The sequence below is a fragment of the Serratia sp. SSNIH1 genome (assembly GCF_002935055.1).
GTDB classification, from domain to species: Bacteria; Pseudomonadota; Gammaproteobacteria; order Enterobacterales; family Enterobacteriaceae; genus Serratia; species Serratia nevei.
In genome coordinates, this window is sequence record NZ_CP026383.1 from 110,807 (window position 1) to 168,215 (window position 57,409).

Below are 57,409 nucleotides of genomic sequence, written 5' to 3' on the forward strand. Positions count from 1 at the left end.
ACCTGGCGCAGCCGCTGCTGGACGAGGTGTTGACGATAAACGCGCCGTATTTGCCGCAGTTCAGGTAAGCGGCTATACGCAGCCAGACAGGGGTTCGGCGCGCCGAACCCATTTTTTTAGCCGTAATTCAGGAGTGGGACGATGGTGACACTGGAAGATGTCGCGGCGCTGGCGGGCGTTTCGCGCGCCACCGTATCGCGCGTGGTGAACGGCGACAGCAACGTCAAGGCGCCGACCCGCGAGAAGGTTGAACGCGCCGTCGCCCAGCTCGGTTATACCCCCAACCCGGCGGCCCGCGCGCTCGCCTCCAGCCACAGCAATACCCTCGGGCTGGTCACCACGTCGTACCGCGGCGGCTTCTTCGGCGCACTGATGGACTTCGTGCAGACCGAGGCCGAGTCCCACGGCAAACAGCTGCTGGTGACCCAGGGCCGCAACAGCGCCGAAAACGAATGGCAGGCGATACAGCGGCTATTTAGCCTGCGCTGCGACGGCGTGATCCTGCACGTGCGTTTTCTCAGCGACGATCGGCTGCGCCAATTGGCGGCGGAACAACGTGATTTCGTGTTGCTCGATCGTCTGGTGCCGGGGCTGGAAGCCCGCTGTGTCACCTTCGATCACCCGCTCGCCAGCCGTATGGCGACGCAGCAACTGCTCGATGCCGGGCACCGGCGCATCGCCTGCATCAGCGGCCCGCGTGAGCGCCCGTCGAGCCGCCTGCGGCTGCAAGGGTTTGAAGAGGCGATGCAGGCGGCAAATATCGAACCGGTGGCCTGCCTGGAGGGCGTCTACGATCTGGAAAGCGGTTACCGCTGCGCCGATCGTCTGCTGCAGCAAGCCGCACGGCCCAGCGCCATCTACTGCTGCAACGAAGAGATGGCGATCGGCGCCCTGCTGGCAATCAACGAGCACCGCCTGCGGGTGCCGCAGGATATCTCCTTGATCTGCTACGACAGCGGCGAACGCGCGCCTTTCGTGCGCCCGGCGTTGAACAGCGTCCATTTTCCCATCAGCGAGATGGCCCAATACGCGGCGCGCAGGCTGATCGACCCCGCCACCCCGGCGCACCGGTTTGAGCCGACGATCGTCAACCGTGATTCCATTGTGACGGTGCGCAAATAGATCACAATAATGCGCATCGCCCCTTCATTGGTTACATCAAAAAATCGACAGCCATCACAAAAAATCCCGTTGTCTGTGCTAGGATCCGCCCCCTGGTGGCCTGATCGGGACTTTTTTCTGCGTTTGCCAGGAAAAGCCAGCGGCCTTATGCCAGCGTTAAAACCTCTAACAGACATATTCAGGCCTATACAATGAATGACAGTAACCGCATACGGCTTACCTGGATCAGCTTCTTTTCGTACGCGCTGACCGGTGCTTTAGTGATCGTCACAGGGATGGTGATGGGAAACATTGCAGAGTACTTTAACCTGCCGGTTTCCAGCATGAGTAACACCTTTACTTTCCTCAACGCCGGTATTTTGATTTCGATCTTCCTCAATGCCTGGCTGATGGAAATCATCCCGCTGAAGCGTCAGCTGATCTTCGGCTTTGTCCTGATGGTGCTGGCGGTCGCAGGGCTGATGCTCGGCAAGAGCCTGACCATGTTCTCGCTGTGCATGTTTATCCTCGGCGTGGTTAGCGGTATCACCATGTCGATCGGCACCTTCCTGATCACGCACATGTATGCCGGCCGCCAGCGCGGTTCACGCCTGTTGTTCACCGACTCCTTCTTCAGCATGGCTGGGATGATCTTCCCGATCGTCGCCGCGATGCTGCTGGCCCGCCACATCGGCTGGTACTGGGTTTATGCCTGCATCGGCCTGCTGTACGTGGGGATCTTCGTGCTGACCCTGTGCTCCGAATTCCCGGTGCTGGGCAAGAAAGGCGCCGACGCCGGTCAGCCGGTCGAGAAAGAAAAATGGGGCATCGGCGTGCTGTTCCTGTCGATCGCCGCGCTGTGCTACATCCTCGGCCAGCTGGGCTTCATTCAGTGGGTGCCTGAGTACGCCACCAAATCGTTTAACATGGACATCGGCCAGGCCGGTAAGCTGGTGAGCGACTTCTGGACCTCTTACATGGTCGGCATGTGGGTGTTCAGCTTCATCCTGCGCTTCTTCGATCTGCAGCGCATCGTTACCGTGCTGGCCGCACTGGCTACCGGCGCGATGTACCTGTTCGTCAGCACCGACAACCCGGAGCATCTGGGCTACTACATCATGGCCCTGGGTTTCGTTTCCAGCGCCATCTACACCACGCTGATCACCCTCGGCTCGCTGCAGACCAAGGTCTCCTCACCGAAGCTGGTCAACTTTATCCTGACCTGCGGCACCATCGGCACCATGCTGACCTTCGTGGTCACCGGCCCGATCGTGGCGAAAGGCGGCGCGCACGCGGCGCTGACCACCGCCAACGGCCTGTACCTGGCGGTGTTCGTGATGTGTCTGCTGCTGGGCTTTGTGACCAAGCACCGCAGCCACGGTCACGTGACACATTGATCCGCACACAGGGCTGAGTTCATCGTCGTTGACTGAGAATGCCCTCTCTCCTTAGATAAATGCCGGCCACTTCTCCCTGGCCGGCATTTTTTATTCCTCCCGCTTTTCCGTAGACCGGGCTAACGCGCCCTGGGCCGGCGGCATAACCGAATTTCATCTCCAATTCGCGGGGTGACGGAGCGTGATTAAATTGGCATTGTATAAAATGCCAACGCCCTGTATATTTGAAAACTCCGATTAATAAAAAACAACACTGGCCTACCGGCGAATATCGCTCACTTAGCCATTTCACTTATCATTTTCACGCATTCGGTTCTAAAATATTACCATCAAATATATATAAAGGAATCTCATAAATGAAGATTATATTTTATGCCTTGCTCTTATCTTTGATAAGCCATGCTCCTGTCTATGGTAAAAACACGTCATTCACAACGGCTTCAGCCATTAACGCGCGTAACGCAACGCACCAGTTTCTCTTAACTGCGAAAAACGCCTATGAGATTTATAACCTGGAAAAATTGGAAAATGCGCTATCCTCGGCTCACCAGAGTGCACCACAACGCCTGGACGTCCTATTTAGCCTGGGAAACACCTATATACTGCAAGGAAATATTAATAAAGCACTGGACGTCTACGCCGGAATAAATACCCAAACCGGTGGTGATATTGATGCGCTGACCTATCTGGTGATGTACAAACACTACCTGGGGCAATCAATTACCAACGAAATGTCGGCCCTAAGGAAAATCAGTGCGCAGCGAGCGAAAGATGTGGCGACCATAATCGGCAATATCAATGAGCAATTAGCTATGCCAACAGCGGAAACACTCCCCGCCGGCTACAACACAGACAAGCCAGCGCTAATACTCACCTTAGGCTATGCATTAAAAGAGGATGGCGTCATGGATAATATATTGATAGACCGGCTGAAAAAAACCTTAGCCATGGCGAAAATGTTACCTGAGGCTAAAATTATCGTAACGGGTGGTGTGCCGAGAAATGACAAAAGTGAAGGTATCGAAATGAAGCAATGGCTGATTGCCCAAGGAATAGACGAAAACAGGATAATTGCCGAAAACTACGCGACAGATACCGTAGAAAACTTTATTTATTCACGTTACATCATCAAACAAGCAAAACGAAATGACATTGTCATCGTCAGTTCCGCAACCCATGTGCGCAGGTGCCATGTCATTTTGCAATCTCTCGCCCTGGCCAAAGGAGAACACTATAACATCACAACCGTCGCGGCCCCAGACGCCTCCGAAGAAGAGATGAAATTCGAAGGGAAACGCAAACTGGGTATCTATCGTGATGCGCTACGCGCCTATGGATTGTATATGATTTCGGCCGCACCTGAATTTTCGTTAAACTGATGGCGCGCTCCCGGATGACTCGCTGCCCGCCGGGAGTTATATCACTGTTCAGGGCCGACTCAGTTCGATTCCCAACCAGGAAGGCACCGGTCGGGCATTCCCGTCGGGTTGTTTTATCGGCGAGCACCAAGCGCCAGAGTTAGGGCAGCTGCTCTTGGGCGCTTCGCCGCCGCCCCATTTTGCAATGCCGTTTTTGATAACCAATGCGGCGGAACCACCGCCGTCCAGTTCTACCGCCATCTTGGCCTCCAATGCCCGGAACAACGCGGTCAGATCCTCGCGGTCAACACCGTCACGGTAGGCACCGCCGTGAAAAATATAGAGACGATCCTGCTTGTTATGGTAACCCAGGGCAATCCGGGTCGTTTGAGCCGGCCCGTTATCCGGCTGACCTTCTGGGCCGTCATCACGCCGTGGAATCAGCGAGGTTCCAGAAAAGGCCACAAACTGAGCCCTCATATTGCTTAGCCTATCGGCCAAACGCGTGGCTTCAGTACTAAACCGATCGGTGTTATTTACAATGTGCAACGGAATACCAGGCTGATTCATTTCCCAAAAAAGTGTGTCGACCGGCGCAGCTTTATTATGCTCATCGACGAAATGACGCAGCCCGGGGAAATAGTCACCGGTTTCCAGCTCCGGCTGCGTTGCACCGTCTTTAATATTGTCATAGTACATACCAAGCGGCGTTGCACAACCGTTACTTATCCAGGTACTGCCACGTCTTTGTGGCCTGATATCAAAATAGTTAACGTTCAGCACAATATCGGGAAAAGCCAACCTTCCCCATGCACCAACAGGGTAATAAATTTCATTAGATTGTTTAACCCCATCGTCCGTTGACGCATTGTCATTCTTTTCGCACCGTAGCGATGTCCGCTTTTTCATGTCCAACAGCAATGACGGCACCAATTTCCTCACATTGGGAATAACCAGCAGCGTCCCATTTTGGTTATTGGCATAGTACTCGTCAATGCCTGAGCGCATTGGTATCTGATGGTCTTTATCAAAAGTGTATACGAATGGCGCATCTTTGTTTTTTTCTATCGCATCCGTCAGCTTCATTAAAACATTAGCGCCATCGGGACCAATATTTACGACTTTACTTAGACGAACATAGATATCATTACCGCTGCCTATTTTATCAGAATGTACGGTCGCGTTGAGAGTAAACGTATATTTCCCAGACCTTGGTGTTGGTATCACCCTGACGAATCGTTTATCCCTGCCAAATCCATATAACTGAAAGATCTGCTGACTTTCTCGCCCTGTTTCGTCATGTTTTATGCCAACCAACAGGCTCAACTTATAAGGATCTTCCCAATCGTACCAAAAACCCGTACTGTAATCTTGATACTTGTTCACCCATAGAATTAAAACCATCTTCCCATCGACATATTTTTCACACATCGTGAACATGGCATACCTATATTCATTAGCCGAATATTTCTCTGTGGCACGCTTATCACAATTGGGATCCTGAATGTTTATGTCATCAAAATCATTGGTCGGATCCGTAACGCTACCTTCGCCAGCAGGCGCCGCATAGCATGCCCCGCCAAAAACCAGGAAACTAAACAATGCTACGCGGCGTAAAATCATCATCAATCCTTGCATGTCAGACACCAATAAAGTTAATCACCAATCCCTGGAAATTAGACCACAACCCAAAGAATATCCACAGGATTAAATAAAAACCCTCAAATAGTTGACTAGAATCAATATCAACAACCCATTATCCGACAAGAAGTGAAAATATAGGATAAAAATAACTAATGAGTCGCATTCCATGGTAAAAAACACACTTGAAATTATTTTAACGATTAATTATTAGATACTCCAGGTTATAAAGAGAATCATTAACTGGCCGAACAATAATGTACCTCGCATTACCGGAATTATCGTGAGAGGGCCGCCCACGACATATAATGTTCACCATCATTGTCGCGGGCAAAGGAACCGGCTAACGCCGAAAATCCACCGTCTCATCCTGCTGCAAATGCAGCGTGGTTTCCGCCGGCCGCGTTTCGGCGATCACCGCCCCCTGGCGAATCGAATAACGCACCGGCGTCTGGCGGCGCACCGCGTCGAAGCCGCTTTCCGCCGGCAGGATCACCAGGTTGGCGCTGTTGCCGGCCGCCAGCCCGTAGTCGCTCAGGTTAAGGGTGCGCGCGCTGTGGTGGGTGATCAGCTTCAGCCCATCGTCGATCTGGCCATAGCCCATCAGCTGGCACACGTGCAGCCCCATATGCAGCACCTGCAACATGTTGGCGGTGCCGAGCGGGTACCAGGGATCGAACACGTCGTCATGGCCGAAGCAGACGTTGATCTCTGCCTCCAGCATCTCCTTCACCCGCGTCACGCCGCGCCGTTTCGGGTAGCTGTCGAAACGCCCCTGCAGGTGAATGTTCACCAGCGGGTTGGCGACGAAGTTGATGCCGGACATTTTCAGCAGGCGGAACAGCCGCGAGGCGTAAGCGCCGTTGTAAGAGTGCATCGCCGTGGTGTGGCTGGCGGTGACCTTTCGCTCCCATCTCCAGCTTCAGCGCCAGCGCCGCCACGGTCTCGACGAAGCGCGATTGCTCGTCGTCGATTTCATCGCAGTGCACGTCCACCAGCCGATCGTATTTTTGCGCCAGCGCGAACGCCTTATGCAGCGACTCCACGCCGTATTCGCGGGTGAATTCGAAGTGCGGAATGGCACCCACCACGTCGGCCCCCAGCCGCAGCGCCTCTTCAAGCAGCGCTTCGCCGTTAGGATAGGAAAGGATCCCCTCCTGCGGGAAGGCGACGATCTGCAGCGTCACCCAGGGCGCCACCTCCAGCTTCACCTCCAGCATGGCACGCAGCGCGGTCAGCGTGGGATCGGAAACGTCAACGTGGGTGCGCACATACTGCACGCCGTTGGCGATCTGCCACTTGAGCGTTTGCCAGGCGCGCTGTTTGACATCTTCATGGGTCAGCAACGCTTTACGTTCGGCCCAGCGCTCAATGCCCTCGAACAACGTGCCGGACTGGTTCCAGGCCGGCTGACCGGCGGTTTGCGTGGTATCCAGGTGAATATGCGGTTCGACGAACGCCGGCAACGCCAGCCCGCCCTGCGCATCCAACACGTCGCTGCGCCACTCCTGCCCTTCCGGCTGCGGCACCAGATGCGCGATGCGCCCCTGTTCGATCGCCAGTTGCCACAACCCTTCATGCCCGCTTAAACGCAGGTTGTCGATAAACTTCAATGGACGTTTCGCCACCCTTCACCTCTGCCGTTGCGCTGGTTTTCTTCATCATACTGGCAGCGGATCGCGCTGACAAAGTCGCCGTTGCCTGCCTACCCCTGCGTTTACTCCCTGCGGGGTAATTTGCATGCAAACTGACTCGCTTCAGCTAAAGGTGAATAAAATCCGCAACTTATCAAAAAACGTGAAAAATCATCTATATACCACGTTAGAGGTATATAAGGGTGTGATTGATTTGCATCAATAAATTGCCCATCGGGAGAGATAAGGTAAGCCTAGGAAACCAGAATTTTGAGGCAATAATGAGCAGAGTCAAACTTGCCGTCGTCGGCAATGGCATGGTCGGCCACCGGTTCATCGAAGATCTGTTGGATAAAGCAGACAAAGACCAGTTCGAAATCACCGTATTTTGCGAAGAGCCACGCATCGCTTACGATCGCGTGCACCTTTCCTCCTACTTCTCGCACCACACCGCCGAAGAGCTGTCGCTGGTGCGCGAAGGCTTTTACGAAAAACACGGCGTGAAGGTGCTGGTCGGCGAGCGCGCTATCACCATCAATCGCGACGAGAAGGTCATCCACTCCAACACCGGCCGCACCGTCTATTACGACAAGCTGATCATGGCCACCGGCTCCTATCCGTGGATCCCGCCGATTAAAGGCTCGGATAGCCAGGACTGCTTCGTTTACCGCACCATCGAAGACCTGAACGCCATCGAAGCCTGCGCGCGCCGCAGCAAACGCGGTGCGGTAGTCGGCGGCGGACTGTTGGGGCTGGAAGCCGCCGGCGCGCTGAAAAGCCTGGGGGTGGAAACGCACGTGATCGAGTTCGCTCCGGTGCTGATGGCCGAACAGCTCGACCCGATGGGCGGTGACCAGCTGCGCCGCAAGATCGAGCGCATGGGCGTCAAAGTACACACCGGCAAAAATACCCAGGAGATCGTCAACGGCGGTGGCACGGCGCGCAAAACCATGCATTTCGCCGACGGTAGCCTGCTGGAAGTGGATTTCATCGTGTTCTCCACCGGCATCCGCGCCCAGGACAAGCTGGCGCGTCAGTGCGGGCTGGAGATTGGCCGCCGCGGCGGCATCGCCATCAACGACAGCTGCCAGACGTCGGATCCGGACGTGTACGCCATCGGTGAGTGCGCCGCCTGGCGCGATCGCACCTTCGGCCTGGTGGCACCGGGTTACAAAATGGCGCAGGTGGCCGTCGATCACCTGCTGGGCCGCGAAAACGGCTTCCAGGGCGCCGACATGAGCGCCAAGCTGAAGCTGCTGGGCGTGGACGTCGGCGGCATCGGCGATGCCCACGGCCGCACCGAGGGCGCCCGCAGCTACGTTTATCTGGATGAAAGCAAAGAAGTCTACAAACGCATCGTGGTCAGCGCCGACAACAAAACCCTGCTCGGCGCGGTGCTGGTGGGCGACACCAGCGATTATGGCAACCTGCTGCAGCTGGCGTTGAACGGCATCGAACTGCCGGAAAACCCGGACGGCCTGATCCTGCCGGCCCACGCGGGCAGCAAACCGGCCATCGGCGTGGATTCGCTGCCGGAAAGCGCGCAGATCTGCTCCTGCTTCGACGTCAGCAAAGGCGACATCATCCAGGCGGTCAACAAAGGCTGCCACACCGTGGCGGCGCTGAAGGCAGAAACCAAGGCCGGCACCGGCTGCGGCGGCTGCATCCCGCTGCTCACTCAGGTGTTGAACGCCGAGCTGAGCAAGCAAGGCATCGAGGTCAACCACCACCTGTGCGAACACTTCGCCTATTCGCGCCAGGAGCTGTTCCACCTGATCCGCGTCGAAGGCATCAAGTCGTTCGAGGCGCTGCTGGCCAAATACGGCAAAGGCTACGGCTGCGAAGTGTGTAAACCCACCGTCGGCTCGTTGCTGGCTTCTTGCTGGAACGAATACATCCTCAAGCCGCAGCATACGCCGCTGCAGGATACCAACGACAACTTCCTCGGCAATATCCAGAAAGACGGCACCTACTCGGTGATCCCACGCTCCGCCGGCGGCGAAATCACCCCGGACGGCCTGCTGGCCATCGGCCAGATCGCCAAGGAATACAACCTCTATACCAAAATGACCGGCTCGCAGCGCATCGGCATGTTCGGCGCGCAGAAAGACGATCTGCCGGCCATCTGGCGCAAGCTGCTCGCCGCCGGTTTTGAAACCGGCCACGCGTATGCCAAGGCGCTGCGCATGGCGAAAACCTGCGTCGGCAGCACCTGGTGCCGCTATGGCGTCGGCGACAGCGTCGGCTTCGGCGTCACGCTGGAACATCGCTACAAAGGCATCCGCACCCCGCACAAAATGAAGTTCGGCGTCTCGGGCTGTACCCGTGAATGCGCCGAGGCGCAGGGCAAGGACGTCGGCATCATCGCCACCGAGAACGGCTGGAACCTGTACGTCTGCGGCAACGGCGGCATGAAACCGCGCCACGCCGACCTGCTGGCCGCCGACCTCGATCGCGAGACGCTGGTGCGCTACCTCGACCACTTCATGATGTTCTATATCCGCACCGCCGATAAGCTGCAGCGCACCTCGGTGTGGCTGGAAAGCCTGGAAGGCGGCATCGATTATCTGCGCAAGGTGATCGTCGACGACAAGCTCGGCATCAACGACCAACTGGAAGCGGAGATCGCCCGCCTGCGCGATGCGGTGATTTGCGAGTGGAAAGAGACCGTCGAGCATCCGGAAACGCAGCTGCGCTTCGCCCACTTCATCAACAGCCCGCTGCGCGATCCGAATGTGCAGGTAGTGGCCGAACGCGACCAGCACCGCCCGGCGCGCCCTGACGAGCGCATTCCCGTCACCCTGATCGATACCGAGGAGAGCCACGCATGAGCCAGTGGATTACCGTTTGTCCCGTCGCCGACATTCTGCCCGGCACCGGCGTGTGCGCCCTGATCGGCGATCGGCAGGTGGCGGTGTTCCGCCCCTATGCCGACGAGCAGGTGTTCGCCATCAGCAATATCGACCCGTTCGCCCAGGCCAGCGTGCTGTCACGCGGCCTCATCGCCGAGCATCAGGGCGAGCTGTGGGTCACCAGCCCGCTGAAGAAACAGCATTTCCGCCTGTACGACGGCCACTGTCTGGAAGACGACAGCCGTTCCGTCGCCAGCTTCGCCAGCCGGGTGGTCGACGGCATCGTGCACATCGCGGCATAACCTTTCGGGGGCGCATCCCGCCCCCACGTCGATAACCCCGAGGAATGCCGATGGACTACCTGCCGATTTTCTGCCAACTGCAACATAAAGCCTGCCTGTTGGTCGGCGGCGGCGAGATCGCCGAACGCAAGGCACGCCTGCTGCTGGACGCCGGCGCAGCGCTGACCGTCAACGCCGTGGACTTCACCCCGCAGTTCCACCTGTGGGCGGAAGAAGGCCGGTTGACGCTGGCCGAAGGCGAATTCAGTCCGGCACTGCTGGCGGAAAAATGGCTGGTGATCGCCGCCACCGACCGGCTGGAGGTCAACGCACTGGTGTATCAGTGCGCCAACCAGCAGCGGGTGTTCTGCAACGTGGTGGACGATCCGAAACGCGCCAGCTTTATCATGCCGTCAATCATCGATCGTTCGCCGATCATGGTGGCGGTGTCCTCCGGCGGCAAAGCGCCGGTGCTGGCGCGGCTGCTGCGCGAGAAGCTGGAAGCGATGCTGCCGCAGCACCTCGGCAAGCTGGCCCAGCTGGGCGGCTCGCTGCGGCAGCGGGTAAAACAACGCTTCAGCAGCCTCGGCGCGCGCCGTCGCTTCTGGGAACGGTTATTCGCCCACGATCGGCTGGCGCAGTCGCTGGCCAACGACGACGCCACGCTGGCCGAACGCCAGCTCGAGCAGCTGTTCAGCGAACAGCCGGAAGATCGCGGTGAAGTGGTGCTGGTGGGCGCCGGGCCGGGCGATGCCGGCTTGCTGACGCTGAAAGGGTTGCAGCAGATCCAGCAGGCCGACGTGGTGGTTTACGACCGGCTGGTCTCCGAAGAGATCATGACGCTGGTGCGCCGCGACGCCGAGTGTATCTTCGTCGGCAAACGCGCCGGGCACCACTGCGTGCCGCAAGAGCAAATCAACCAAATCCTGCTGCAGCAGGCGCAGCAAGGCAAACGCGTGGTGCGTCTGAAGGGCGGCGATCCCTTTATCTTCGGCCGCGGCGGCGAAGAGCTGGAGACGCTGGCAGACGCCAACGTGCCGTTCTCGGTGGTGCCGGGCATCACCGCCGCCTCCGGCTGTTCAGCCTACAGCGGTATCCCGCTCACCCACCGCGACCATGCGCAGAGCGTACGCCTGGTGACCGGGCACGCCAAGGCCGACGGCGGATTGGACTGGGCGACGCTGGCCGCCGGGCAACAGACGCTGGTGTTCTATATGGGGCTGTCGCAGGCGGCGGAGATCCAACGCCAGCTGATCGCGAATGGATTGGCGGCCACCACGCCGGTGGGGCTGGTAGAAAACGGCACTTCCTGCCGCCAGCGGGTGATCGAAGGCGAGCTCGGCCAACTGGGCGCCCTGTCACTGCAGGCCGCCAGCCCCAGCCTGATCATCGTCGGCAGCGTGGTCAGCCTGCGCAGCAAACTCAACTGGTTCGCCAGCGAGGCATCACCCGCCGGCCTGGCGCAAATGGCGTGATACCGACGTAAAAAAAGCGGCCCGTGGCCGCTTTTTTTATTTTCGCCGGCGTTACGCCTGCGGCGGTACGAAACCGACGGCCTGATAGACCTTCGCCAGGGTTTCCTGCGCGCGTGCGCGGGCCTTGGCGGCACCGTCGCGCATCACCTGCTGCAGATAGGCTTCGTCGTTACGGAAGCGGTGATAACGCTCCTGCAACTCACCCAGCATGCCGGAGACGGCCTCCGCCACCGCGCCTTTCAGGTGGCCGTACATCTGGCCTTCGAACTCGGCTTCCAACTGCGCGATGCTCTTGCCGGTCACGCCGGCGAGAATATCCAGCAGGTTGGAGACGCCCGCCTTGTTGACCACGTCGTAACGCACGACAGGTGGCTCTTCCGAGTCGGTCATTGCGCGCTTAATCTTCTTGGTCACCGCTTTCGGATCTTCCAGCAGGCCGATCACGTTGTTGCGGTTATCGTCCGACTTGGACATCTTCTTGGTCGGTTCCTGCAGCGACATCACGCGCGCGCCGGATTTAGGAATAAACGGCTCCGGCACTTTGAACACGTCGCCATACAGCGCGTTGAAACGCTGCCCCACGTCGCGGCTCAGTTCCAGGTGCTGCTTCTGGTCTTCGCCCACCGGCACCTGGTTGGTTTGATACAGCAGGATATCCGCCGCCATCAGCACCGGATAGCTGAACAGCCCGGCGTTGATGTTCTCCGCGTAGCGTGCGGATTTGTCTTTGAACTGCGTCATGCGGCTCAGTTCGCCGAAATAGGTGTAGCAGTTCAGCACCCAGCTCAACTGCGTGTGCTCAGGCACGTGCGACTGCACGAAGATGGTGCTTTTTTCCGGATCGATACCGCAGGCCAGGTACAGCGCCAGCGTATCCAGCGTGGCCTTGCGCAGTTTCTCGGCGTCCTGGCGCACGGTGATGGCATGCAGATCGACGATGCAGTAGATGCAGTCGTAGTCGTCCTGCATCTGCACCCACTGACGCAGCGCACCCATGTAGTTGCCGATGGTCAGTTCGCCGGACGGCTGCGCGCCGCTAAATACGATGGGCTTACTCATGTTTAAATTTCCTGATTCTCTAAAGATGACAGCCCAAGAGCGGGCAACAAATCGGCGAAGCGCTCCAACACCCGATCGGGGTGGCTCAGGGCTATCGATTCACCGTAGTTATAACCGTAGGTAAAGCCGACGCTTGGGCAACCGGCGCCCTGCGCGGCTTGAATATCGTTGCGTGAATCGCCGACGAACAGCAGTTCATGCGCGCGCAGCCCAAGCTTGCCGAGCACCAGATACAACGGCGCCGGGTGCGGTTTCTTTTCCGTCACGTCGTCGCCGCCGATCACCAGCGAGAAATAGTCGCCAATGCCCAGCGCCGCCAGCAGCGGCGCCACGAACGGCGTCGGTTTGTTGGTCACCAGCGCCATCGGGTAGCCGTGCGCGGCCAGCCGGGCCAGCGTCTCTTGCACCTGCGGGAACAGGCGACTACCGCTGTCAACGGTCTGCGCATAGAAATGGTCGAAGCGTTCACGCAGCCGGCCGCACTGCTCCGGCGTGCCTTCCGCTTCCGCCCAGCGCAGCGCGCGCTGCACCAACACGTCGGCGCCGTTGCCGATCCAGGTGCCAACCCGTTCTTCACCCGCTTGCGGCAGGCCCGTCTCTTCCAGCGCCATATCGATGGCGGCCGCCAGGCCCGGCGCGCTGTCGACCAGCGTGCCGTCCAGATCGAAGGCCAATGCGCGGATCGCGCCGAAATCAGCCATGGGAAACCTTCGCCAACTCGCTGCGCATCTCGTCGATCACCTTACGGTAGTCCGGCTGGCCAAAGATGGCGGAACCGGCGACGAACATATCGGCGCCCGCAGCGGCGATTTCGGCGATGTTATCCACCTTCACCCCGCCGTCGACTTCCAGGCGGATGTCGCGACCGCTGTCGTCGATCAGCTTGCGCACCTGGCGCAGCTTGTCCAGGGTGCCGTGGATGAACGACTGGCCGCCGAAGCCTGGGTTAACCGACATCAGCAGGATCACGTCGATTTTATCCATCACATAATCGAGGTAGCTCAGCGGCGTGGCCGGGTTGAACACCAGGCCGGCTTTACAGCCGTGCTCTTTGATCAGCTGAATGGTGCGGTCGACATGCTCGGAAGCTTCGGGGTGGAAAGAGATATAAGACGCGCCGGCCTTGGCGAAATCAGGCACGATGCGGTCCACCGGTTTGACCATCAGGTGCACGTCAATCGGCGCGGTAATGCCGTAGTTGCGCAGCGCTTCGCACACCATCGGACCGATGGTCAGATTGGGCACGTAGTGGTTGTCCATCACGTCGAAGTGCACCACGTCGCCGCCTGCGGCCAGCACGTTGGCGGTATCTTCACCTAACCGGGCAAAATCTGCCGACAGAATGGACGGGGCAATCAAAAACTTTTTCATCCGCTTCTCCAAACGTAGGGTCGAGTTGTTATGCGCCGGGGTGCCCCCGGCTTAGCGATACAGCGCCAAAAGCTCGTTCACTTTGCTGCGGCCGAGAATATTGCGGCTGATCGTGCGGCGCGCTTTCACCACATACAGCGCAGCATTCTGGTACCAGTCGCGCGTCAGCTCGGTATCGTGATTGGAGATCAATACCGGTACCCGGCTCTCTACCGAGAGCTGATGCGCCAATTGCGCCAGGCTCTGCTGATCGGCGATGCTGAAGCTGTTGGTATGGTAAGCGGTGAAATTCGCCGTCGCCGACAGCGGCGCATAAGGCGGATCGCAATACACCACGGCGCCGGCCACGGCCTTCGCCATGGTATCGCGGTAATGCTCACAGACAAAAGTGGCATTGCGCGATTTTTCGGCAAACCAGTAGAGCTCTTCTTCCGGGAAGTACGGTTTCTTGTAGCGGCCGAACGGTACGTTGAACTCGCCGCGCAGGTTATAGCGGCACAGGCCGTTATAGCAGTGGCGGTTCAGGTACAGGAACAGCAGCGCCCGGCGGTAAGGCTCGGTGCTAGTATTGAACTCTTCTCGCAGCAGGTAAAACTGATCCGAGTTATTGAATTCATCGGCGAAAAGCGTGCGGGCATCGCGCACGAAGTCATCCGTGCGCAGCTTAACGATGTTATACAGGTTGATAAGATCGCTATTGATGTCGGCGAGAATGTAGGCGTCGTAATCCGTATTCAGGAAGACGGATCCCGCACCCACGAAGGGCTCGATTAAGCAGTCTCCCGCCGGCAGATGGCGACGAATCTCGTCTACCAGCGGGTATTTTCCACCAGCCCATTTTAAAAAAGCGCGGTTTTTCTTCATGCCGTCAATTAGCTACTTATACAATTCAGAGCGGCGGATTGTACTCTGTTTCAGACAGCACATCAGCGCACAAATTTAAATGATTTATTTTTTAAGATCTTGCTGTACCTGATGTACAGGTCGGACCCATGGTTTTTTCGCCTGTACATCCGCCGGCAACGAAGCAATGGCGCGTTTCGCTTCCGCGGAAGACGCGTAGTTGCCGCTTACCAGCACATACCACGGTTTGCCGTCACGCTTGGTGGCGTACACGAGGTAGTTCTGCAGCTTCTGCTGTTTGGCGTAGGCGTTCAGCGTATCGGAACGCGAAGCGCTGCTCAGCTGCAGCGTGTAATGGCTGCCCGGTGCAGACTGCAGCGAACTGCCGCTGCTGCTGACCGCTCCCGCTTTCGCGGTGGAAGACGGCTTGGCCGGCGGCGTATACACCGTAGTCGGTGATTTATGCTGCGTCGCGGTCGGTTTGGTGGCGGCAGTTTTCGCCGGCGTTTTATGCTGTTGCTGCGCGGTACCTTGCACAGGGCGAGTCGCCTCGCGCGCTGCGGCGCCGCTCATCACCGTCGCCGGTGCGGTCGGCAGCGTCGAGGCTGCGCCGGTCATGCCCTGGGTCGCGGCATCCACTTGCCCCTGCTGCTGCGACAGCGCATCCGCCATGTTGCCCGGCAGATCGACGCGCTGCTGCGCACCGCCCTGCTGAGGCTGAGTTTGCGCTTCGGTCGGCGTGCCTGAGATCGGCGGAACGCTGACGTTCTGCGGTTGCTGCGGCTGAGTCGCACTCACGCCGTTGTTGTCGTGGGTATCCGTCGTGCCGCCCGGCACGCCGTTATTGGCGGTGGTCAGCGACGAAGAACCGGACAGGTTGATATCGCGAGCCGCGCCGTTTTGTGCGCCGCTATCCTGAGCCACCTCATGCTTGGTCGGCGCCTTCAAGGCGGAACCGATACCGATAATCAGCAGCAACAGCACCAAAATGCCGATGCCGATCATCAAATGCTGGCGCGAAACGGCGAAGCGCGGCGCGGCGGCCGGCTTGCGCGAACGCGTAGGACGACGATCGCTGCTATCAGGTCTGAGATCGTCTTCCGGTTTAAACTCGTCCATCTGAAACCCTCCAACTAGAGGCAAAAGCCCACCACCGTAGACCTACCGTGGCACGGGCAGATTAACCCGATGATGGCAAAGCGACACCCGTCGTGCTCTGCTCACTGTATTAATATAGATGCAAATGGCGGCTAAGCCACTGTTACTTGGTCCGATTTAATTACGCTGCTGCTCAGGCAGGCAGGCGGCGATCGACGCCAACACCAGTTCATGCCCTACGCCACCGCGCACTTCCGCCGCACCGATCGCGGTCGGCAGCACCAGACGCAGTTCACCCGCCAGCACTTTCTTGTCGCGCAGCATGTGCGGCAGATAGGACTCCGGCGTCATTTCCTGCGGCCCGCAAACCGGCAACCCGGCGCGCAGCAGCAGCGTTTTGATGCGTTCGATATCTTCAACGGAGAACTGGCCAAGACGGTGCGCGGTTTCCGCCGCCATCACCATGCCTGCAGCCACCGCTTCGCCGTGCAGCCATACGCCGTAGCCCATTTCGGCTTCGATGGCGTGGCCGTAAGTATGGCCCAGATTCAGCAAGGCGCGCAGGCCGCTTTCGCGTTCGTCGGCAGCCACGACCTCGGCCTTCAGCTCGCAGCAGCGGCGGATACAGTAGGCCAACGCCTGCATATCCAACGCCATCAGCGCATCGATGTTGTTTTCCAGCCAGACGAAGAACTCGCGATCGAGGATGATCCCGTATTTGATGACTTCAGCCAGGCCGGAAGAGAGTTCACGCGTCGGCAACGTTTTCAGGCAATCCAGATCAACCACCACCGAAGCGGGTTGATAGAAAGCGCCGATCATGTTTTTGCCGAGCGGGTGGTTGACGGCGGTCTTGCCGCCCACGGAAGAATCCACCTGCGACAACAGCGTGGTGGGAACCTGAATGAAACGCACGCCGCGTTGATAGCACGCGGCGGCAAAGCCGGTCAGATCGCCGACAACGCCGCCACCGAGCGCGATCAGCGTCGTGTCGCGCCCGTGCGGTTTTTCCAGCAGCGCCGAAAACACCTGATCCAACACCGCCAGAGATTTGTACTGCTCACCATCGGGAAGGATCACCTGATCCACCACGACGCCGCCCCGCTCCAGCACCTGCCGGACGCGCTCCAGATAGAGCGGCGCCAGGGTCTGGTTGGTGACCAACATCGCTTGCTCACCCGCCTTCAACGGCATAAAAGAAGCCGGATCGTTAAACAATCCGGCGGCGATGGTAATCGGGTAGCTGCGCTCCCCAAGCGTTACAGTAATTCTCTCCATGTCGCGCTCAGTTCTCTGTATGGTGCGGCGGTGGTTGATCCCCGCAGCGGCGGGGAACACAAATCAGTTTTCCGCATTGGCCGACGGCGAACGCGAAAATCGGCAATCAGTTGCTTTCCAGCATGTTGATGATCTGGTTAGCAACCACTTTAGCGCTCTGATCGTCGGTGCGGATGGTGACATCGGCAATCTCTTCATACAACGGATTGCGCTCTTTCGCCAAGGCTTCCAGCACTTCACGCGGCGGAGAATCGACCTGCAGCAGCGGGCGTTTTTTATCACGCTGGGTACGAGCCAGCTGCTTCTCGATCGTGGTTTCCAGATAGACCACCACACCGCGCGCGGACAGACGGTTGCGCGTTTCGCGCGACTTCACCGAACCGCCGCCGGTCGCCAACACAATCCCTTGTTTTTCCGTCAGTTCATTAATGACTTTTTCTTCACGATCGCGGAAACCTTCTTCCCCTTCCACGTCGAATACCCAGCCCACGTCAGCTCCGGTACGTCGCTCAATTTCTTGATCGGAGTCGAAGAACTCCATATTGAGTTGCTGAGCTAACTGACGGCCAATAGTGCTTTTGCCGGCACCCATAGGCCCAACCAGAAAGATATTGCGTTTCTCTGCCATGTTTTTCGGTATTACTAAGACAATTCGTTAATGTTAACCCGCCCCGCCAATCAAATCAGCGGCGGGACCTAAACTGAAACCTCATGAGCGATAGTGCGAGATCAGACGAAAAATTATCTCAACACTCTTGGTAGTTTGGCAACCGAATAAATCGCAATCCACGCCGCGGGAGGGAAACCATATGTTTTTAACGGCGTCTTGACGCTAACAAAAAACCTCGGTGCTCAATTCGGTAACCCTTGTAAGCTAAATCGGCCGCAGCGTCAAACGCAGATCCCCCCAAGGAGATAAAAAAGTGTATCTGCTCATCAACTTTAGGAGATTTGCCGTCCGCCTGACAGGTAGCCGCTTATCCTTTAATCAGGGTCGGCGTAATGAAGATCACCAGCTCGCGTTTTTTCTGTTGTGCGCCGCTTTGTCGGAACAAGCCTCCCAATAACGGCGCGTCCGCCAATCCCGGCACCTTGTCCGCCGTCTTGCCGCTATGCCGTTGAAAAATACCGCCGAGCACCAGGGTTTCACCGTTTTTCACCGTGATCTGCGTTTTAATCTCCTGTTTATCGATGGTCAGCGCTTCCCCCGCGCCTCGGCTGATGGCGCGCCCCGGCATATTTTGGCTGATGTGCAAGGTCAGCGTGATGCGCCCGTCCGGCAACACTTTCGGCGTCACCTCCATGCCCAGCACCGCCTCTTTGAACTCGATGGCGGTCGCACCACTGGCGCCGCTTGACACTTCGTAAGGGATCTCGGTTCCCTGCTTGATGCTGGCGGTTTGCAGGTGCGCCGTCAGCAGGCGCGGGCTGGCGATGATCTCCACCTGATTCTCCTGTTCCAGCGCCGTCAGCTCGAGGCTCAGCAAACGCCCGCTGATGCGTGCCAGGTGGAAACCGACGTTCACCGCGCTGCGCTCCAGCGGCAGGTTGACGCCGAGATTACCCGGCCGCAGTGGCTGCGCTGGCCTGTCGTCGGGCGCCAATCCCCAACGCACGCCGAGTTCGCGCAGGCTTTCGCTGTTGATGGTCACGATATGCGCAGCCAGCTGAACCTGTGCCAGCGGCGCGTCCATTTCCGTTACCCGCTTTTTCAACTGCGCCAGGATCGGCGCGGTGTCGCGCAGCAGCAGCGTATTGGTGCGCTTATCCGCCAGCACGCTGCCCCGCTCGCTGAGCAAGGCGCCGCGTTGGGCATTGAGGCTTTCGGCAATCTCCGCCGCATCGCCGTTCTGTAACGTCAGGCTCAGGCTGTGCAGCGGTTGCCGCTGCGCCAGCGCCTCTCGCTGCTGCCTTTTTTCCTGCGCGTCCGGCTCCGGCGCAATCAGCATCACGTTACCCTCACGCGTCATCGCCAGTTTGCCCATGCGCAGGGTCAGCGCCAGCGCCTGAGGCCAGGGCACATTCTCCAGCCGCAGCGTCAGGTTGCCGCTCACGCCGGGCGCGGCGATCAGGTTCATCTGCCGATAATCCGCCAGCGCCTGCAGGATGACCGTGACCGGCGCATCCTGAAACTCCAGCGAAATAACCTGTTTATCCTGCGCCTGTGCGGCGCCGAGCGTCAGACACCACAGCGCCACGCCCAGTCCAGCGCGTCCCTTCATGGCTTACCATCCTTGTTGTCCATTATCAGCGAGATGTCGCCCTGGCTCGCCGGGCAATCCGGTTCGGCCGCCAGCGCCGTTAACGTCAGGCTGCGCGCCTGCACCTGCGTCACCTGCCAGCGCTCGGCCAGCACCCGCTGCCGCGGCCGCAGGCGCAACCATTGTCCCGCCGGCGTCACCACCCAGCCATAGCGCAACGTCGGTTGCCCGATGACGCCTTTCAGTCGCCAGCCCGCCGGCGATGCCGCCGTTTGGGCACAAGCAGGCAGCGGAGGCGGCGCAAACGGGTCGCGCGGCTCAGCGCATAGGGCCCAGGGCCATAGCAGCCACCACCACCCACGGCCGGGTCTTTTACTCATCGGGCTGATCCTCGGTGGCATCCTGCAAAACCAACCGCGCCGTCATGCCAAGGGGCGGCGTCTCCACGCTCAGCTGCTCGAGGCGTAAATCGGCGGGCAGCGCCTCCAGCAGCACCAGCAAGCCGGTGTAATCAATGCGCAAGCTCAGCGTTTGCCGCGGCGGTTTTTCCTGCCGCTGCCAGCGCAGCAAAGCGCCCCCCGCCCGTTGCAGCACGCTCGCCAAATCGCCGGTGGTGGTCGGCGCAAGCGCCGCCGCCGGGATAACGGTTTGCGGCGTATCTTCCAACTGGCTCTGCACCATAGCGATCTGTTGCAGCAGGCGCTGTTGCCGCTCCGCCGCGTTTTCCCGCTGACGCCATTCGTCTTGCAGCAGCCAACCGCCGCCCAACAGCGCCAGCGTGCCGATGCCCACCCCTTGCGACAGCAGCAATAGCCAGCCCGGCAAGCTCAGCCAGAGGCGCAGCCCGGATGACAAACGGCTATCCATCACGCCCCCACTGCGCCGCCAGATGAAAGGAGTACAGGCCATCTTCGCGTTGTGCCACCTCAGCCAAATGCAGCCGTGGCAACGCAGGTATCCCCGCCAGCCGCCGTTCGAACTGCGTGATGGCCGCAGGAGAGCGGCTCAATCCACGCAGCCGTAGGCCGTTCGCCGCATTGCTGTCCAACGCCGTAAGCCACAGCGGCGGAGGAATGCTGGAGGACAATTGCTGCAGCAGCTGCAAATAACGCCGGTTATGTTGGGCGTTATTTGCCTGCCGTTCGGCGCGGGCACTGTGCATCGCTTGCTGCGCCCGCTCTTGTTGCTGCTGGCGGGCAAACGACGTCAATGCCGCCAGCTCCTCACCCAACATCGCCAGCCGCGCCTGCCGCTGCGCCTGTTGGTGACGCAGCTGGCCGGCGACCAGGAACAGTGCCAGCAGCAGCGCCATTACCTGCAACAACAGCACGCCCAGCCAGAAATAGGCGCGTCGCCGATCGCGGCGCTGGCGCCAGGGCAGAAAGTTGACCTGATACATCAACGATCCTCCTCGCGCAGCGCCAGACCACCGGCCAACGCGAACGCCGAGGGATGGACAGGCAACGGCGGACGCAGCTGCGTGAAGGCGCTGAGCGGCGACCAGGCAAGGCAACCGGCAGGCAGGGCTCCCACCAGCACGCTGCCGGCATAGACAGGCCGATCGTCGCCCGCCGGCGTCTGGGCTTGCAGCGCCCGCAGCGCCTGAGCACCATCGTCGCCCGGCACCAGACCAAAGGCGAAGGCGCCATCGGCCGGCGCCACCCACAGCCATTCTCGATCGAGGCGATGCATCAGCCCCGCGGCGGGCGGCACGCCCGCCGCCGTCGCCATCACCCGCAGCGCGCAGGGAGTGATATCGACCGCTTGCGGGTGCAGGCCAGCCTGACGCAAACAATGCAGCCACTGCTGCAGCTCCTGCCGCCGTGCGGCGGTCAACAGCAGCGTCGCCTCATCCGCCGGGGCTGCACGATAGTCGAGCGCCAGCGTCTGGCCGTCGAGCGGAAACTGCTTCAAACCGTGGCCGCCGATATAGTCGCTGCGTTCCGGCTCACGCAGCCGCGCGTCAGGCCGCGCCATACGCTGCTGCAACACGCGCTGCGCCGGCAGGGCAATGCGTAAGGAAATATGTCGCGGCAGCTGGACGCGCCATTGCCGCAGCGCCCGGATCAGGAATTCGGAAGGTTCCAGGCAGCCGTCGCGTAAAACTGCCTGCGGCAGCGCCTGCTGCCACCAGTGGCGCAACTGCCAGCCGTTGCGGCGGCGTTGGGCCGCCACCGCCCGCACGCAGTCGATTTGTATATCCAGCCCCACCTGCCATGCTTGAGGGAACATGTTTCGCAAGCCTCCATAACATCAGATGATAAAAGAACATATCCATGTCGCAGGCTTGCCTTTATACTACCGCGCGGTTGTTTATAAACTGCCCAAATGACTTAGAAATGGGAAATCTCAGGTGAAGTTCGTAAAGTATTTACTAATCCTTGCAGTATGTTGCATCGTGCTGGGAGCAGCCTCGATTTTCGGCTTGTACAAATATGTCGAGCCGCAGCTGCCCGACGTCGCAACGCTGAAAGACGTGCGGCTGCAAATACCGATGCAGGTTTACAGCGCCGATGGCGAACTGATCGCCCAATATGGCGAGAAGCGCCGCATTCCGCTGAAGCTGGATCAAATTCCGCCGGTGATGGTGCACGCATTCATCGCCACCGAAGACAGCCGCTTCTACGATCACCACGGCGTCGATCCGGTCGGCATCTTCCGCGCCGCCTCCATCGCGCTGGTCTCCGGCCACGCTTCGCAGGGGGCCAGTACCATTACCCAACAGCTGGCGCGTAACTTCTTCTTAAGCCCGGAACGCACCCTGATGCGTAAAATCAAGGAAGCCTTCCTGGCGGTGCGCATCGAGCAGATGCTCACCAAGGATGAAATCCTTGAGCTGTATCTGAACAAGATCTATCTGGGTTACCGCGCCTACGGCGTGGGTGCCGCCGCTCAGGTCTATTTCGGCAAAGACGTCAGCCAGCTGACCCTGAGCGAAATGGCGACCATCGCCGGCCTGCCGAAAGCGCCGTCCACCTTCAACCCGCTCTATTCGCACGATCGCGCCGTTGCCCGTCGCAACGTGGTGCTGTCGCGCATGCTGGACGAACACTACATCACGCAGGCGCAGTACGATCAGGCGCGCGCCGAAGATCTGGTCGCCAACTACCATGCGCCGGAAATCAGCTTCTCCGCGCCGTATCTCTCCGAGATGGTGCGTCAGGAGATGATCAAGCGCTACGGTGAAAATGCCTATACCGACGGTTACAAGGTTTACACCACCGTCACCAAACGGCTGCAGCTGGCGGCGCAAGAGTCGGTACGCAACAACGTGCTGGCCTATGACATGCGCCACGGCTACCGCGGCCCGTCCAACGTGTTGTGGAAAGTCGGCGAAGCGGCCTGGGATCGCAAACAGATTGTCGATTCGCTGAAAAATCTGCCGAACTATGGCCCGCTGGCGCCGGCGGTGATCACCGCCGCCAACCCGCAGGAAGCGACGGCGATGCTGGCCGACGGCAGCAGCATTGCCCTGCCGATGGCGACCATGCGCTGGGCGCGCCCATACCGTTCAGACACGCAGCAAGGCCCAACGCCGAAACGCGTCACCGACGTGGTGCAGGCCGGCCAGCAGGTGTGGGTGCGTAAAGTGAACGAGGCCTGGTGGCTGTCGCAGGTCCCGGACGTCAACTCGGCGCTGGTCTCGATCAACCCGAACGACGGCGCGGTGAAAGCGCTGGTCGGCGGTTTCGATTTCAACCAGAGCAAGTTCAACCGCGTCACGCAGGCTCTGCGCCAGGTGGGGTCAAACATCAAACCGTTCCTGTACACCGCCGCGATGGATAAAGGCCTGACGCTGGCCACCATTCTGAACGACTTGCCGATTACCCGCTGGGATGCCGGCGCCGGCACCGACTGGCGGCCGAAGAACTCGCCGCCGACCTATGACGGCCCGATTCGCCTGCGGCAGGGGCTGGGGCAATCGAAGAACGTGGTGATGGTGCGCGCGATGCGTGCGATGGGCGTCGACTACGCGGCGGAATATCTGCAGCGCTTCGGCTTCCCGGCGCAAAACATCGTGCATACTGAATCGCTGGCGCTGGGCTCTGCCTCCTTCACCCCGATGCAGCTGGTACGCGGCTACGCGGTGCTGGCGAACGGCGGTTACCTGGTTGACCCGTACTTCATCACCAAAATTGAAGACGACAACGGCAATACGGTGTTCGAAGCCAAACCGAAAGTGGTGTGCAGCAGCTGCAACCTGCCGGTGATCTACGGCGATACCCACCGTTCGGCGGTGCTGTCCGACGACAACATCGAAAACGTCGCCACCTCGCAGGAAGGCAGCAACAGCACGGTGCCGATGCCGCAGCTGGAGCAGGTTACCCCGGCTCAGGTGCAGCAGGACGGCGACCAACAGTATGCGCCGCACGTAATCAGCACGCCGCTGGCCTTCCTGATCCACGACGCGCTGAACAGCAACATCTTCGGTGAACCGGGTTGGATGGGCACGGCCTGGCGCGCCGGGCGCGATCTGAAACGTCATGATATCGGTGGCAAAACCGGTACCACCAACAGTTCCAAAGACGCCTGGTTCTCCGGCTATGGCCCGGATACCGTAACGTCGGTATGGATCGGTTTCGACGATCATCGCCGCGACCTGGGCCGTTCGACGGTATCCGGCGCCATCCCGGATCAGATTTCCGGCGGTGAAGGCGGAGCCAAGAGCGCCCAGCCGGCGTGGGACGACTTCATGAAGACCGCGCTGGAAGGCATCCCGGAGCAGAAAGTCACGCCGCCACCGGGCATCATCAGCGTCACCATCGACAAGAGCAGCGGCAAGCTCTCTGGCGGTGGCGGCGGTAGCCGTTCCGAGTACTTCATCGAAGGAACTCAGCCGACGGACTACCCATCGCGCGATACCGGCACCACGTTGACCGATCCGGGCGGTGAAAGCCACGAGCTGTTCTGATCGAAAAGGGCCAGAGAAATCTGGCCCTTTTTTTGTTTGGCGCGAAGCGTATCAGCGCGAAGCGCGCAAAAATGCCTCTGAGAGGAACAGCGCGCTGACGTTGCGCGCCTCACGAAAATCCGGTTCCGCCAGCAGCGCCATCATGTCGGCGATCGGCCAACGCACCTGCGGCAGGGGCTCCGGCTCATCCCCTTCCAGGCTCTGCGGATAGAGATCGTGCGCCAGCACGATATTCATTTTGCTGGAAAAGTAAGAGGGCGCCATCGTCAGCTTGCTGAGAAAATCGAAGCGCTTCGCGCCGTATCCCACCTCTTCCATCAGCTCGCGGTTGGCAGCCTCCAGCACCCCCTCACCGGGATCGATCAGCCCTTTCGGGAACCCCAGCTCATAGGATTCGGTGCCTACCGCATATTCGCGGATCAGCAGCAGGTCATCGCCAATCACCGGCACGATCATCACCGCTTCGCGATCCGAAGGCCGCATGCGCTCATACACCCGCCGCACACCGTTGCTGAATTCCAAATCGACCGACTCGACGTTGAACAAACGCGAACGCGCGACGGTTTCCACTTTCAGAATTTTAGGTTTTTGCAGGTGTTTATCCATGATTGCCTCAAAGAGGTTACCCAGGCGCGGACAGGGCAACCGAAATAATGATTGGCGTAACGCACGGCTCGTTGGCGCTCAAACGCTGACCAAATTCGATCCTGATCACATTGTGCGTTAAGGGTAAGCTCCGCCGCAACGAGCATGAGCAGTAATTTACTTTCTTTTAACAAGCGTAGCCAGCGGCGGGCGATTTTCCGTACTGATTCAGCAAACAGCACACATGAAAATAGGATAATACCGATATCGACGGCAGAGGCCGGTTGCTAGTATCACGCAGGCAAGAATCAGTGATAAAATGGCCTTGCGTCATGAAGGAATGAGATCCAGAGCGAGAATCTGTTTGTTCCCTCATTAGTTCTGGGTGCCTCCTGGCGGTTTACTCCGTATAATATTCACCTTTTCATCAGGTTGGCGAAATTCACGGGTGTGAGATGGGGATTGCATGAGCACAATAGTGTTGATATTGGCCTTAGTGCTTGTCTGCCTGATTGCCGCCGGCCTGTACCTGTGGTTCAAGGCGCGCAACCCGTCGGCTCTGGCGCACGCGCTGCCGTTTATCAAACCTGCCCACCGCAAGCTGACCGACGAAGAGCGTGCTGCGGTCGAGTTCTATCTCAATCAGCAAAACAAGCTGAGCAACAAGCTGTTGCCCGGCGGCGGCGCTACCTTGCCCGCAGCCAAACTGGCGCTCACCCCGCAAAGCGATAACGTTTATCCCGTCACGCACGCCATCACCCGCTATGGGCTGGCCAGCGACGATCCCAATAAATGGCGCTATTATCTCGATGCCGAAGAGGTGCACCTGCCGCCGTTTTGGGAACCCTATATCACCGCCGACAACCATGTGGAAGTGATCCGTACCCAGACGCTGCCGCTGGTGATTTCGCTCAACGGGCACTCGCTGAAAGATCATATTCACGACCGGCCGCAACCGCCGGTGGTGAGCGCCGCGCCGACCAAAAACGCCTCTATCCGCAAGGAAGAGAGCGAGCATGTCGAGCTGATCAATATTCGCAAGGAAACGCCGGAAGAGCATGCGCTGAACCGGCCGAACGGCATCCGTGAAGCCGTCATCATCTCCGCCGCGCTGCTGCTGCTGTTCTTCAGCCTGATAAGCCCGGTGCTGGTGATCCCCTGGATGATTTTCGTGGCGGTGCTGATGATCGCCTGGGGATGCTGGAACCTGTTCCGCCGTCCGGCGTCACGCGAGCTGAAAGAGATCCACTGTCTGCGCGGTACGCCGAAGCGCTGGGGCCTGTTCGGCGAATCCGGCCAGGGGCAGATCAGCAACATTTCACTCGGCATCATCGATCTTATCTACCCGCCGCATTGGCAGCCTTACCTGACGCAGGACCTGGGCAAGACCACCGATGTGGACGTCTATCTCAATCGGCAGGTGGTGCGTCAGGGGCGCTTCCTCTCGCTGCATGACGAAGTGAAAAACTTCCCGCTGCAGCAGTGGGGCCGCAACGCGGTGCTGGTCGCCAGCTCGGCGCTGGTGCTGCTGTTGCTGCTGATCTATATCCCGCTCAACCTGCCGCTGACCCTCAGCATGGCCTGGCTGCAGGGTGCGCAAAAAGTGGAAGTGACCAGCGTTCAGGCGCTGGAAGCCACGCCGCTGCGCATCGGCGACACGCTGAAAGTGCGCGGCAGCGGCATGTGCTATGTGCCCCCGCCGGCCAATGGGGGCAGCGCCGTCAATTTTGCGCCGTTCGACTGCTCCGGCATCTACTGGAACAACGCCGCCCCACTGCCGCAGCCGGAATCGGAAGTCATTGACAAAGCGACGGCCCTGCTGGCCACGGTCAACAGCCAGCTGCATCCGAGCGGCGCCGATCAGAAGGTCAACCCGCAGTTGGCCAGCGCCATCGAGAAATCCGGCATGATCCTGTTGGACGACTTCTCTGATATCGTTTTGAAAACACAGAATTTGTGCCAGGCAGAAAGCGACTGCGTGCGGTTGAAGAACGCCCTGGTCAACCTGGGCAACGCCAAAAACTGGAGCGGCCTGGTGAAACGCGCCAGGTCCGGCGCGCTGCAAGGCGTCAACGTCCTGCTGCGCCCGGTGAGCGCCGAGTCGCTGGAAAGCCTGACCAAAGTGGCCACATCGTCGTTCATCTTCAATGAAACGCGTTTGGCCGCCGCAGCGCTCAACAGCCCGCCGCCGGGCGGTTTCCTGATCAGCAGCGACGAAGGCCGCCAGCTGGTCAGCCATCCGCAGCCGTCGGCACCGCAGAGCGAATACAACGCCCTCGACCAGTGGAATGAGTTGCAGCGCCTTTCCACTCTGCTGCTGCACACCCCCTTCCAGGCACAGGGCGTGATCACCAGCCTCAGCGTCGACGCCAACGGCACCCGTCATGTGGCGCTGCACAGCGAACCGGACATGATCACCCTATGGCGCTACCTCGGTACCAGTCTGCTGTTGCTGGCGGTCGTCATCAGCCTGGGCTATAACGCCTGGCGGCTGGTGCAACGTCGTCGCATCAATCAGCACCGCGTCGCCGATATCCAGCGTTACTACGACAGCTGCTTCAATCCGCAGCTCAATCCGATGTCGATGCGGCCGATGGCCTGAACCTGACGCCGGGGCCTCCGCCCTGTCATCTGCTTATGCTACGCTAACGCTATTATTCTCATCTGCGGACCGCCCGTCGGTCCGCCCGTGGAGTTTTTATGGTTCCCGAGTTTGATTGGCCGCAGATCGATACCGTGCTGCTGGATATGGACGGCACCTTGCTGGATCTGGAGTTCGACAGCCACTTTTGGCTCAGCCTGGTGCCGCAGGCGCTGAGCGAAAGGCGCGCCATTCCTTTCGACGAAGCCCGCCATATCATTGAGCGGGAGTATCAGGCGGTGCAGCACACCATGAACTGGTATTGCTTCGATTACTGGAGCGAGCGGTTGGATCTGGATATTTACCGCATGACCAGCGAAGTCGGCAGCCGCGCCCGGCTGCGCGAAGACACCGAGCCGTTTTTACGGGCGCTGCGCGACGCCGGTCTGCAAACCATTTTGCTGACCAACGCCCATCCGCACAGCCTGGCGGTGAAAATCGAGCATACCGGCCTCGATCGGCACCTTGATTTATTGTTTTCCACCCACACATTTGGTTATCCGAAAGAAGATCAGCGTCTGTGGCAAGCGGTGCAACAGCACACCGGATTCAATCCGCAGCGCACGCTGTTCGTCGACGACGGCGAGCCGATCCTCGACGCGGCGCGCACTTTCGGCATTCGTTACTGCCTGGGCGTGCAAAACCCAGACTCCAGTACGGCGGAGAAAAGCTTCCAGCGCCATCCGTCGATGCGTGACTATCGCCTGCTGATACCGGCGCTGGCCAAGGGGGAAGCATGAAGGAAAAAGCGACGCGCGACGACGCGGTACGGCTGGATAAGTGGCTCTGGGCCGCACGCTTCTATAAGACCCGCGCGCTGGCACGCGAAATGATCGACGGCGGCAAGGTGCATTACAACGGCCAGCGCGGTAAGCCGAGCAAGATTGTCGAACTCAACGCCGAGCTCAAGCTGCGGCAGGGCAACGAAGAACGTACGGTGATCGTGCTGGCGCTGACCAGCCAACGCCGCGGCGCCGGCGAGGCGCAGCAAATGTATCAGGAAACCGAAGCCAGCATCGCCAACCGCGAAAAGATGGCGCTGGCGCGCAAGATGAACGCGTTGACCATGCCGCATCCGGACCGTCGTCCGGACAAAAAGGAGCGGCGCGACCTGATGAAATTTAAATTTGGTGAGCCGGAATAACCCCTCACCGCAATGAGAGAAGATTATGTCCAACCATGACCAATTGCACCGTTACCTGTTTGAAAACTACGCGGTGCGCGGCGAGCTGGTTACCGTCAGCGAAACCTATCAGCAGATCCTGAACAACCACGACTACCCGGCGCCGGTGCAAAAGCTGCTGGGCGAACTGCTGGTCGCCACCAGTCTGCTGACCGCGACCCTGAAGTTCGACGGCGACATCACCGTGCAGCTGCAAGGCGACGGCCCGCTGAAGCTGGCGGTGATCAACGGCAACAACCGTCAGGAGATGCGCGGCGTTGCGCGCACCCAGGCGCCTATCGCCGACGACAGCACCTTGCATCAGATGATCGGCAACGGCGTCATGGTCATCACCATTTCGCCGACGGAAGGCGAGCGCTATCAGGGCGTGGTCGGTCTGGAAGGTGAAACCCTGGCTGAATGCCTGGAAGCCTACTTCCGCCAGTCCGAGCAGCTGCCAACCCGCCTGTTCATCCGCACCGGCGAAGCGGAAGGCAACGCCGCGGCGGCCGGTATGCTGCTGCAGGTGCTGCCGGCGCAGGACGGCAACCTCGATGATTTCGATCATCTGGTGCAACTGACCAACACGGTAAAAAGCGAAGAGCTGTTCGGCCTGCCGGCCAACGAAGTGTTGTACCGCCTGTATCACCAGGAAGAGGTCACCCTGTACGAACCGCAGGACGTGCAGTTCCGTTGCACCTGTTCGCGCCAGCGTTGCGCCGACGCGCTGCTGACCCTGCCGACCGACGAAGTGGCGGACATGCTGGAGCAGGACGGCAATATCGACATGCACTGCGACTACTGTGGCAGCCACTATGTCTTTGACCCGGTTGATGTTGCCGCTTTGTATGCGGGTAACACCGGCGAAAGCGACCAGTTGCACTAAGTCACCCCCCTCGGTGGGCGCGCCCGGCGCCCGCCAACGCCCGCCGTTTGCACGTTTGCTTTTTTCCGTGTGCTATCTCTCAGATCGTAACGAAATACCGCCTAAAACGTTAAATATTTGATACCCATCGCGGTTACGCACCGTTAGATCCCTACAATTGCCGCCAGAAATTCTGTGACCAAGGAGTAGTAACATGCGCGTTAAAGGTATAACCCCTCAGGATCTGGCCGCTTACGGCATTCACGACGTTAGCGAAATCGTTCACAACCCGAGCTATGAACTGCTGTTTAAGGAAGAAACAGACCCATCTCTGGAAGGTTTTGAGCGTGGGGTAGTCACCAAGCTGGGTGCCGTCTCCGTCGATACCGGCATCTTCACCGGCCGCTCGCCGAAAGACAAATACATCGTCCGCGACGACATCACCCGCGATACCGTGTGGTGGGCCGATCAGGGCAAAGGCAAAAACGACAACAAACCCCTCAGCCCGGAAGTGTGGGCCGATCTGAAACACCTGGTCACCGAACAACTGTCCGGCAAACGCCTGTTCGTGGTGGATACCTTCTGCGGCGCCAACGCCGACTCGCGCCTGAAAGTGCGCTTCATCACCGAGGTGGCCTGGCAGGCGCACTTCGTGAAAAACATGTTCATCCGCCCGAGCGACGCAGAGCTGGCTGACTTCGAGCCGGATTTCGTGGTGATGAACGGCGCCAAATGCACCAACCCGAACTGGCAGCAGCAAGGCCTGAACTCGGAGAACTTCGTCGCCTTCAACCTGACCGAGCGCATGCAGCTGATCGGCGGCACCTGGTACGGCGGCGAAATGAAGAAAGGCATGTTCTCGATGATGAACTACCTGCTGCCGCTGAAAGGCATCGCCTCGATGCACTGCTCGGCCAACGTGGGCGAGAAAGGCGACGTGGCGGTGTTCTTCGGCCTGTCCGGTACCGGCAAGACCACCCTCTCCACCGATCCTAAGCGTCAGCTGATCGGCGATGACGAGCACGGCTGGGACGACGACGGCGTGTTCAACTTCGAAGGCGGCTGCTACGCCAAGACCATCAAGCTGTCTGAAGAAGCCGAGCCGGACATCTACCACGCCATCAAACGCGACGCGCTGCTGGAAAACGTCACCGTGCTGGCCGACGGCAGCATCGACTTCAACGACGGTTCGAAAACCGAGAACACCCGCGTTTCTTATCCGATCTATCATATCCAGAACATCGTCAAGCCGGTGTCCAAGGCGGGTCACGCCACCAAGGTGATCTTCCTGACCGCCGATGCCTTCGGCGTGCTGCCGCCGGTATCGCGTCTGACCGCCAACCAGACTCAGTACCACTTCCTGTCCGGCTTCACCGCCAAGCTGGCCGGCACCGAGCGCGGCGTAACCGAACCGACGCCAACCTTCTCCGCCTGCTTCGGCGCCGCATTCCTGTCGCTGCACCCGACGCAGTACGCCGAAGTGCTGGTGAAACGCATGCAGGCCGCCGGCGCCCAGGCTTACCTGGTCAACACCGGCTGGAACGGTACCGGCAAGCGCATCTCGATCAAAGATACGCGCGGCATCATTGACGCCATCCTGAGCGGTGAAATCGACAAGGCGGAAACCGTCACCCTGCCGATCTTCGATCTGGCGATGCCGACCGCGCTGCCGGGCGTGAACCCAGAGATCCTCGATCCGCGCAATACCTACGCCAGCCTCGAGCAGTGGCAGGAAAAAGCGCAGGATCTGGCCGAGCGCTTCATCACCAACTTCGACAAATACACCGACACGCCTGCGGGCGCCGCGCTGGTCAGCGCCGGCCCTAAGCTGTAATTCGGTAGCGTTACCTCTTCAGCTAAGGCGCGGATCCCGCGCCTTTTTTTATTTTCAGCGATTGCTTTTTAACCAGTAAGGCGAGAAAATAAGTCAATGCAATCATTGATAGCAAAGGAGGTTTCAATGGCTACTATCACCGTCAGAAATCTGGACGACGAAATCAAAGAGCTGCTGCGTATTTCAGCGGCGAAAAACGGCCATTCCATGGAAGAGGAAGCGCGCATGATCCTGAAACAGGCGCTGGTGAAAAAGCCGCCGCGCTATGGATTGGGTACCTGGATGCATCAGCACTTCGCCGAGTTCGGCGGCGTCGAGCTGGAGATCCCACCGCGTGACGCCGTGCCACCACGCATCGTCACCTTTGATGATGAAGATGACAACGCATGATTATTCTCGACACCAACGTCATTTCGGAGACGCTGCGCCCCAGTCCGTACTACAACGTCATTAACTGGTTAAATGAAAAGGACAATGACGAGCTCTATCTGAGCGCCATTGTCCTGGCCGAACTGTTCAGCGGCGTCGCCTGCATGCCTGACGGCAAGCGCCAGCGGGATCTCAAGCTCAAATTGGCGGACGCGATTGAATTGAAGTTCGAGGGGCAGATATTGCCGTTTGATGGGCTGTGCGCGATGCAATACGCGGAATTGACGGCAAGGAATCGGCTTCTGGGTAAAGCGATGAGCATGCCGGATACCCAAATCGCCGCCACCTGCCTGTATTACGGTGCCGTCCTGGCCACCCGCAACACCAAAGACTTCCTCCACTGCGGCATCGAGTTAATCGATCCGTGGCAGGCGCCGACCGGCCGTCGGTTGCATGAGGATGCGGCGGAATACTACGTGATGAGCAGGAAGTCCTGACGGGGCCGCAGCAACGCGGCCCGCGCCAAGAGCGTCAGGCATTTTCCCTGGCGGTTTGATGGCCGTTGGCCGACTCTTTTTTCTCCATCGGCAACGGAATATACGCGCGGATCAATAGCCCACCGCGTTCGCTGGTGCCGATATCCAGTTCGCCGTCGTGCGCGTCGATAATGCGCTGCACGATCGCCAGCCCCAGACCGGTGCCGCTGGTGCTGCGCGCGCTGTCACCGCGTACGAACGGCTGCAACAGATGCTTCAATTCTTCCGGCTTGATGCCCGGGCCGTCATCCTCTACCTGGAACCAGCCGCGCTGCAGCTCGCGGCCGCTGCTGACCTTGATCCAGCCGTTGCCGTAACGCGCCGCGTTCACCACCATGTTCACCGCCGCCCGCTTAATCGACAGCGGATGCACGTTCATCATCAGCTCGCCCGGCGACAGCGCGGTTTCAATCACCCGCTCATAGCCGCTTTCCGCCGCGACCACCTCGCCCAAAATGGCGTTCAGATCGCTGCTTTCGGTCGGCATCTCCTGCCCGGTGCGCAGATAATCGATGAACTGCTCGATGATGGCGTTGCACTCTTCGATGTCTTTATTGATCGACTCGGCCAGATAGCCGTCTTCGGCACTCATCATCTCCGTCGCCAGCCGGATGCGCGTCAACGGCGTGCGCAGGTCATGGCTAACCCCGGCCATCAGCAAGGTGCGGTCATCCGCCAGCTGCTTGACGCCCGACGCCATCTGATTGAATGCGCGAGTCACCGACCGCACTTCGGAAGCGCCATACTCGCGCAGCGGCGGCGGAATGATGCCCTTGCCCACCTGCAGCGCCGCATGTTCCAGCTCCACCAGCGGGCGGTTTTGAATGCGGATAAACAGCCAGGCGCCGCCGATCGCCAGCAGCATGATCGCCAGCGTATAGCGGAACAGCGGAGAGAAGTCGCCCTGGTGGATTTCCGTCAGCGGTACGCGCACCCAGATATCGGGCTGCAGCCAGGTTTTCAGCCACACCACCGGGGAGTTCTTGTTCACCTCCACCCGCACATCGGTCGGCCCGCCGAGCTGCTGCGCCATCTGCTGGCTGAGGAACTGGTAGTGCTGCGCCCAGCGCAGGCCGCTCTCCTCCGCCGCCGAGTTGGTGTAGAGAGAGATGCCCAGTTCGCGGTAGATCTCACGGCGGAACGCCGGCGGTACTTCCAGCAGCGTGCCGTCCTCCAGCTGCAGCCGATCGGTCATCAGCATACGCACTTCGTACGCCAATACCTTGTTGAACTGCTGCAGGCTGGGCAGGATGGCGAAGTTCAGCACCACCAGATAGGTCGTCACCAGGCTGACGAACAGCAAGGTGACGATCAACAACAGGGTTCGGGCAAACGAGCTACGCGGTGAAAAGCGCAATCGCCTCATGCCTTGCTGCCGTCCGGGACGAACACGTAGCCGAGACCCCAAACGGTCTGGATATAACGCGGATGCGCCGGATCTTCTTCCACCATGCGGCGCAGGCGCGAGATCTGCACGTCGATGGAGCGCTCCATGGCGCTGTATTCGCGGCCACGCGCCAGGTTCATCAGCTTATCGCGCGACAGCGGTTCACGCGGGTGGCTAACCAGCGCCTTCAGGACCGCGAACTCGCCGCTGGTCAACGGCATCGGTTCGTCTTCGCGGAACATCTCGCGGGTGCCGAGGTTCAGTTTGAATTTGCCGAACGCGATCACCGCCTCTTCCTGCGAAGGCGCGCCCGGCAGTTCGTTAGCCTGGCGGCGCAGCACCGCACGGATGCGAGCCAACAGCTCACGCGGGTTGAACGGCTTAGGAATGTAGTCGTCGGCGCCGATTTCCAGCCCCACGATGCGATCGACCTCTTCGCCTTTGGCGGTGACCATAATGATCGGCATCGGGTTGCTCTGGCTGCGCAGGCGGCGGCAGATGGACAGCCCATCTTCGCCCGGTAACATCAGATCGAGCACCATCAGATGGAAGGATTCACGGGTCAGCAAGCGATCCATTTGCTCAGCGTTGGCAACGCTGCGAACCTGGAAGCCCTGCTCGGTTAAATAACGTTCTAAAAGCGCGCGCAGGCGCATGTCATCATCGACAACCAGGATCTTATGATTCTCTTGCATGGTATTACTCCCAAAGGCTTTATTGCCTGACTCGAATATTGTTAGAAAACCTTGCCATTTGAGACAGCGTTTAATGGTATGTATTCTAGACGAAATTGTTACAAAGCTTATTCTTTTCCCCATTTATCAACAATTTTCATCGAATGTCGACGGGGGTTCGTCAAAATTTCGCCCTTTATCGGCGCAATGTGGGGCGGCGGCCCAATTTTATGCAATTTCGCCACCGGCGAACCGCACGGTGGCGTTTTGAGGGCGAGTCAGGAAGTCTGCAGGAAACGCGCCAGTTGCCGGCGCAGCTGCCGGTTCTCTTGCTGCAGCGTATCAACCCGGTCGAGCAGCGTCAGCGCCATGGCGATCCCCGGCCAATCCAGATCCAGCTCGGCCCGCAGCCTGCGCGCCCGCTGCAGATGGCTCAGCGCCGGGTAATCGAACTCCCAGCTCGGCTGCGCCGGCTCCAGCGGCACGATCACGCCCAGGCCGACGATCTCGACCAGCTCATCCTCTGAAATCTCCACCCTCTGACACAGTTCCACCACGGTGAATGTGATCTCTTTTTTCATCATGTGCTTTACTCCCATTCCGCGCGCGGGTTGAACACCGCCTGTTCAGCCAGTTCTCGCCACAGGGCGCTGGCCTTCTCGTTCGGCTTCGGCGGCATCACCACCTTGAGAATGACATACAGATCGCCGGGCTCTTTCTTGCCCGCCAGCCCCTTGCCCTTGACCCGCAGCCGTTTTCCGCTCTGGCTGCCGGCCGGCACGGTCAACGCGATTTTGCCGGTCAGCGTCGGCACCTCGATGCTGGCTCCCAGCGCCGCTTCCCACGGGGCGAGCGGCGCCACGATGCTCAGGTTGTGGCCATCAATCTCGAACAGCGGATGCGGCGCGAGGCGGATGACCAGATACAGGTCGCCGTTCTGGCCGCCGCCCACGCCGGCAACGCCCTGCCCCTTGAGGCGAATGCGCTCGCCGTCGCCCACACCGGCCGGGATTTTCACGTTCAGCGTTTTGCTGGCTTCGCTCACCTGCCGCCCCAGCTCGTCGAACACCGGCAGCTTGTAGGAGATCTCGCGGCTTTGGCCATGCAGCGTTTCCTCGAGGAACAGCGGCACCTCCATCTCGAGATCCTGGCCGCGGAAGCCATGCCCGCCGTGCGAGTGCGAAGCGGAGCGGTGCCCGCCCGCAGCACGCCCGCCGAACATGCTTTCGAAGAAATCGGAGAAGTCTTGCGCGTCGGCGCCGCCGCCGTGCCATGAAGCGCTCTGCTGATAGCCGCCGTGATCGCCGCGCGCCTGGCGGCCAAAGTTCGGATCGTTGCGGTGCAGCCGGATCTGATCGTACTCGGCACGGCGCTCTTCGTCCTTCAGCACCTCATAGGCTTCGGCCAGCTCCTTGAATTTGCTCTCGGCGTCTTCTTCGGTGCTCACGTCAGGGTGATATTTACGCGCCAGCCGGCGGTAGGCCGTTTTGATGGTTTTCAGATCGGCGTTGGGCTCGACGCCCATCGTTGCGTAGTAATCTTTAAATTCCATGCGGTAATACCTTCAATGTGTTGGGTTGTGCGCCAAAATTCCTTGTCTCTCTCGCCAGATATCCTCCTTTCGTCACATTCCTTTTCCGCTATCGCTAAGCATACTCCCGATTGTTAAAAGCTGCGCAAACTGAATAAAAACCGTGCGACAACGCGCAGGCCCGCGCACCATTTCTAAAGCCCTGCGCATTCACGTACACTGTGGCGGTGGCTCCATAAAGATAAATCACGATGAGAACTCAACTGATAACCCGTGAAGGGTATGACAAGCTCAAACAAGAGCTGGATTACCTCTGGCGCGAAGAACGCCCCGAGGTGACCAAGAAAGTGACCTGGGCCGCCAGCCTGGGCGACAGAAGCGAAAACGCCGACTACCAGTACAACAAGAAGCGGCTGCGCGAAATTGATCGCCGCGTCCGCTATCTGACCAAATGCCTGGAGCAGCTGAAGATCGTCGATTACTCCCCGCAGCAGGAAGGCAAAGTGTTCTTCGGCGCCTGGGTGGAAGTAGAGAACGAAGACGGCGAGACCAAACGCTTTCGCATCGTCGGTTACGACGAGATCTTCGGCCGCAAGGATTACATCTCCATCGACGCGCCGATGGCGCGCGCCCTGCTGAAAAAAGAGGTCGGGGACGTCGCCACCGTCAATACGCCGCTGGGCGAGGCGCAGTGGTACGTGAACGAGATAGACTACCCGAAGTAAGCTTTCAGCTTTTTCCGAACCGCCGCCAACGCCGCCGCCTGCGCAGTTCTCCACGCGGCGGCCGCGCGGCGGCGGCCCGCTCCGCTGGCATTTTCCGCGATCAATCCGTATAACTGTCCCCTGTTTATTCACCGTTCTCAATACAGATACCAGACCTATGAATGACCCACTGAGCCGCATTATTGCAACAGAACTGCAGGCCCGGCCGGAGCAAGTCGACTCCGCCATCCGTCTGCTGGATGAAGGTAATACCGTGCCCTTTATTGCACGCTATCGTAAGGAAGTCACCGGGGGCCTGGACGACACCCAACTGCGCCAGCTGGAAACCCGCCTGGGTTATCTGCGTGAACTGGAAGATCGTCGCCAGACCATCCTGAAGTCGATCGATGAACAGGGCAAACTGACCGAACAACTGGCGGGGGCGATCAACGCCACGCTGAGCAAGACCGAACTCGAAGACCTCTACCTGCCGTACAAACCGAAGCGCCGCACCCGCGGCCAGATCGCCATCGAGGCCGGTCTGGAACCGCTGGCGGACGCGCTGTGGCAGGATCCGCAACAGCAGCCGGAACAGCTGGCTGAACGCTACGTCGATGCCGACAAGGGCGTGGCGGACGTCAAAGCCGCCCTCGACGGCGCGCGCTATATCCTGATGGAGCGCTTCGCCGAAGACGCCGCGCTGCTGGCCAAGGTGCGCGACTACCTGTGGAAAAACGCCCATCTGGTGTCCAAAGTCGTCGAGGGCAAGGAAGAAGAAGGCGCCAAGTTCCGCGACTATTTCGATCATCACGAACCGATTTCTCAGGTGCCTTCGCACCGCGCGCTGGCGATGTTCCGCGGCCGCAACGAAGGCGTGCTGCAGCTGGCGTTGAACGCCGATCCGCAGTTTGAGGAAGCGCCGCGCGAAAGCCAGGCGGAGCTGATCATCATCAATCACCTCAACCTGCGCCTGAACAACGCCCCGGCCGACGCCTGGCGCAAGGCGGTGGTCAACTGGACCTGGCGCATCAAGGTGCTTCTGCACCTGGAAACCGAGCTGATGGGCACGGTGCGCGAGCGCGCGGAAGACGAAGCGATCAACGTGTTCGCCCGCAACATGCACGATCTGCTGATGGCGGCGCCGGCCGGCATGCGCGCCACCATGGGCCTCGATCCGGGCCTGCGCACCGGGGTGAAAGTCGCCGTGGTCGACGCGACCGGCAAGCTGGTCGCCACCGACACCGTCTACCCACACACCGGGCAAGCGGCCAAAGCCGCCGCCATCGTCGCGGCACTGTGTATCAAACATAACGTGGAGCTGGTGGCCATCGGCAACGGCACCGCCTCGCGTGAAACCGAGCGCTTCTATCTCGACCTGCAAAAGCAGTTCGCCGAGGTCCGGGCGCAGAAAGTGATCGTCAGCGAAGCGGGCGCATCGGTGTATTCCGCGTCCGAACTGGCGGCGCTGGAATTCCCGGATCTCGACGTGTCGCTGCGCGGCGCGGTGTCCATCGCTCGTCGTCTGCAGGATCCGCTGGCGGAGCTGGTGAAGATTGACCCGAAATCCATCGGCGTCGGCCAGTATCAGCACGACGTCAGCCAGAGCCAGCTGGCGAAGAAGCTGGACTCGGTGGTGGAAGACTGCGTGAATGCCGTCGGCGTCGATCTGAACACCGCGTCGGTGCCGTTGCTGACCCGCGTGGCCGGCCTGACGCGCATGATGGCGCAAAATATCGTCAACTGGCGCGACGAGAACGGCCGCTTCAGCAACCGTGAACAGCTGCTGAAGGTCAGCCGCCTGGGGCCGAAGGCCTTCGAACAGTGCGCCGGCTTCCTGCGCATCAACCACGGTGACAATCCGCTGGACGCTTCCACCGTTCACCCGGAAGCCTACCCGGTGGTGCAGCGCATTCTGGCCGCCACCGAGCAGGCGCTGCAGGACCTGATGGGCAACGCTTCGGCGGTGCGCAGCCTGAAAGCGGTCGATTTCACCGACGACAAGTTCGGCGTACCGACGGTCACCGATATCCTGAAAGAGCTGGAGAAACCGGGCCGCGATCCGCGTCCGGAGTTCAAAACCGCGACCTTTGCCGAAGGGGTGGAAACCCTCAACGATCTGCAGGTGGGCATGATCCTGGAAGGGTCGGTCACCAACGTCACCAACTTCGGTGCCTTCGTGGATATCGGCGTGCATCAGGACGGCTTGGTGCACATCTCCTCGCTGGCGGACAAGTTCGTTGAAGATCCGCACACCGTGGTGAAGGCCGGCGACATTGTCAAAGTGAAGGTGATGGAAGTCGATCTGCAGCGTAAACGCATCGCGCTGAGCATGCGCCTGGATGAGCAGCCGGGCGAAGGTTCACCGCGCCGCGGCGGCAACGCGCCAGCGCAGGCACGCGACAACGCCAGCCGTTCGGCCGGCGCCAACAAGGCCAAACCGCGCAACGCGGCGCCGGCCGGCAACAGCGCCATGGGCGACGCGCTGGCGGCGGCGTTCGGTAAGAAACGCTAAGTCGGAACCGACAGGGCGGAGCCTGCTCCGCCCTTTCTGATGAATAAAACCTGCGGCATTTTTTGACCCGTCTCAATAAACCGTCATCTTTTTATGTCCCGTTCCTGCGTGACCGTCCTCCCATTATTCAGGCAATAAAAATCCTCTCCGCAGCCATTTATTAACAACTTCGTTAACACGCCTGTTTCATCTCGCGAATTGTGAACGAAACACAAATGGTTACCGCTCGCATTACGCCGGAATAATGTTATTGAATTGCCTTTCGGGGGAAATAAATAAAGGGAAAAAACCATCGAAGTTTGCAAACGAGAAAACTCGGCTACAAATACGTAACTGATTTAACTCGTCATTCTCATTTGTTCCCGCTCGCCAGCGGTGGTAAAACGTCATTAATCTAGGCAACGCCATCAAAAACTGTCGTCGCCATAATAATTGGTTACAATACCCTTACTTTTTGTATTGAACGCGATAATGATAATTACTATTATTTGCGCTCACTTTATTGCATGACCTTATGGATGAATACCGCCGACGGCGTGGCATTTTCGCCGGCAACGTCCAATTATCATCAGTCCGATGTTCATCAGCACCCGGAAGGTTAATCACATGCAGCTTCAACCTAAACGCACGTATAAGATTGTCGGCTTTTCCGGTGAAATTGCGCCGGCCTACCGCCAGAAACTGTTATCGCTCGGCATGCTGCCCGGCTCTTCGTTCGACGTGGTACGCGTCGCGCCGCTGGGCGATCCGATAGAAATTAAAACTCGCCGCGTCAGCCTGGTGCTGCGCAGGAAGGATCTGGCGCTGCTGCAGCTCGACGGCCAGTTCTGAGCCGGCACGCCCTCCGTTTGCCGACGCGCCCTTGCGCCGGCGCTGTTCTCCTTGAAGACGACACGCTGAACTATGAAAAAACTCACCATCGGCTTAATCGGTAACCCGAACTCCGGCAAAACCACGCTGTTCAACCAGCTGACCGGCGCACGCCAACGGGTCGGCAACTGGGCGGGCGTGACGGTCGAACGCAAAGAAGGCCATTTCACGACCCCGCAGTCCGACGTGCGGCTGGTCGATTTGCCGGGCACCTATTCCCTGACCACCATTTCAGAACAAACCTCGCTCGATGAGCAGATCGCCTGCCACTACATTTTGAGCGGCGACGCCGATCTGCTGATCAACGTGGTCGACGCCTCCAACCTGGAGCGCAACCTCTATCTGACGCTGCAGCTGCTGGAGCTGGGCATTCCCTGCATCGTGGCGCTGAACATGCTCGACATCGCCACAAGCCAGCATATCGATATCGACGTCGCCGCGCTGTCGGCGCGCCTCGGCTGCCCGGTGGTGCCGATGGTCTCCACCCGCGCCGACGGCATCGGCGTGCTGAAACAGATGATCGACAATCACCACATCAACGAACAGCAGGCGCTGGTGAACTATCCGCCGCTGTTGCTGAAAGAGGTCGCCACGCTGAGCGACGCCATGCCGCAAACGCTGCCGGCAGTACAGCGCCGCTGGCTGGCGCTGCAGATGCTGGAAGGCGACATCTACAGCCACCGGCTGGCCGGCCCCGCCGTCGCACTGCTGCCTGCGGCCACCCAGGCGTTGCAACAGCAGCAGCAAGAAGACCCGGCGCTGGTGATCGCCGACGCGCGCTACCAGTCTATCGCCGCCCTGTGCGACGCGGTCAGCAACTCGCAGCAGGCGATGCCCAACCGCCTGACCGAGATGCTGGATAAAGTGATCCTCAACCGCTGGCTGGGTGTGCCGATCTTCCTGCTGGTGATGTACCTGATGTTCCTGCTGGCGATCAACATCGGCGGCGCGCTGCAGCCGATCTTTGATATCGGCTCGGCGGCGATCTTCATTCAAGGCATTCAGTGGCTCGGCTACACCCTGCACTTCCCCGACTGGCTGACCGTTTTCCTGGCGCAGGGCATCGGCGGTGGCATCAACACCGTGCTGCCGCTGGTGCCGCAGATCGGCATGATGTACCTGTTCCTGTCCTTCCTGGAGGATTCCGGCTACATGGCGCGCGCGGCGTTCGTGATGGATCGCCTGATGCAGGCGCTCGGGCTGCCGGGCAAATCCTTCGTGCCGCTGATCGTCGGCTTCGGCTGCAACGTGCCGTCCATCATGGGTGCCCGGACGCTGGACGCCCAGCGCGAGCGCCTGATTACTATCATGATGGCGCCGTTCATGTCGTGCGGTGCCCGTCTGGCGATCTTTGCGGTGTTCGCCGCCGCCTTCTTCGGCCAGGACGGCGCCGGGGTGGTGTTCTCGCTGTACATGCTCGGCATTGCGGTGGCGATCCTCACCGGTCTGGTGCTCAAATACACCATCATGCGTGGCGAGGCCTCGCCGTTCGTGATGGAGCTGCCGGTCTACCACGTGCCGCACCTGAAAAGCCTGCTGCTGCAAACCTGGCAGCGTCTGAAAGGCTTCGTGCTGCGCGCCGGTAAGGTGATCGTGGTGGCCAGCATGTTCATCGGCGGCCTGAACAGCTTCTCGTTCAGTGGCAAGACGGTCGACAATATCAACGACTCCGCGCTGGCCTCGGTCTCCAAGGTGTTGACGCCGCTGCTGCAGCCGATGGGCGTCCACAGCGATAACTGGCAGGCCACCGTTGGTCTGGTGACCGGCGCGATGGCGAAAGAAGTGGTGGTCGGCACGCTGAACACGCTGTACACCGCCGAGCACATCAACAAAGAGGCGTTCGACGCCGCCAACTTCAACCTGCTCGATGAGCTGGGCGGCGCGCTGAACGAAACCTGGGACGGCCTGAAAAACACCTTCAGCCTGAGCGTGCTCTCCAACCCAATCGAAGCCAGCAAGGGTGACGGCGAGATGGGCGTCGGCTCGATGGGCGTGATGAGCAGCAAATTCGGCTCCGGCATCTCCGCCTACAGCTACCTGATCTTCGTGCTGCTGTATGTGCCTTGCGTCTCGGTAATGGGCGCCATCGCCCGTGAATCGAGCCGCGGCTGGATGACCTTCTCTATTCTGTGGGGGCTGAACGTGGCCTACTCGCTGGCGACGCTGTTCTACCAGGTGGCCACCTTCAACCAACACCCGCAGTACAGCCTGACGGCGATCCTGGTGGTGCTGGCGGTGAACCTGCTGGTGCTGTTCGGCCTGCGCCGGGCGCGCAGCCGCGTTACGGTGCGCCTGGGCAACGCTACGCCGGCGGCCTGTTGCCAGGGCGCCAAGGGGAGCTGTCACTGATGGCCGGGCTGCTGCAGGTGCGCGATGCACTGGCGCTGCTTGGCAGCGCTCAGGCGCAGCAGCTCAGCCAATCGCTGGCGACGCCGCTGCCGTTGGTGCAGGCGATGCTGGATCGTTTGGCGGCGATGGGAAAAGTAGAGCGTATCGAACAGGATGACGGCGCCTGTCTGAGCGGCAGTTGCAAAGGCTGCCCGCAGGGCCAGGGGTGCAGCACGGTTTTCTACCGGCTGAAGGCCTAACGATCAGGGGCGCCGCAGCGGCGCCCCTTGCCGTTGAAGGCTTATTGCTTGTCTTTGTAAACTTCAGCGATGGCGCTGAATTTACCGTGCTCGCGGCCTGCCAGGATCACGTAGTATTGACCGCCCTTTTCGTCCGCCAGTTTGGACAGCTCATCCTTGGCATCCATCGGCGAGGTGGTCTGCGCCGTGGTGGTCACGGTGCCGATCTTCTCGTATTTACCCGGGTTCTTATCCAGATCTTCCTTGGTCAGCAGGGTTGCCGCCATGGAGCCGAAAGACACCGAACCCAGCACTGTCGCTGCAATAATCATCTTCAATGATTTCATGACACTAACCTCTCAATGGATAATTTATCTGTTATGAAAGCCGTCAAGAATCCATGCGTAGTACAGCAGGCTGCCGCGACATCCTCAGGCCTCGTTGCTTTCCCTGACGGGGCCTGTTTCCCAGAGACGAAACGCCAAAATGAAAAGCGCCGCGCGCGGTCTTTTCATTTTGCAGCCAACGCATTGACTCACTAAGTATCGAACAGCTTTGTCTTTTATCCACCCGGCGGCGTTTTTTTTCGCGCCCTATCGTGCGTTTTCCCGCCGCATTCAATGTGCTGCAATAAACGCTTCGATCATCGTCACAAATTCGTCGGGATGAGAGATAAACGGCGCATGGGCGGCTTTGGCCACGATCTGCGACGTAGAATTCGGCCAGGCGGCGTCGAGCAGCTCGGCGACCTTGCGCGGCACCAGCCCATCCAGATAGCCGTAAATCCGCAGCAGCGGGAGCTCCAGCGCGGCCAACGGCGCACGCAGATCGGCGGTGCGCAGAATCTCCAGCCCGCCGTTCAACACCTCGACGCTTGGCGTCGGCTGGTTGAGCACCACCGCTTTCAGCTGGCGCGCATCCTGACGCGCGCTCTCGGTGCCCAGCGTCTGCAACGCCAGAAAACGCTCGACGGTGCGCTGGAAATCCAGGCTCAGCTGGTGTTGAAAACCGCTCAGCACGTCCGGGCGGATCCCCGGCCACTCATCACGGGCGGCAAAGCACGGCGAGGAAGCCACGGTGATAAGCCCTTTGACCCGCTGCGGTTGCATCAGCGCCGCCTGGCTGGCAACCAGCCCGCCGAGCGACCAGCCTAGCCACCAGGCCTGCGACGGGGCGGCCGCCAGCACGATTTCCGTCATCTGCTCCAGCGACAGGGCGCCGAACCCCTGGCTGCGGCCGTACCCCGGCAGATCGACCAGGTGCAGGCGAAAATGCGGCGCCAGTCGCGCCTGAATGCAACTCCACACTTCGGCGTTCAATCCCCAGCCGTGCAGCAGCACAAGATCGCGTTCGCCTTCACCTATTGTTTGCCAGTACAGCGCTGTCATTGGTTATTGTCCTTTCATGCTTATCCGTCTCGGAGGCTCTATGCTATCAATCCGCAGCCGCTGTTGGCTATGCCGACAGCCGTTGAGCCTGATGCGTCATGGCATCTGCAGCTGCTGCCTGCGCCATCTGCCGGCCAGCCCACCGTGTTGCCCGCGCTGCGGGTTGCCCGCCGGGGAGACGCGAACGCCCTGCGGCCGCTGCCTGCAACGGCCGCCGCCCTGGCAACGGCTGGTGTTCGTTGGCGACTACGTTGCGCCCCTCAGCCAACTGGTAAAGAGGTTCAAGTTTCACCACGCGCCCGAGCTGGCACCGGCGCTGGCGCGCCTGATGCTGTTGCGCTGGCAGCTGGCGCGCAGAGAGCAGTATCTGAACAGACCCGACCTGATTTTAGCGGTACCCTTGCATGCATCACGTTGCTGGCGCCGCGGCTATAACCAGAGCGATCTGCTGGCCCGGCCGCTGGCGCGCTGGCTGGGCTGCCCCTATCGGCCCGCCGCCTTGCGCCGGGTACGCAAGACCGCCCAGCAACAGCGGCTGAACGCCGGAGCGCGCAGGCGCAATCTGCAGCGCGCGTTCATCTGCACCGTCTCGGTCGCCGGCCGGCATATCGCCCTGGTGGATGACGTGGTGACCACCGGCAGTACCGTCGCGGAGATCGCGGCGCTGCTGCGGCGGCAAGGCGCCGCCTCGGTGCAGATATGGTGCGTTTGCCGCACGTTGTAGTGCCACGGCAATGGGCGTATTATAACCGACTATAGAAGTCAACTATTGAGCTAATGCTATGATCCGTATAACAGATGCTGCACAGGAACACTTTGCCAAACTGCTGGCAAATCAAGAAGAAGGCACCCAAATCCGCGTATTCGTGATCAACCCGGGCACGCCGACGGCCGAATGCGGTGTCTCTTATTGCCCGCCGGACGCGGTAGAAGCGACGGATACCGAACTGAAGTTCGACAAACTGTCTGCCTATGTCGATGAGCTGAGCGCGCCGTATCTGGAAGACGCCGAAATCGACTTCGTGACCGACCAGCTGGGTTCTCAGCTGACGCTGAAGGCGCCGAACGCCAAAATGCGTAAGGTCGATGACAACGCGCCGCTGATGGAGCGCGTGGAATACGTGCTGCAGTCGCAGATCAACCCACAGCTGGCGGGCCACGGCGGCCGCGTGACGCTGATGGAGATCACCGACGACAACATGGCGATCCTGCAGTTCGGCGGCGGTTGCAACGGCTGTTCGATGGTCGACGTCACGCTGAAAGAAGGCATCGAGAAAGAGCTGCTGCAGAAGTTCCCGGAGCTGAAGGGTGTGCGTGATTTGACCGAGCACCAGCGCGGCGAGCACTCCTACTACTGATTCCCCTTCTTACTTGAAGTTGCAGCGTTGTTGGCTGCGTGCGCGCCCCCCAGTCACTTACTTAAGTAAGCTCCTGGGGATTTACGCACTTGCCGCCTAGCTGCAACTCCAATTAATTCGGGTATCCATCATTTGGATAGGGCTACGGTCCTCATCCTTTGTCTTAATACAACGGCACTTGACCGTCACCCCACCGACACCTTGCGCCGCCGTTTGTCCAAATCCTTCAGCAGCCGGTTTATCCGCGGATCGGCGAACATCTCCTCCAGCGTTTGGGTCAGCTTGCGCCGCCAGTTAGGGTACTGGTCACTGGTGCCGGGAATATTGACCGGATCGGCCATGTCCAGCCAGTCTTCCGGCTGCAGGCCGAGCAGGGCGCTGGCGCTGTCGGCGACATAACGCTGCAGGCCGCGGTTAAGCAGCGGGCTCATGCCGAGCAGCGCCGCCCTCTTGCCCACCTTCTGCGGCACGCAGCCATAGCGATGCAACCCGTCAAGCAGCCCTTGCTTGGCGCGTTCCCGATCGGCGAACAGCTCCCGCAGGATCTCCGCGTCCGGATAGAGCCCCAGTCGGTTGCCCAGCGTCAGATCGCCGCTTTGCCAATAGCCGCGCAACGTCGGCAGATCGTGGGTGGTGATGGTCGCCATCGCCTGCACCGGATAGGCCTGCGGCGCGCGGAAATGGTGTTCACCGTCGCTTTCGAAATACAGCACTTTGTAAGAATAGACGCCACTGTCGCGCAGCTTGCCGACGATCTCTACCGGCACGGTGCCGAGATCCTCGCCGATCACCATGCAGCGGTGGCGCTGGCTTTCCAGCGCCAGCACCGCCAGCAGATCGTCCACCGGGTATTTGACGTAGGCGCCGCGATCGGCGGTTTCGCCATAAGGGATCCACCACAGCCGCAGCAGCGCCATGACGTGATCGATACGCAGCGCGCCGCAGCTGGTCATGTTGGCGCGCAAAAGATCGATGAACGGCTGATAACCGCGCGCCGCCATCACGTGCGGATCCATCGGCGGCAGGCCCCAGTTTTGCCCCAGCGGCCCCAGGATGTCCGGCGGCGCGCCGACCGACGCTTTCAGGCAGTACAGCTCGCGGTCGCACCAGGTTTCCGCCCCGCCTTCCGCCACCCCGACCGCCAGATCGCGATACAGACCAATCGGCATCTGCTGCTGCCGGCTCTGCTCAAAACACTGCGCAAACTGCGTGGCCGCCAGCCATTGCAGCCACAGGTAAAAGCGGACTGCGTCCTGATGTTCGTCGCAGAACTGCCGCACCGCTTCGCTCTGCCCCCGCCGATAGCCCTCGGGCCAGGCCGGCCATCCCCACTGGCTGGCGTCTTTGGCCGCCAGGTGGGCATGCAGCGCGTCGAACGCCGCCTGCTGATACAGGCTGTCGCCGCCCTCAGTCACGAACCGTTCGAACGCCTGACGCTGCGCGTCGTTCGGCTTGCGCGCCTGAAACAGCGGGAACGCCAGCTTCAGCGCCGCCAGCTTCAGCTGCATCACAGCGGTGTAATCCACCCACTCCGCGGCGCGCGCCTTGGCCAACTGCTTCTGCGTCGCCGGCTTCTGCCACCAGCGCTGCGCCGCATCGCTGCGCTGGAAATCCTCCACCGCGTTGACGTCGATATACGCCAGATTCAGCCAGCGGCGCGACGAGGGGCTGTAAGGGCTGGCGCTCTCCGGGTTGGCCGGATACAGCGCATGGATCGGATTGAGACCGACGAAGGCACCGCCGCGCTCCCCCACCTGCTCCACCATCAGACGCAGATCGCCGAAATCGCCGATGCCCCAGTTGCGATCGGAACGCAGCGTATACAGCTGAACGCAGGCGCCCCACAGTTTCTTGCCGGTCAGCAAGGCGTCCGGCTCGAAGCAGCGCCTCGGCGCGACGATCACTCGGCATGGCCACTGCCGTGCGCCCTGGCTCAGCGTCAATTGGTGATACCCCGCCGGCAGGTCGCCGGGCAGCGTCAGGGTCTTGCGCGCGCCGACGCGCCCCTGCAGGCATTCGCCGTCTTCACGCTGCAGCGCCCACAGGTAGTCGCCTTCGCCCGCCGGGGTCAGCGCCAGCGGCGCGCCCTGATAGAACACCTTGACCGCCGGCAACGGCGATGCCGCCCCTTCCTGCGCGGCATCGGCCCGGCTCATGGCCGCCAGCAGCTTGCGCTTGGTCTCCGGCTCAATCGCCTGCCGCTTGCCGTGGGCATTGATGAAATCGGCAGCGATCCCCGCCTGCGCTGCCGCCTGATCGATACGCTTACGATCCATTCGCTCTCCTTAACGTTTGGCTTGCCAGATGCGCTGCTGGTAATCGCGAATCGAGCGATCCGAGCTGAACATGCCGACGCGCGCAGTGTTAAGGATAGTCCGCCGCGTCCATTCGTCCCGATCGCGATACAGTTCGTCGACCCGGCGCTGCGCCTGGCAGTACGAGGCGAAGTCCGCCAGCACCAGATAGGGATCGCCGCCTTCCAGCAGGCTGTGCAGCATCATGTCGAACGCGTGCTTGTCGCCGTGGCTGAACGCGCCGCTCGCCAGCTCGTCCAAAATCGCCTTCAGGTGCTTGTCTTTTTTACGGTAGCTGAGCGGATCGTAGCCCTTCGCCTGTATCGCCTTCACCTGCTCCACGGTATTGCCGAAGATAAAGATATTGTCTTCGCCCACCTGCTCGGCGATTTCGACGTTGGCGCCGTCCAGCGTGCCGACCGTCAGCGCGCCGTTCAGCGCCAGCTTCATGTTGCCGGTGCCGGAGGCCTCTTTGCCGGCGGTGGAGATCTGCTCGGAGATATCCGCCGCCGGGATCATCAGTTCGGCCACCGACACGCGGTAGTCGGGAATGAACGCCACTTTCAGGCGATCTTTCACCAACGGATCGTTATTGATCTTCTCGGCCGCCTGGTTGATCGCGTAAATGATGTTTTTCGCCAGGTAGTAGCCCGGCGCCGCCTTGGCGCCGAACAGGAAGACGCGCGGCACGATGTCCAGATTCGGGTTGTCGCGCAGCTGGCGATACAGCGACAGGATGTGCAGCAGGTTCAGGTGCTGGCGTTTGTACTCGTGCAGACGCTTGATCTGCACGTCGAAAATTGCGTCCGGGTCGAGCGTCAATCCCATCACGCCGTGCACGTAATGGGCCAGCGCCACCTTGTTGTCACGTTTGATCTGCTGATAACGCTGGCGGAACGCCGCGTCGTCGGCGAATTTTTCCAGCCCGCGCAACGCATCGAGATCGTTCGCCCATTCCACCTTCAGCGTCTCGTCGATCAGGCCCGACAGCGCCGGGTTGCACTGTTTCAGCCAGCGACGCGGCGTGATGCCGTTGGTGACGTTATGGAATTTGTTCGGCCACAGCTGGTGATATTCCGGGAACAGATCTTTCACCACCAGATCCGAGTGCAGCTGCGCCACGCCGTTGACCGCAAAGCCGCTGACCACGCACAGGTTGGCCATGCGCACCTGCTTGTTGTGATGCACCGCCAGTTTGGCCCACACCGCCTCGTCGCCCGGCCAGTGCTTATCCACCTGCTTTTTGAACCTGGCGTTGATCTGTTTGATGATTGAGAAATGACGCGGCAGCAGGCTGCGCACCAGTTTTTCATCCCAACATTCCAGCGCTTCCGGCATCAGGGTGTGGTTGGTATAGGCGAAGGTGTTGCTGGTGATCGCCCAGGCTGCCTCCCACTCCAGCTGGTGTTCGTCCAGCAGAATGCGCAGCATTTCCGGAATGGCGATGGTCGGGTGGGTGTCGTTCAGCTGGATCACTTCGTACTTCGGCAGCTCTTCAATCTTGCGGCCGGCCTGATGGTGCTTGCGCAAAATGTCCGCCACCGAGCAGGCGCACTGGAAATACTGCTGCATCAGGCGCAGGCGCTTGCCGGCCTGATGGTTGTCGTTCGGGTAGAGCACCTTGGTCAGCTTGTCGGCTTCTACGCCCTGCTTCTCCGCCTGCAGGAATTTGCCGTCGTTGAAATCGCTCAGGTTGAACGGATGCTGATGGGTCGCCTGCCACAGGCGCAGCGGCTGCGCCACGCCGTTGCGATATCCCAGCACCGGCAGATCCCAGGCTTCGCCGCGCAGGGTGAAGGCCGGGCGCCACAGTTCACGGCCGTCGGCCTGCTTTTCCAGCTTGCCGCCGATGCCCACGTCCACCGCCAGCGCGGCGTTGTGGCGGAACCACGGGTAGCTCTCGCGCTGCCAGTTATCCGGCGCCTCTTGCTGCTGCCCGCCCTGGAACGACTGGCGGAACAGCCCGTACTGGTAGTTCAGCCCATAGCCGGTGGCCGGCTGCTCCACCGTCGCCATCGAGTCGAGGAAACAGGCCGCCAAGCGCCCCAGCCCGCCGTTGCCCAGCGCCGGATCGGTTTCCTGCTCCAGCAAATCCGCCAGCTTGACGTTCTGCTCCGCCAGCGCCTGCTCGACGGTGTCGTACCAGCCCAGGTTGATCAGGTTGTTCGCCGTCAGCCGGCCGATCAGAAACTCCATTGAGATGTAGTTCACGTGGCGCAGCGGTTTGGCGCTTTTGCGTGGCGCCGGCTGAGCGGCCAACTGCTCGGCCAGCGCCGCACTGACGGCTTCCCACCATTGATGCTGCGTCATCTGCTGTGCGGAACTGAGGCCGAACCGTTGCCACTGGCGGGCAAGCGCCGCCAGAAAAGCATCCTTCTTGAGCGTAGGCTGTGACATAAGGAAAACTCTCTATCCAGTAAGTGGGTCAAATTGCCGCTATCGTGCCGGTGAGAAAGCCTGACGGCATCATCCCGCCTGGGGATTAGCTGGGGAGGAGGATTGGGGCGTAGCTGGAATTGTGATCTCAGGCACTTTTTGACTCCCTTGCAACGATGCAAAAAAGCCCGCCAACGCGTGCGGCGAGCACTGAGAACGTTAATCATGACGTTAGCACAAGTATTCGCACTGCTGAAGTTTTGTCCATGGCCGGAAATGCGATCTGCAACCGCCTCGCCGCGCGCCGGCGCCAAACGTAAAAAAGTGTGATCGATAGCAACTTAACTCCAAGCCGATGCGGAAGCTTGTTGCAATACGTTTAGGGTTGGCAGAAGTTAGGGGGAGCTATTAATTACGAACCATAAAATAATTAGCACCACTCCAATCCCGGCGGGAACCGCGATTTATACCCTGGAATACTATGCTGATCCCATCAAAACTGAGCCGCCCGGTACGGCTGCAAAATACCGTGATCCGCGATCGCCTGCTGGCCAAACTGGCCAGCGCGGGCAATTATCGCCTGACACTGGTCAATTGCCCGGCGGGATACGGGAAAACCACGCTGATCGCCCAATGGGCGGCCGGCAAGGCCGATTTGGGCTGGTATTCCCTGGATGAGAGCGACAACCAGCCGGAGCGCTTCGCCAGCTACCTGATCGCCGCGCTGCAGCAGGCCAGCGGCGGCCGCTGCGTCAAGAGCGAGGCGCTGAGCCAGAAGCATCAGTACGCCAGCCTGTCGGCGCTGTTCGCCCAGCTGTTTATCGAGCTGGCCGACTGGCACCAGCCGCTGTACCTGGTGATCGACGACTACCACCTTATCACCAACGACGCCATCCACGAAGCCATGCGCTTTTTCCTTCGCCATCAGCCGGAAAACCTGACGCTGATCCTGCTCTCACGCACCCTGCCGCCGCTCGGCATCGCCAATCTGCGGGTGCGCGATCAGCTGCTGGAAATGGGTACGCAGCAGCTGGCGTTTACCCATCAGGAAGCCAAACAGTTCTTCGACTGCCGCCTGGCGGCGCCGATGGAACAGCAGGACAGCAGCCGCCTGTGCGACGAAGTCGAAGGCTGGGCCACCGCGCTGCAGCTGATCGCGCTGTCGGCCCGTCAGTCCGCCTCGTCGGCCCAGCTGTCGGCCAAGCGCCTGGCGGGGCTGAACGCCAGTCACCTGTCAGACTACCTGGTGGACGAAGTGCTGGATCACGTCGATGCCGATGCGCGCGCCTTCCTGCTGCGCTGTTCGGTGCTGCGCTCGATGAACGACGCGCTGATCGTGCGGCTGACCGGCGAAGACAACGGCCAGCAGCGGCTGGAGGAGCTGGAGCGTCAGGGGCTGTTTATCCACCGCATGGACGACACCGGCGAATGGTTCAACTTCCACCCGCTGTTCGCCTCTTTCCTGCGCCAGCGTTGCCAGTGGGAACTGGCGCTGGAGCTGCCGGGGTTGCACCGCGCCGCTGCCGAAGGCTGGCTGGCGCTGGGGTATCCGGCGAAGGCCATTCACCACGCGCTGGCGGCCAGCGACGTCAGCATGCTGCGCGATATCCTGCTGCAACACGCCTGGTCGCTGTTCCACCACAGCGAACTGGCCTTGCTGGAGGAGTGCCTCAACGCGCTGCCGTATGAGCGCCTGATCCAAAACCCCAAGCTGGCGCTGCTGCAGGCCTGGCTGGCGCAGAGCCAGCACCGCTACGGCGAGGTCAACACCCTGCTGGAGCGCGCCGAGCGCACCATGCGCGAACAGAAAATCGAGATAGACCAAACGCTGCACGCCGAGTTCGACGCCTTGCGCGCCCAGGTGGCGATCAACGCCGGCAAACCGGAAGAAGCCGAGCGGCTGGCGACCGAAGCGTTGAAATTCCTGCCGCTGTCCAGCTACTACAGCCGCATCGTCGCCACCTCGGTGACCGGCGAAGTGCACCACTGCAAGGGCGAACTGGCGCGCGCGCTGCCGATGATGCAGCAGACCGAGCAGATGGCGCGTCGTCATCAGGCGAACCATTACGCGCTCTGGGCGCTGCTGCAGCAGAGCGAAATCCTTATCGCCCAAGGCTTCCTGCAGGCCGCTTACGAAACCCAGGACAAGGCGTTCGAACTGATCCGCGAGCAGCACCTGGAACAGCTGCCGATGCACGAATTTCTGCTGCGCATCCGCGCCCAGATCCTGTGGTCATGGTCACGGTTGGACGAAGCGGAAGACGCGGCGCGCGCCGGGCTGAAAATTCTGGCCAACTACCAACCGCAGCAGCAGCTGCAGTGCATCGCCATGTTGGCCAAATGCTCGCTGGCGCGCGGCGATCTGGACAATGCCAATACTCACCTGCAGCGCTGCGAAACCCTGCTGCACGGCGCCCATTACCATCGCGACTGGCTGACCAACACCGACAAGTCACGGGTGATCCACTGGCAGATGACCGGCGACACCGCCGCCGCCGCCCAGTGGCTGCGCCACACCGAAAAGCCCGGCATGGCGGACAACCACTTCACGCAGGGCCAGTGGCGCAACATTGCGCGGGTGCAGATTCTGCTCGGCCAGTATGACGAGGCCGGCGTGGTGCTGGATGAACTGAACGAGAACGCCCGCCGGCTGCGGCTGGTGAGCGATCTCAACCGCAACCTGCTGCTCAGCAACCAGCTGTACTGGCTGCAAGAGCGCAAGGGCGAAGCGCAGCAGGCGTTGATCGAAGCGCTGTCACTGGCCAACCGCACCGGCTTTATCAGCCATTTCGTCATCGAGGGCGAAGCGATGGCGCAGCAGCTGCGCCAGCTGATCCAGCTCAACACGCTGCCGGAGCTGGAACAGCATCGTGCCCAGCGCATTCTGCGCGACATCAACCAGCATCATCGGCACAAGTTCGCGCATTTTGACGAGAACTTCGTCGATAAGCTGCTGACCCACCCGCAGGTGCCGGAGCTGATCCGCACCAGCCCGCTCACCCAGCGCGAATGGCAGGTGCTGGGGCTGATCTATTCCGGCTACAGCAACGACCAGATCGCCGGTGAGCTGGACGTGGCGGCTACCACCATCAAGACGCACATCCGCAACCTGTACCAGAAGCTCGGCGTGGCCCATCGCCAGGAAGCGGTGCAGCAGGCGCAGCAGCTGTTGAAGATGATGGGGTACGGCGCCTGAGAGTCAGCGCTGGCCGTAATAGGCGCCGGCGCCATGTTTGCGGCTGAAATGCTTTTCCAGCAGATAGTCATCGATCCGCCTTAGGCCGGGGTTAATATCCCGGCTGATCCACGCCATTTTCGCCACCGCCTCCAACACCACGGCGTTATGCACCGCCTCATCCGGCGTCCTTCCCCAACTGAACGGGCCATGCTGATACGCCAGGATACCGGGAATGTGCAATGGTTCACGCCCTTTCAGGGTTTCTATAATCACCCGACCGGTGTTCAGCTCATATTCCCGCGCCACCTCTTCCGCCGTCAGCCCGCGGGTACAAGGAATATCGCCGGAAAAATAGTCGGCGTGGGTGGTGCCGAGCACCGGTATCGCTTCCCCTGCCTGCGCCCAGGAGGTGGCATGGGTGGAGTGCGTATGCACCACACCGCCGAGTTGAGGGAACGCCCGGTACAGCGCCAAATGCGTCGGCGTATCGGACGAAGGCCGCAGTTGCCCCTCAACAACCTCACCTCGCGCATTCACCACCACCATATCCTCAGCCCGCATCGTTTCATAAGGTACGCCGCTGGGTTTGATCACCACCAGCCCACTGGCCTGATCGATGCCGCTGACATTGCCCCAGGTATAGGTCACCAGCCCGTGCTCAGGCAACGCCATATTGGCTCGGTACACCTGACTTTTCAGTTGCTCCAGCATACTACCTCCTTATTTCCAACCCGGCCTCGACCATACGTTCAACCACCCAGGCACGCGCCTCCCGCACCGCCCGCAGCGGATCGTTCGCTGTCTCGCTCCACATCTCGAGCAGATAGGGGCCACGATAGCCGCTCGCAAGCAACGTTTCGAAACAGCGTACGAAATCCACTACGCCCTCGCCGAACGGTACATTCTTAAACTCCCCCGGCCGCGTATCCTTAACGTGTACCGCCACGATGTGCCCGCTTCCGGCTATGAGCTCCATCGGCACATCGTTGTCCCAGGCAGACAAGTTGCCGATATCCGGGTAAAGCTGAAACCACGGGTTATTCAGGTAGTGGGCATAGCCCAGCGCCTTGCTGATCGAGTTCATCAGCGGATAGTCCATGATTTCCATCGCCAGCATGACCTGTGCACGGCTGGCCATCTCTACCGCCTGCACCAATCCGGCGCGGAACCGGGCGCGGGTCTGCGCAGTAGACTGCGGGTAATAAACGTCATACCCGGCCAGTTGGATCACCCGGATGCCGGTATCCTGCGCCAGCCGAATAGCTTTTCGCACGATATCCAGTCCTCGGTCGCGCGTCGTGTCGTCTTCACTGCCCAACGGAAAACGCCGGTGGGCGCTGAGGCATAAAGAAGGGACGCGCACACCGCTCGCCGCAACGGCGCTAACCAACGCGAGCCGCTGTTCAGCGCTCCAGTCCAGCCGCGCCAGGCGGCCGTCGCTTTCATCGATCGACATTTCAACGAAATCGAATCCCAACTCACCCGCCAGTTGCAGGCGCGTCAGCCAATCCTCGCCCGGCGGCAACGCTTTCTCATAGATGCCCAACGGCACGGATTTGTGCAACATAACCGCTCCTCAGCCCCACCGCTGGGCGATGACACGTTTAAACTCCCGCGCCGCCGCGACCGGATCGGCGGCATCGCGAATGCTGCGCCCGGCGATAAAGACATGGATGGGAATACCTTGGAACAGAGGTAAATCCTCCAGCGCCAGTCCGCCGGTGACCGTCACCTTAAAACCCATCTCGCTCAGGCGACGAACCGCGCGGATATCGTCATCGCTCCAGGATATCCCCGCCGCCTGCGCGTCACGGCTGCGGTGATACACCACCTGACCAATTCCCGCTTCACGCCACGCCTGCGCCTGTTCCCAGGTCCAGAACCCCGTCAGTTCTATCTGCACGTCACCACCGAACTCATGCGCCACCTGCAGGGCTCCCTTGGCCGTATTGATATCGGCGCAGCAGATCACCGTGATCCAATCGGCATTCGCCTCGAAGCACATTCGCGCCAAAATCTGACCCGCATCGGCGATTTTTGCGTCCGCCAACACGATGCGATCCGGATACAGCGCTTTTAAATCGCGTACGGCTCGCACGCCTTCCGCCACGCACAAAATAGTGCCGACTTCGATGATGTCGACTTCGGCCGCGATCAGGCGAGTCGTGTCGTAAGCCGCAGCCATGGACAGATTATCCAGCGCCACCTGCAACATCGGTAAATGCGTGTTCATTGTTTGTCTCCTTCAATTCGCCGCCGCCGTAGACGTTTTGTCGATCAACGCCAATACCTCGCTCGCGTGGCGACAGGCCCGCAAGCGATCGAAATTCGCCTCATCTTCAAACAGGTTCACCACTTGCATGATCCCCACCTCCTGATGCGTTTTGGCGTCCACCGCCGCCATGGTGATCAAGATGTCTATCGGATCGTTGTCCTCATCGCCGAAACACACCGGCGTCTTCAGGGTGACTAAGGCGAAGCCGGTTTTCAGCACCCCTTCCTCCGGCCGGCCGTGCGGCATCGCCAGGCCCGGCGCTAGCACGAAGTAAGGGCCGTGCCGTTCGACGCCGGCCAAAATGGCGTCGAAATAGCGTGGTTCCACCACGCCGGCGGCCACCAGCAGATCGACCCCCAGCCGCACCGCCTGGCGCCAGTCGGCAGCCTCCGCCTGCAGTTGGATAGCGTTATTCTGCGCCAACGAATCGCTCAGCTTCATGACTCGCTCCTCACTGCTTCAAATCTTGCGGAAAATGCGCGCCGATGACGTCCATCAGCTTCGGGCCGAAGTCCGCCGCCGAGAGCATATTGCGTACCCCGACCACGTATTTGTTGCCGCTGACGACGATTTCATCCGCGACATGGGTGGAAGCAATGATGATGTCAGCCCCATTCAACTCGGATTTGTATTCCCCCACCGCACAGCTGTTGACCGAATGATCCACGCCTTGCTGCGTTAAAAATTGGTCGACTTTCATTTTCATGATCATGGAACTGCCTTGTCCGCAACCGCATACCGCCAGGATTCGTACCGTCATAATCTGCACTCCTATTAACGTGACGCCGATTCAACCGATTGTTTTTCAGCATCTTCTTCCGCACGCAGGGTGCGTCCGGCGAAGAACATGTACAGCAGGGCGATAACGATCACCACGCCCATAAACCACAGGCCCAAACTCAGCCCTTGCATCAGCGGCGGCGCCAGAATCGACCAGTCCGCCATGCCCATCCAGGCGCTTAGCCCGGTCAGTTTGATGGCCCACACGCAGCCGAAGATCTCTATCATTCCCATTACCAGACAGATCTTCATCGCCGCGCGCCAGCCACCAAAGTGGTTAGCGAATACGCCGATGGTGGCGTTAGAAAAGAACATGGGAATGAAACCGGGAATAATCATGATGGAAGAGCCAAGCGCTAACAGTATGCCGACGGCGATCAGTTGGCCGATGGTGCCCCACATAAAACCCCACACCACGGCGTTGGGCGCGAAGCTATAAATGGCGGCACAGTCGATGGCCAGTACCGCGCCGGGGATCAGACGTTGGGAAATGCCGTTAAAGGCCTCGGTCAATTCGGCGACGAACATACGCACACCCTGCACGATGATGAAAATCGCCACCGCGAACATCAGCCCGGTTTGCAGGATATAGATGCTCCAGTGAATTTTACCGGCCATCGCCTGCAGAGTGTCCAAGCCGAACGAGCACAGAATGATGCCGAAAAACAGCGTCATCACGATGGCGGTGGACACGATGTTGTCATGGAAAATGTTCAGCCACCCGGGCAGCTTCAGATCTTCCACGCTGTCCTCTTTTTTACCGAGATACGGTGCGGCCTTGTATGCCAGCCACGACGCGAACTGCTGTTGATGCCCGATCGAGAAACCGCTGTTTTCCGTTACCGCCTGCGTCGGTTTGAACATCATGTTGGAGGTGATGCCCCAGTACAGTGAAGCCAAGAGCGCGCTGCACAATACCGTCGTCCACATGCCGTAACCCAGAATGTAGAAAAATACCGCGATCAGCCCAACCTGCTGAAACATGATGTGGCCGGTGAGCATGATGGTGCGGATGCCGGTAA

The 57,409-nt window shown here is 60.1% G+C and carries 51 protein-coding genes and 1 pseudogene (2 of these 52 cut by a window edge); 23 read left to right on the top strand and 29 right to left on the bottom strand.

The features are described 5' to 3' along the window. From C3F38_RS00600 to C3F38_RS00615, 4 genes are all read left to right on the top strand, one after another. On the top strand, window positions 1–68 hold the final stretch of the coding sequence (locus C3F38_RS00600; protein WP_055316964.1) for a 6-phospho-beta-glucosidase. It extends 1,240 nt beyond the left edge of the window; the window shows 68 of its 1,308 coding nt (coding positions 1,241–1,308); its start codon lies beyond the left edge, outside the window; its stop codon occupies window positions 66–68. A gap of 73 nt (window positions 69–141) precedes the next feature. Then, on the top strand, window positions 142–1,122 hold the full coding sequence (locus C3F38_RS00605) for a LacI family DNA-binding transcriptional regulator (protein WP_048232054.1): 981 nt from the start codon (window positions 142–144) through the stop codon (window positions 1,120–1,122). A gap of 191 nt (window positions 1,123–1,313) precedes the next feature. Beyond that, window positions 1,314–2,498: an MFS transporter TsgA gene (tsgA, locus tag C3F38_RS00610; protein ID WP_033636290.1), complete on the top strand. Its 1,185-nt coding sequence runs from the start codon at window positions 1,314–1,316 to the stop codon at window positions 2,496–2,498. A 356-nt stretch (window positions 2,499–2,854) separates the two neighbouring features. Further along, the gene (locus C3F38_RS00615; RefSeq protein WP_053056843.1) at window positions 2,855–3,877 is read left to right on the top strand and encodes a YdcF family protein; all 1,023 of its coding nucleotides are present in this window, start codon (window positions 2,855–2,857) and stop codon (window positions 3,875–3,877) included. A gap of 48 nt (window positions 3,878–3,925) precedes the next feature. On the opposite strand, the gene C3F38_RS00620 is transcribed toward C3F38_RS00615, so the two are convergent. Together C3F38_RS00620 and C3F38_RS00625 are read right to left on the bottom strand one after the other, a co-directional pair. Continuing rightward, window positions 3,926–5,494, bottom strand: a complete 1,569-nt coding sequence (locus tag C3F38_RS00620) for a phosphodiester glycosidase family protein (protein WP_080478999.1) — start codon at window positions 5,492–5,494, stop codon at window positions 3,926–3,928. Window positions 5,495–5,840: 346 nt separating this feature from the next. Then, a pseudogene (locus C3F38_RS00625) lies at window positions 5,841–7,125 on the bottom strand (cytosine deaminase). 287 nt (window positions 7,126–7,412) lie between these two features. Here C3F38_RS00625 and nirB point away from each other — a divergent pair. Genes nirB through cysG form a run of 3 tightly spaced genes read left to right on the top strand, consistent with a single transcriptional unit; the run spans window position 7,413 to window position 11,739 of the window. Continuing rightward, on the top strand, window positions 7,413–9,962 hold the full coding sequence (nirB, locus tag C3F38_RS00630) for a nitrite reductase large subunit NirB (protein ID WP_055316962.1): 2,550 nt from the start codon (window positions 7,413–7,415) through the stop codon (window positions 9,960–9,962). Beyond that, a complete protein-coding gene (nirD, locus tag C3F38_RS00635) occupies window positions 9,959–10,285 on the top strand; it encodes a nitrite reductase small subunit NirD (RefSeq protein WP_055316961.1) in 327 nt (108 codons plus the stop codon). Before nirB ends, nirD begins: the two co-directional genes overlap by 4 nt. A 50-nt stretch (window positions 10,286–10,335) precedes the next feature. Beyond that, window positions 10,336–11,739, top strand: coding sequence for a siroheme synthase CysG (cysG, locus tag C3F38_RS00640; RefSeq protein WP_047729690.1), 1,404 nt, complete (start codon window positions 10,336–10,338; stop codon window positions 11,737–11,739). 51 nt (window positions 11,740–11,790) lie between these two features. On the opposite strand, the gene trpS is transcribed toward cysG, so the two are convergent. The 12 genes from trpS to pilM all read right to left on the bottom strand — a co-directional run bounded on the left by trpS (window position 11,791) and on the right by pilM (window position 21,821). Next, complete coding sequence (gene trpS, locus C3F38_RS00645; protein ID WP_025304534.1) at window positions 11,791–12,798, bottom strand: tryptophan--tRNA ligase; 1,008 nt, start codon at window positions 12,796–12,798, stop codon at window positions 11,791–11,793. A 2-nt stretch (window positions 12,799–12,800) separates the two neighbouring features. After that, window positions 12,801–13,499: a phosphoglycolate phosphatase gene (locus C3F38_RS00650; RefSeq protein ID WP_047729689.1), complete on the bottom strand. Its 699-nt coding sequence runs from the start codon at window positions 13,497–13,499 to the stop codon at window positions 12,801–12,803. Next, window positions 13,492–14,169, bottom strand: a complete 678-nt coding sequence (gene rpe / locus C3F38_RS00655; protein WP_019456160.1) for a ribulose-phosphate 3-epimerase — start codon at window positions 14,167–14,169, stop codon at window positions 13,492–13,494. The genes C3F38_RS00650 and rpe overlap by 8 nt, the downstream gene beginning before the upstream one ends. A gap of 51 nt (window positions 14,170–14,220) precedes the next feature. Next, window positions 14,221–15,033, bottom strand: a complete 813-nt coding sequence (gene dam / locus C3F38_RS00660) for an adenine-specific DNA-methyltransferase (protein ID WP_038878140.1) — start codon at window positions 15,031–15,033, stop codon at window positions 14,221–14,223. An 84-nt stretch (window positions 15,034–15,117) separates the two neighbouring features. Further along, entirely contained in the window at window positions 15,118–16,131 is a 1,014-nt protein-coding gene (locus C3F38_RS00665) for an SPOR domain-containing protein (RefSeq protein WP_055312771.1), read from the bottom strand. 156 nt (window positions 16,132–16,287) lie between these two features. Beyond that, window positions 16,288–17,388 carry a 3-dehydroquinate synthase gene (gene aroB / locus C3F38_RS00670; RefSeq protein WP_038878145.1) on the bottom strand — a complete coding sequence of 367 codons (1,101 nt, stop codon included), beginning with the start codon at window positions 17,386–17,388 and terminating at the stop codon, window positions 16,288–16,290. Between the two features lie 106 nt (window positions 17,389–17,494). Further along, window positions 17,495–18,016 (bottom strand): shikimate kinase AroK, encoded by a 522-nt coding sequence (gene aroK / locus C3F38_RS00675; protein ID WP_004391482.1) that lies wholly within the window; start codon window positions 18,014–18,016, stop codon window positions 17,495–17,497. Between the two features lie 349 nt (window positions 18,017–18,365). Next, on the bottom strand, window positions 18,366–19,610 hold the full coding sequence (hofQ, locus tag C3F38_RS00680; RefSeq protein ID WP_049193826.1) for a DNA uptake porin HofQ: 1,245 nt from the start codon (window positions 19,608–19,610) through the stop codon (window positions 18,366–18,368). Further along, window positions 19,607–19,969, bottom strand: coding sequence for a HofP DNA utilization family protein (locus C3F38_RS00685; protein ID WP_103767469.1), 363 nt, complete (start codon window positions 19,967–19,969; stop codon window positions 19,607–19,609). The genes hofQ and C3F38_RS00685 overlap by 4 nt, the downstream gene beginning before the upstream one ends. After that, the gene (locus C3F38_RS00690; RefSeq protein WP_055316960.1) at window positions 19,962–20,456 is read right to left on the bottom strand and encodes a hypothetical protein; all 495 of its coding nucleotides are present in this window, start codon (window positions 20,454–20,456) and stop codon (window positions 19,962–19,964) included. Before C3F38_RS00690 ends, C3F38_RS00685 begins: the two co-directional genes overlap by 8 nt. Then, on the bottom strand, window positions 20,449–20,988 hold the full coding sequence (locus C3F38_RS00695; RefSeq protein WP_038878152.1) for a PilN domain-containing protein: 540 nt from the start codon (window positions 20,986–20,988) through the stop codon (window positions 20,449–20,451). Before C3F38_RS00695 ends, C3F38_RS00690 begins: the two co-directional genes overlap by 8 nt. Next, complete coding sequence (gene pilM / locus C3F38_RS00700) at window positions 20,988–21,821, bottom strand: type IV pilus biogenesis protein PilM (RefSeq protein ID WP_055316958.1); 834 nt, start codon at window positions 21,819–21,821, stop codon at window positions 20,988–20,990. The genes C3F38_RS00695 and pilM overlap by 1 nt, the downstream gene beginning before the upstream one ends. A gap of 121 nt (window positions 21,822–21,942) precedes the next feature. Between pilM and mrcA the strand changes: the two genes are divergently transcribed. Further along, entirely contained in the window at window positions 21,943–24,501 is a 2,559-nt protein-coding gene (gene mrcA / locus C3F38_RS00705; protein WP_047729686.1) for a peptidoglycan glycosyltransferase/peptidoglycan DD-transpeptidase MrcA, read from the top strand. A gap of 51 nt (window positions 24,502–24,552) precedes the next feature. Here mrcA and nudE read toward each other — a convergent pair whose 3' ends face one another. Further along, window positions 24,553–25,107 carry an ADP compounds hydrolase NudE gene (nudE, locus tag C3F38_RS00710; RefSeq protein WP_038878156.1) on the bottom strand — a complete coding sequence of 185 codons (555 nt, stop codon included), beginning with the start codon at window positions 25,105–25,107 and terminating at the stop codon, window positions 24,553–24,555. A 445-nt stretch (window positions 25,108–25,552) separates the two neighbouring features. Between nudE and C3F38_RS00715 the strand changes: the two genes are divergently transcribed. The 7 genes from C3F38_RS00715 (at window position 25,553) to C3F38_RS00745 (ending at window position 32,454) form a co-directional block, all read left to right on the top strand. Continuing rightward, a complete protein-coding gene (locus C3F38_RS00715; protein WP_047729685.1) occupies window positions 25,553–27,688 on the top strand; it encodes an intracellular growth attenuator family protein in 2,136 nt (711 codons plus the stop codon). Window positions 27,689–27,786: 98 nt separating this feature from the next. Continuing rightward, window positions 27,787–28,467: a GMP/IMP nucleotidase gene (yrfG, locus tag C3F38_RS00720; protein WP_025304546.1), complete on the top strand. Its 681-nt coding sequence runs from the start codon at window positions 27,787–27,789 to the stop codon at window positions 28,465–28,467. Continuing rightward, window positions 28,464–28,871 (top strand): ribosome-associated heat shock protein Hsp15, encoded by a 408-nt coding sequence (hslR, locus tag C3F38_RS00725; RefSeq protein WP_015379306.1) that lies wholly within the window; start codon window positions 28,464–28,466, stop codon window positions 28,869–28,871. The genes yrfG and hslR overlap by 4 nt, the downstream gene beginning before the upstream one ends. Window positions 28,872–28,896: 25 nt before the next feature. Then, window positions 28,897–29,775, top strand: coding sequence for an Hsp33 family molecular chaperone HslO (gene hslO, locus C3F38_RS00730; RefSeq protein ID WP_015379307.1), 879 nt, complete (start codon window positions 28,897–28,899; stop codon window positions 29,773–29,775). Between the two features lie 193 nt (window positions 29,776–29,968). Further along, on the top strand, window positions 29,969–31,588 hold the full coding sequence (gene pckA / locus C3F38_RS00735; RefSeq protein ID WP_047729684.1) for a phosphoenolpyruvate carboxykinase (ATP): 1,620 nt from the start codon (window positions 29,969–29,971) through the stop codon (window positions 31,586–31,588). 126 nt (window positions 31,589–31,714) lie between these two features. Beyond that, window positions 31,715–31,978, top strand: a complete 264-nt coding sequence (locus tag C3F38_RS00740; protein WP_004930730.1) for a plasmid stability protein — start codon at window positions 31,715–31,717, stop codon at window positions 31,976–31,978. Next, complete coding sequence (locus C3F38_RS00745) at window positions 31,975–32,454, top strand: type II toxin-antitoxin system VapC family toxin (RefSeq protein ID WP_038878166.1); 480 nt, start codon at window positions 31,975–31,977, stop codon at window positions 32,452–32,454. Before C3F38_RS00740 ends, C3F38_RS00745 begins: the two co-directional genes overlap by 4 nt. Before the next feature lie 34 nt (window positions 32,455–32,488). Here C3F38_RS00745 and envZ read toward each other — a convergent pair whose 3' ends face one another. The 4 genes from envZ to cbpA all read right to left on the bottom strand — a co-directional run bounded on the left by envZ (window position 32,489) and on the right by cbpA (window position 36,106). Beyond that, window positions 32,489–33,859: a two-component system sensor histidine kinase EnvZ gene (gene envZ / locus C3F38_RS00750; RefSeq protein WP_038881686.1), complete on the bottom strand. Its 1,371-nt coding sequence runs from the start codon at window positions 33,857–33,859 to the stop codon at window positions 32,489–32,491. Further along, window positions 33,856–34,575, bottom strand: coding sequence for a two-component system response regulator OmpR (ompR, locus tag C3F38_RS00755; RefSeq protein ID WP_004709363.1), 720 nt, complete (start codon window positions 34,573–34,575; stop codon window positions 33,856–33,858). Before ompR ends, envZ begins: the two co-directional genes overlap by 4 nt. Before the next feature lie 257 nt (window positions 34,576–34,832). Beyond that, window positions 34,833–35,138: a chaperone modulator CbpM gene (locus C3F38_RS00760; RefSeq protein WP_038878171.1), complete on the bottom strand. Its 306-nt coding sequence runs from the start codon at window positions 35,136–35,138 to the stop codon at window positions 34,833–34,835. Window positions 35,139–35,143: 5 nt separating this feature from the next. Then, complete coding sequence (gene cbpA, locus C3F38_RS00765) at window positions 35,144–36,106, bottom strand: curved DNA-binding protein (protein WP_055312368.1); 963 nt, start codon at window positions 36,104–36,106, stop codon at window positions 35,144–35,146. A 230-nt stretch (window positions 36,107–36,336) separates the two neighbouring features. On the opposite strand from cbpA, the gene greB reads away from it, so the two are divergent. The 5 genes from greB to C3F38_RS00790 all read left to right on the top strand — a co-directional run bounded on the left by greB (window position 36,337) and on the right by C3F38_RS00790 (window position 42,759). Further along, window positions 36,337–36,810, top strand: coding sequence for a transcription elongation factor GreB (gene greB / locus C3F38_RS00770; RefSeq protein WP_038878177.1), 474 nt, complete (start codon window positions 36,337–36,339; stop codon window positions 36,808–36,810). Between the two features lie 157 nt (window positions 36,811–36,967). Beyond that, a complete protein-coding gene (locus C3F38_RS00775) occupies window positions 36,968–39,301 on the top strand; it encodes a Tex family protein (RefSeq protein ID WP_048232085.1) in 2,334 nt (777 codons plus the stop codon). 606 nt (window positions 39,302–39,907) lie between these two features. After that, on the top strand, window positions 39,908–40,132 hold the full coding sequence (gene feoA / locus C3F38_RS00780) for a ferrous iron transporter A (RefSeq protein ID WP_047730823.1): 225 nt from the start codon (window positions 39,908–39,910) through the stop codon (window positions 40,130–40,132). 72 nt (window positions 40,133–40,204) lie between these two features. Further along, window positions 40,205–42,520, top strand: a complete 2,316-nt coding sequence (gene feoB, locus C3F38_RS00785) for a Fe(2+) transporter permease subunit FeoB (protein ID WP_049272751.1) — start codon at window positions 40,205–40,207, stop codon at window positions 42,518–42,520. Continuing rightward, window positions 42,520–42,759 (top strand): FeoC-like transcriptional regulator, encoded by a 240-nt coding sequence (locus tag C3F38_RS00790; protein ID WP_048232091.1) that lies wholly within the window; start codon window positions 42,520–42,522, stop codon window positions 42,757–42,759. The genes feoB and C3F38_RS00790 overlap by 1 nt, the downstream gene beginning before the upstream one ends. 41 nt (window positions 42,760–42,800) lie before the next feature. On the opposite strand, the gene C3F38_RS00795 is transcribed toward C3F38_RS00790, so the two are convergent. Together C3F38_RS00795 and bioH are read right to left on the bottom strand one after the other, a co-directional pair. Next, window positions 42,801–43,085, bottom strand: coding sequence for a YdgH/BhsA/McbA-like domain containing protein (locus tag C3F38_RS00795; RefSeq protein ID WP_038878189.1), 285 nt, complete (start codon window positions 43,083–43,085; stop codon window positions 42,801–42,803). A gap of 270 nt (window positions 43,086–43,355) precedes the next feature. Next, the gene (gene bioH / locus C3F38_RS00800) at window positions 43,356–44,126 is read right to left on the bottom strand and encodes a pimeloyl-ACP methyl ester esterase BioH (protein ID WP_055316955.1); all 771 of its coding nucleotides are present in this window, start codon (window positions 44,124–44,126) and stop codon (window positions 43,356–43,358) included. A 40-nt stretch (window positions 44,127–44,166) separates the two neighbouring features. On the opposite strand from bioH, the gene gntX reads away from it, so the two are divergent. Both gntX and nfuA read left to right on the top strand, forming a co-directional pair. Continuing rightward, window positions 44,167–44,850, top strand: coding sequence for a DNA utilization protein GntX (gene gntX / locus C3F38_RS00805; protein ID WP_038878194.1), 684 nt, complete (start codon window positions 44,167–44,169; stop codon window positions 44,848–44,850). Window positions 44,851–44,908: 58 nt separating this feature from the next. Further along, the gene (nfuA, locus tag C3F38_RS00810; RefSeq protein WP_033631902.1) at window positions 44,909–45,484 is read left to right on the top strand and encodes a Fe-S biogenesis protein NfuA; all 576 of its coding nucleotides are present in this window, start codon (window positions 44,909–44,911) and stop codon (window positions 45,482–45,484) included. A 185-nt stretch (window positions 45,485–45,669) separates the two neighbouring features. On the opposite strand, the gene malQ is transcribed toward nfuA, so the two are convergent. Both malQ and malP read right to left on the bottom strand, forming a co-directional pair. Next, window positions 45,670–47,760 (bottom strand): 4-alpha-glucanotransferase, encoded by a 2,091-nt coding sequence (gene malQ, locus C3F38_RS00815; RefSeq protein ID WP_055311832.1) that lies wholly within the window; start codon window positions 47,758–47,760, stop codon window positions 45,670–45,672. Window positions 47,761–47,769: 9 nt separating this feature from the next. Beyond that, window positions 47,770–50,175 carry a maltodextrin phosphorylase gene (gene malP, locus C3F38_RS00820; RefSeq protein WP_055316953.1) on the bottom strand — a complete coding sequence of 802 codons (2,406 nt, stop codon included), beginning with the start codon at window positions 50,173–50,175 and terminating at the stop codon, window positions 47,770–47,772. Window positions 50,176–50,635: 460 nt separating this feature from the next. Here malP and malT point away from each other — a divergent pair, with 460 nt between their 5' ends. Further along, window positions 50,636–53,350: an HTH-type transcriptional regulator MalT gene (gene malT / locus C3F38_RS00825; protein ID WP_103767470.1), complete on the top strand. Its 2,715-nt coding sequence runs from the start codon at window positions 50,636–50,638 to the stop codon at window positions 53,348–53,350. Window positions 53,351–53,353: 3 nt separating this feature from the next. Here the strand turns inward: malT and C3F38_RS00830 are convergent, their stop codons facing one another. The 6 genes in view from C3F38_RS00830 to ulaA are tightly spaced (at most 14 nt apart) and all read right to left on the bottom strand, a layout consistent with a single transcriptional unit that may run on beyond the window. Next, the gene (locus tag C3F38_RS00830; RefSeq protein ID WP_055316971.1) at window positions 53,354–54,040 is read right to left on the bottom strand and encodes an L-ribulose-5-phosphate 4-epimerase; all 687 of its coding nucleotides are present in this window, start codon (window positions 54,038–54,040) and stop codon (window positions 53,354–53,356) included. Between the two features lie 4 nt (window positions 54,041–54,044). Next, window positions 54,045–54,899 carry an L-ribulose-5-phosphate 3-epimerase gene (locus C3F38_RS00835; protein WP_047729676.1) on the bottom strand — a complete coding sequence of 285 codons (855 nt, stop codon included), beginning with the start codon at window positions 54,897–54,899 and terminating at the stop codon, window positions 54,045–54,047. Between the two features lie 9 nt (window positions 54,900–54,908). Further along, window positions 54,909–55,565, bottom strand: a complete 657-nt coding sequence (locus tag C3F38_RS00840) for a 3-keto-L-gulonate-6-phosphate decarboxylase UlaD (protein WP_055316951.1) — start codon at window positions 55,563–55,565, stop codon at window positions 54,909–54,911. 12 nt (window positions 55,566–55,577) lie between these two features. Next, window positions 55,578–56,048, bottom strand: a complete 471-nt coding sequence (ulaC, locus tag C3F38_RS00845) for a PTS ascorbate transporter subunit IIA (RefSeq protein ID WP_047729674.1) — start codon at window positions 56,046–56,048, stop codon at window positions 55,578–55,580. Window positions 56,049–56,058: 10 nt separating this feature from the next. Continuing rightward, window positions 56,059–56,367 carry a PTS ascorbate transporter subunit IIB gene (gene ulaB / locus C3F38_RS00850; RefSeq protein ID WP_047729673.1) on the bottom strand — a complete coding sequence of 103 codons (309 nt, stop codon included), beginning with the start codon at window positions 56,365–56,367 and terminating at the stop codon, window positions 56,059–56,061. Between the two features lie 14 nt (window positions 56,368–56,381). Next, on the bottom strand, window positions 56,382–57,409 hold the 3' portion of the coding sequence (gene ulaA / locus C3F38_RS00855) for a PTS ascorbate transporter subunit IIC (RefSeq protein ID WP_055316950.1). 370 nt of this gene lie beyond the right edge of the window; only the last 1,028 of its 1,398 coding nucleotides appear in the window; the start codon falls outside the window, past its right edge — the gene reads right to left on this strand; it ends in the stop codon at window positions 56,382–56,384.

Bases quoted from the DNA above. Each gene is read 5' to 3' on its own strand.
- hslR (WP_015379306.1), top strand. From the start codon at position 28,464: ATGAAGGAAAAAGCGACGCGCGACGACGCGGTACGGCTGGATAAGTGG.
- C3F38_RS00760 (WP_038878171.1), bottom strand. From the start codon at position 35,138: ATGATGAAAAAAGAGATCACATTCACCGTGGTGGAACTGTGTCAGAGG.
- C3F38_RS00790 (WP_048232091.1), top strand. From the start codon at position 42,520: ATGGCCGGGCTGCTGCAGGTGCGCGATGCACTGGCGCTGCTTGGCAGC.
- greB (WP_038878177.1), top strand. From the start codon at position 36,337: ATGAGAACTCAACTGATAACCCGTGAAGGGTATGACAAGCTCAAACAA.
- C3F38_RS00605 (WP_048232054.1), top strand. From the start codon at position 142: ATGGTGACACTGGAAGATGTCGCGGCGCTGGCGGGCGTTTCGCGCGCC.
- yrfG (WP_025304546.1), top strand. From the start codon at position 27,787: ATGGTTCCCGAGTTTGATTGGCCGCAGATCGATACCGTGCTGCTGGAT.
- C3F38_RS00695 (WP_038878152.1), bottom strand. From the start codon at position 20,988: ATGTATCAGGTCAACTTTCTGCCCTGGCGCCAGCGCCGCGATCGGCGA.
- C3F38_RS00740 (WP_004930730.1), top strand. From the start codon at position 31,715: ATGGCTACTATCACCGTCAGAAATCTGGACGACGAAATCAAAGAGCTG.
- C3F38_RS00685 (WP_103767469.1), bottom strand. From the start codon at position 19,969: ATGAGTAAAAGACCCGGCCGTGGGTGGTGGTGGCTGCTATGGCCCTGG.
- ompR (WP_004709363.1), bottom strand. From the start codon at position 34,575: ATGCAAGAGAATCATAAGATCCTGGTTGTCGATGATGACATGCGCCTG.
- C3F38_RS00615 (WP_053056843.1), top strand. From the start codon at position 2,855: ATGAAGATTATATTTTATGCCTTGCTCTTATCTTTGATAAGCCATGCT.
- pckA (WP_047729684.1), top strand. From the start codon at position 29,969: ATGCGCGTTAAAGGTATAACCCCTCAGGATCTGGCCGCTTACGGCATT.
- dam (WP_038878140.1), bottom strand. From the start codon at position 15,033: ATGAAGAAAAACCGCGCTTTTTTAAAATGGGCTGGTGGAAAATACCCG.
- C3F38_RS00650 (WP_047729689.1), bottom strand. From the start codon at position 13,499: ATGGCTGATTTCGGCGCGATCCGCGCATTGGCCTTCGATCTGGACGGC.
- tsgA (WP_033636290.1), top strand. From the start codon at position 1,314: ATGAATGACAGTAACCGCATACGGCTTACCTGGATCAGCTTCTTTTCG.
- malQ (WP_055311832.1), bottom strand. From the start codon at position 47,760: ATGGATCGTAAGCGTATCGATCAGGCGGCAGCGCAGGCGGGGATCGCT.
- aroB (WP_038878145.1), bottom strand. From the start codon at position 17,388: ATGGAGAGAATTACTGTAACGCTTGGGGAGCGCAGCTACCCGATTACC.
- malT (WP_103767470.1), top strand. From the start codon at position 50,636: ATGCTGATCCCATCAAAACTGAGCCGCCCGGTACGGCTGCAAAATACC.
- aroK (WP_004391482.1), bottom strand. From the start codon at position 18,016: ATGGCAGAGAAACGCAATATCTTTCTGGTTGGGCCTATGGGTGCCGGC.
- hofQ (WP_049193826.1), bottom strand. From the start codon at position 19,610: ATGAAGGGACGCGCTGGACTGGGCGTGGCGCTGTGGTGTCTGACGCTC.
- C3F38_RS00795 (WP_038878189.1), bottom strand. From the start codon at position 43,085: ATGAAATCATTGAAGATGATTATTGCAGCGACAGTGCTGGGTTCGGTG.
- cbpA (WP_055312368.1), bottom strand. From the start codon at position 36,106: ATGGAATTTAAAGATTACTACGCAACGATGGGCGTCGAGCCCAACGCC.
- envZ (WP_038881686.1), bottom strand. From the start codon at position 33,859: ATGAGGCGATTGCGCTTTTCACCGCGTAGCTCGTTTGCCCGAACCCTG.
- cysG (WP_047729690.1), top strand. From the start codon at position 10,336: ATGGACTACCTGCCGATTTTCTGCCAACTGCAACATAAAGCCTGCCTG.
- rpe (WP_019456160.1), bottom strand. From the start codon at position 14,169: ATGAAAAAGTTTTTGATTGCCCCGTCCATTCTGTCGGCAGATTTTGCC.
- nirB (WP_055316962.1), top strand. From the start codon at position 7,413: ATGAGCAGAGTCAAACTTGCCGTCGTCGGCAATGGCATGGTCGGCCAC.
- C3F38_RS00665 (WP_055312771.1), bottom strand. From the start codon at position 16,131: ATGGACGAGTTTAAACCGGAAGACGATCTCAGACCTGATAGCAGCGAT.
- C3F38_RS00715 (WP_047729685.1), top strand. From the start codon at position 25,553: ATGAGCACAATAGTGTTGATATTGGCCTTAGTGCTTGTCTGCCTGATT.
- C3F38_RS00690 (WP_055316960.1), bottom strand. From the start codon at position 20,456: ATGGATAGCCGTTTGTCATCCGGGCTGCGCCTCTGGCTGAGCTTGCCG.
- malP (WP_055316953.1), bottom strand. From the start codon at position 50,175: ATGTCACAGCCTACGCTCAAGAAGGATGCTTTTCTGGCGGCGCTTGCC.
- C3F38_RS00620 (WP_080478999.1), bottom strand. From the start codon at position 5,494: ATGCAAGGATTGATGATGATTTTACGCCGCGTAGCATTGTTTAGTTTC.
- C3F38_RS00835 (WP_047729676.1), bottom strand. From the start codon at position 54,899: ATGTTGCACAAATCCGTGCCGTTGGGCATCTATGAGAAAGCGTTGCCG.
- nirD (WP_055316961.1), top strand. From the start codon at position 9,959: ATGAGCCAGTGGATTACCGTTTGTCCCGTCGCCGACATTCTGCCCGGC.
- nudE (WP_038878156.1), bottom strand. From the start codon at position 25,107: ATGGATAAACACCTGCAAAAACCTAAAATTCTGAAAGTGGAAACCGTC.
- gntX (WP_038878194.1), top strand. From the start codon at position 44,167: ATGCTATCAATCCGCAGCCGCTGTTGGCTATGCCGACAGCCGTTGAGC.
- hslO (WP_015379307.1), top strand. From the start codon at position 28,897: ATGTCCAACCATGACCAATTGCACCGTTACCTGTTTGAAAACTACGCG.
- trpS (WP_025304534.1), bottom strand. From the start codon at position 12,798: ATGAGTAAGCCCATCGTATTTAGCGGCGCGCAGCCGTCCGGCGAACTG.
- ulaC (WP_047729674.1), bottom strand. From the start codon at position 56,048: ATGAAGCTGAGCGATTCGTTGGCGCAGAATAACGCTATCCAACTGCAG.
- feoB (WP_049272751.1), top strand. From the start codon at position 40,205: ATGAAAAAACTCACCATCGGCTTAATCGGTAACCCGAACTCCGGCAAA.
- C3F38_RS00745 (WP_038878166.1), top strand. From the start codon at position 31,975: ATGATTATTCTCGACACCAACGTCATTTCGGAGACGCTGCGCCCCAGT.
- bioH (WP_055316955.1), bottom strand. From the start codon at position 44,126: ATGACAGCGCTGTACTGGCAAACAATAGGTGAAGGCGAACGCGATCTT.
- feoA (WP_047730823.1), top strand. From the start codon at position 39,908: ATGCAGCTTCAACCTAAACGCACGTATAAGATTGTCGGCTTTTCCGGT.
- pilM (WP_055316958.1), bottom strand. From the start codon at position 21,821: ATGTTCCCTCAAGCATGGCAGGTGGGGCTGGATATACAAATCGACTGC.
- nfuA (WP_033631902.1), top strand. From the start codon at position 44,909: ATGATCCGTATAACAGATGCTGCACAGGAACACTTTGCCAAACTGCTG.
- C3F38_RS00840 (WP_055316951.1), bottom strand. From the start codon at position 55,565: ATGAACACGCATTTACCGATGTTGCAGGTGGCGCTGGATAATCTGTCC.
- C3F38_RS00775 (WP_048232085.1), top strand. From the start codon at position 36,968: ATGAATGACCCACTGAGCCGCATTATTGCAACAGAACTGCAGGCCCGG.
- ulaB (WP_047729673.1), bottom strand. From the start codon at position 56,367: ATGACGGTACGAATCCTGGCGGTATGCGGTTGCGGACAAGGCAGTTCC.